At 34.6% G+C, this 57671-nt stretch carries 48 protein-coding genes and 2 pseudogenes (1 of these 50 running past the window's edge); 37 read left to right on the forward strand and 13 right to left on the reverse strand.

What is annotated here, in order from left to right; all coding sequences use genetic code 11:
• The 23 genes and pseudogenes from ACSV4D_RS14860 to ACSV4D_RS14970 form a co-directional block, all read left to right on the forward strand.
• A pseudogene (locus ACSV4D_RS14860) lies at positions 1–237 on the forward strand (hypothetical protein); the annotation flags it as partial.
• Between the two features lie 127 nt (positions 238–364).
• The gene (locus ACSV4D_RS14865) at positions 365–1006 is read left to right on the forward strand and encodes a hypothetical protein (protein ID WP_439228870.1); all 642 of its coding nucleotides are present in this window, start codon (positions 365–367) and stop codon (positions 1004–1006) included.
• A gap of 177 nt (positions 1007–1183) precedes the next feature.
• Positions 1184–1738, forward strand: a complete 555-nt coding sequence (locus ACSV4D_RS14870) for a transposase (RefSeq protein WP_439228871.1) — start codon at positions 1184–1186, stop codon at positions 1736–1738.
• A 171-nt stretch (positions 1739–1909) separates the two neighbouring features.
• On the forward strand, positions 1910–2206 hold the full coding sequence (locus tag ACSV4D_RS14875) for a DUF2695 domain-containing protein (RefSeq protein WP_439228872.1): 297 nt from the start codon (positions 1910–1912) through the stop codon (positions 2204–2206).
• A 128-nt stretch (positions 2207–2334) separates the two neighbouring features.
• Complete coding sequence (locus tag ACSV4D_RS14880; protein WP_439228873.1) at positions 2335–3024, forward strand: SGNH/GDSL hydrolase family protein; 690 nt, start codon at positions 2335–2337, stop codon at positions 3022–3024.
• A gap of 210 nt (positions 3025–3234) precedes the next feature.
• Entirely contained in the window at positions 3235–4476 is a 1242-nt protein-coding gene (locus tag ACSV4D_RS14885; RefSeq protein ID WP_439228874.1) for a ribulose-bisphosphate carboxylase large subunit family protein, read from the forward strand.
• Between the two features lie 166 nt (positions 4477–4642).
• The gene (locus ACSV4D_RS14890; RefSeq protein ID WP_439228875.1) at positions 4643–6031 is read left to right on the forward strand and encodes a four-carbon acid sugar kinase family protein; all 1389 of its coding nucleotides are present in this window, start codon (positions 4643–4645) and stop codon (positions 6029–6031) included.
• A gap of 19 nt (positions 6032–6050) precedes the next feature.
• A complete protein-coding gene (locus ACSV4D_RS14895) occupies positions 6051–6713 on the forward strand; it encodes an aspartate/glutamate racemase family protein (RefSeq protein ID WP_408081968.1) in 663 nt (220 codons plus the stop codon).
• Between the two features lie 10 nt (positions 6714–6723).
• Positions 6724–7992: a bile acid:sodium symporter family protein gene (locus tag ACSV4D_RS14900; protein WP_408081969.1), complete on the forward strand. Its 1269-nt coding sequence runs from the start codon at positions 6724–6726 to the stop codon at positions 7990–7992.
• Positions 7993–8195: 203 nt separating this feature from the next.
• On the forward strand, positions 8196–9593 hold the full coding sequence (locus ACSV4D_RS14905) for a Gfo/Idh/MocA family oxidoreductase (RefSeq protein WP_439228876.1): 1398 nt from the start codon (positions 8196–8198) through the stop codon (positions 9591–9593).
• Between the two features lie 10 nt (positions 9594–9603).
• On the forward strand, positions 9604–11154 hold the full coding sequence (locus tag ACSV4D_RS14910) for a glycoside hydrolase family 43 protein (protein WP_439228877.1): 1551 nt from the start codon (positions 9604–9606) through the stop codon (positions 11152–11154).
• Positions 11155–11227: 73 nt separating this feature from the next.
• Positions 11228–12583 carry a glycoside hydrolase family 28 protein gene (locus ACSV4D_RS14915; RefSeq protein WP_439228878.1) on the forward strand — a complete coding sequence of 452 codons (1356 nt, stop codon included), beginning with the start codon at positions 11228–11230 and terminating at the stop codon, positions 12581–12583.
• A gap of 291 nt (positions 12584–12874) precedes the next feature.
• Positions 12875–16195 (forward strand): SusC/RagA family TonB-linked outer membrane protein, encoded by a 3321-nt coding sequence (locus tag ACSV4D_RS14920; RefSeq protein ID WP_439228879.1) that lies wholly within the window; start codon positions 12875–12877, stop codon positions 16193–16195.
• A 19-nt stretch (positions 16196–16214) separates the two neighbouring features.
• A pseudogene (locus ACSV4D_RS14925) lies at positions 16215–17813 on the forward strand (RagB/SusD family nutrient uptake outer membrane protein); the annotation flags it as partial.
• A gap of 648 nt (positions 17814–18461) precedes the next feature.
• Positions 18462–18800 carry a cupin domain-containing protein gene (locus ACSV4D_RS14930; protein WP_439228880.1) on the forward strand — a complete coding sequence of 113 codons (339 nt, stop codon included), beginning with the start codon at positions 18462–18464 and terminating at the stop codon, positions 18798–18800.
• A 32-nt stretch (positions 18801–18832) separates the two neighbouring features.
• Entirely contained in the window at positions 18833–19501 is a 669-nt protein-coding gene (locus ACSV4D_RS14935) for a 3-keto-disaccharide hydrolase (RefSeq protein ID WP_439228881.1), read from the forward strand.
• 125 nt (positions 19502–19626) lie between these two features.
• Entirely contained in the window at positions 19627–20406 is a 780-nt protein-coding gene (locus ACSV4D_RS14940; RefSeq protein ID WP_439228882.1) for an O-methyltransferase, read from the forward strand.
• A 110-nt stretch (positions 20407–20516) separates the two neighbouring features.
• Positions 20517–21203, forward strand: a complete 687-nt coding sequence (locus ACSV4D_RS14945) for an ABC transporter ATP-binding protein (RefSeq protein WP_408081978.1) — start codon at positions 20517–20519, stop codon at positions 21201–21203.
• Positions 21204–21292: 89 nt separating this feature from the next.
• Positions 21293–21862: a cob(I)yrinic acid a,c-diamide adenosyltransferase gene (locus ACSV4D_RS14950; RefSeq protein ID WP_408081979.1), complete on the forward strand. Its 570-nt coding sequence runs from the start codon at positions 21293–21295 to the stop codon at positions 21860–21862.
• 176 nt (positions 21863–22038) lie between these two features.
• Positions 22039–22260 (forward strand): DUF2795 domain-containing protein, encoded by a 222-nt coding sequence (locus ACSV4D_RS14955; protein ID WP_007138072.1) that lies wholly within the window; start codon positions 22039–22041, stop codon positions 22258–22260.
• Positions 22261–22337: 77 nt separating this feature from the next.
• Positions 22338–25685 carry a preprotein translocase subunit SecA gene (gene secA, locus ACSV4D_RS14960; protein ID WP_439228883.1) on the forward strand — a complete coding sequence of 1116 codons (3348 nt, stop codon included), beginning with the start codon at positions 22338–22340 and terminating at the stop codon, positions 25683–25685.
• Between the two features lie 400 nt (positions 25686–26085).
• Positions 26086–26853 carry an HNH endonuclease gene (locus ACSV4D_RS14965; protein WP_439228884.1) on the forward strand — a complete coding sequence of 256 codons (768 nt, stop codon included), beginning with the start codon at positions 26086–26088 and terminating at the stop codon, positions 26851–26853.
• Between the two features lie 267 nt (positions 26854–27120).
• Positions 27121–27975 carry an SGNH/GDSL hydrolase family protein gene (locus tag ACSV4D_RS14970; RefSeq protein WP_439228885.1) on the forward strand — a complete coding sequence of 285 codons (855 nt, stop codon included), beginning with the start codon at positions 27121–27123 and terminating at the stop codon, positions 27973–27975.
• Positions 27976–28093: 118 nt separating this feature from the next.
• Here ACSV4D_RS14970 and ACSV4D_RS14975 read toward each other — a convergent pair whose 3' ends face one another.
• Positions 28094–28375, reverse strand: coding sequence for a hypothetical protein (locus ACSV4D_RS14975; RefSeq protein ID WP_439228886.1), 282 nt, complete (start codon positions 28373–28375; stop codon positions 28094–28096).
• A 247-nt stretch (positions 28376–28622) separates the two neighbouring features.
• Here ACSV4D_RS14975 and ACSV4D_RS14980 point away from each other — a divergent pair, with 247 nt between their 5' ends.
• On the forward strand, positions 28623–28991 hold the full coding sequence (locus tag ACSV4D_RS14980; protein WP_439228887.1) for a DUF1801 domain-containing protein: 369 nt from the start codon (positions 28623–28625) through the stop codon (positions 28989–28991).
• Positions 28992–29021: 30 nt separating this feature from the next.
• On the opposite strand, the gene ACSV4D_RS14985 is transcribed toward ACSV4D_RS14980, so the two are convergent.
• Positions 29022–30812: an SLC13 family permease gene (locus ACSV4D_RS14985; protein ID WP_408081985.1), complete on the reverse strand. Its 1791-nt coding sequence runs from the start codon at positions 30810–30812 to the stop codon at positions 29022–29024.
• Positions 30813–31044: 232 nt separating this feature from the next.
• On the opposite strand from ACSV4D_RS14985, the gene ACSV4D_RS14990 reads away from it, so the two are divergent.
• Positions 31045–32043, forward strand: a complete 999-nt coding sequence (locus ACSV4D_RS14990; RefSeq protein WP_439228888.1) for a bile acid:sodium symporter family protein — start codon at positions 31045–31047, stop codon at positions 32041–32043.
• An 80-nt stretch (positions 32044–32123) separates the two neighbouring features.
• Here the strand turns inward: ACSV4D_RS14990 and ACSV4D_RS14995 are convergent, their stop codons facing one another.
• A complete protein-coding gene (locus tag ACSV4D_RS14995; protein WP_408081987.1) occupies positions 32124–32681 on the reverse strand; it encodes a DUF4494 domain-containing protein in 558 nt (185 codons plus the stop codon).
• Positions 32682–32861: 180 nt separating this feature from the next.
• Between ACSV4D_RS14995 and ACSV4D_RS15000 the strand changes: the two genes are divergently transcribed.
• The 5 genes from ACSV4D_RS15000 (at position 32862) to ACSV4D_RS15020 (ending at position 38558) form a co-directional block, all read left to right on the forward strand.
• Positions 32862–33542 (forward strand): 2'-5' RNA ligase family protein, encoded by a 681-nt coding sequence (locus ACSV4D_RS15000; protein WP_439228889.1) that lies wholly within the window; start codon positions 32862–32864, stop codon positions 33540–33542.
• A gap of 203 nt (positions 33543–33745) precedes the next feature.
• Complete coding sequence (locus tag ACSV4D_RS15005; protein ID WP_439228890.1) at positions 33746–34372, forward strand: TetR/AcrR family transcriptional regulator; 627 nt, start codon at positions 33746–33748, stop codon at positions 34370–34372.
• The gene (locus ACSV4D_RS15010; protein ID WP_439228891.1) at positions 34362–35702 is read left to right on the forward strand and encodes a TolC family protein; all 1341 of its coding nucleotides are present in this window, start codon (positions 34362–34364) and stop codon (positions 35700–35702) included. Before ACSV4D_RS15005 ends, ACSV4D_RS15010 begins: the two co-directional genes overlap by 11 nt.
• Positions 35703–35714: 12 nt before the next feature.
• The gene (locus tag ACSV4D_RS15015) at positions 35715–36794 is read left to right on the forward strand and encodes an HlyD family secretion protein (protein ID WP_439228892.1); all 1080 of its coding nucleotides are present in this window, start codon (positions 35715–35717) and stop codon (positions 36792–36794) included.
• Between the two features lie 183 nt (positions 36795–36977).
• Entirely contained in the window at positions 36978–38558 is a 1581-nt protein-coding gene (locus tag ACSV4D_RS15020; RefSeq protein ID WP_439228893.1) for an MDR family MFS transporter, read from the forward strand.
• 147 nt (positions 38559–38705) lie between these two features.
• Here the strand turns inward: ACSV4D_RS15020 and yaaA are convergent, their stop codons facing one another.
• Positions 38706–39464, reverse strand: a complete 759-nt coding sequence (yaaA, locus tag ACSV4D_RS15025) for a peroxide stress protein YaaA (protein ID WP_439228894.1) — start codon at positions 39462–39464, stop codon at positions 38706–38708.
• 384 nt (positions 39465–39848) lie between these two features.
• Between yaaA and nhaA the strand changes: the two genes are divergently transcribed.
• The 6 genes from nhaA to ACSV4D_RS15055 all read left to right on the forward strand — a co-directional run bounded on the left by nhaA (position 39849) and on the right by ACSV4D_RS15055 (position 47199).
• Positions 39849–41021: a Na+/H+ antiporter NhaA gene (nhaA, locus tag ACSV4D_RS15030; protein WP_439228895.1), complete on the forward strand. Its 1173-nt coding sequence runs from the start codon at positions 39849–39851 to the stop codon at positions 41019–41021.
• The gene (locus tag ACSV4D_RS15035) at positions 41005–42333 is read left to right on the forward strand and encodes a TIGR00341 family protein (protein WP_439228896.1); all 1329 of its coding nucleotides are present in this window, start codon (positions 41005–41007) and stop codon (positions 42331–42333) included. The genes nhaA and ACSV4D_RS15035 overlap by 17 nt, the downstream gene beginning before the upstream one ends.
• A gap of 2 nt (positions 42334–42335) precedes the next feature.
• Positions 42336–42947: an alpha-ketoglutarate-dependent dioxygenase AlkB family protein gene (locus ACSV4D_RS15040; protein ID WP_439228897.1), complete on the forward strand. Its 612-nt coding sequence runs from the start codon at positions 42336–42338 to the stop codon at positions 42945–42947.
• Between the two features lie 233 nt (positions 42948–43180).
• Positions 43181–45142, forward strand: coding sequence for a DUF349 domain-containing protein (locus tag ACSV4D_RS15045; protein WP_439228898.1), 1962 nt, complete (start codon positions 43181–43183; stop codon positions 45140–45142).
• Positions 45143–45335: 193 nt separating this feature from the next.
• Entirely contained in the window at positions 45336–46700 is a 1365-nt protein-coding gene (gene hemN, locus ACSV4D_RS15050; protein ID WP_439228899.1) for an oxygen-independent coproporphyrinogen III oxidase, read from the forward strand.
• Positions 46701–46791: 91 nt separating this feature from the next.
• Positions 46792–47199: a VOC family protein gene (locus ACSV4D_RS15055; RefSeq protein ID WP_439228900.1), complete on the forward strand. Its 408-nt coding sequence runs from the start codon at positions 46792–46794 to the stop codon at positions 47197–47199.
• Positions 47200–47282: 83 nt separating this feature from the next.
• Here the strand turns inward: ACSV4D_RS15055 and ACSV4D_RS15060 are convergent, their stop codons facing one another.
• The 3 genes from ACSV4D_RS15060 to ACSV4D_RS15070 all read right to left on the reverse strand — a co-directional run bounded on the left by ACSV4D_RS15060 (position 47283) and on the right by ACSV4D_RS15070 (position 51971).
• Complete coding sequence (locus ACSV4D_RS15060) at positions 47283–48134, reverse strand: alpha/beta fold hydrolase (RefSeq protein ID WP_439228901.1); 852 nt, start codon at positions 48132–48134, stop codon at positions 47283–47285.
• A gap of 170 nt (positions 48135–48304) precedes the next feature.
• Positions 48305–49570, reverse strand: coding sequence for a hypothetical protein (locus ACSV4D_RS15065; RefSeq protein WP_439228902.1), 1266 nt, complete (start codon positions 49568–49570; stop codon positions 48305–48307).
• Positions 49571–49592: 22 nt separating this feature from the next.
• Positions 49593–51971 carry a TonB-dependent receptor plug domain-containing protein gene (locus ACSV4D_RS15070; protein WP_439228903.1) on the reverse strand — a complete coding sequence of 793 codons (2379 nt, stop codon included), beginning with the start codon at positions 51969–51971 and terminating at the stop codon, positions 49593–49595.
• 115 nt (positions 51972–52086) lie between these two features.
• Here ACSV4D_RS15070 and ACSV4D_RS15075 point away from each other — a divergent pair, with 115 nt between their 5' ends.
• Positions 52087–53082 carry a helix-turn-helix domain-containing protein gene (locus ACSV4D_RS15075; RefSeq protein WP_439228904.1) on the forward strand — a complete coding sequence of 332 codons (996 nt, stop codon included), beginning with the start codon at positions 52087–52089 and terminating at the stop codon, positions 53080–53082.
• 73 nt (positions 53083–53155) lie between these two features.
• Here the strand turns inward: ACSV4D_RS15075 and ACSV4D_RS15080 are convergent, their stop codons facing one another.
• The 6 genes from ACSV4D_RS15080 to ccoN form a co-directional block, all read right to left on the reverse strand.
• On the reverse strand, positions 53156–53857 hold the full coding sequence (locus ACSV4D_RS15080; protein WP_439228905.1) for a sulfite exporter TauE/SafE family protein: 702 nt from the start codon (positions 53855–53857) through the stop codon (positions 53156–53158).
• A gap of 113 nt (positions 53858–53970) precedes the next feature.
• A complete protein-coding gene (locus ACSV4D_RS15085; RefSeq protein ID WP_439228988.1) occupies positions 53971–54420 on the reverse strand; it encodes a FixH family protein in 450 nt (149 codons plus the stop codon).
• 134 nt (positions 54421–54554) lie between these two features.
• Positions 54555–55973, reverse strand: coding sequence for a cytochrome c oxidase accessory protein CcoG (gene ccoG / locus ACSV4D_RS15090; RefSeq protein ID WP_439228906.1), 1419 nt, complete (start codon positions 55971–55973; stop codon positions 54555–54557).
• A gap of 118 nt (positions 55974–56091) precedes the next feature.
• Positions 56092–56991, reverse strand: coding sequence for a cbb3-type cytochrome c oxidase N-terminal domain-containing protein (locus ACSV4D_RS15095; protein ID WP_439228907.1), 900 nt, complete (start codon positions 56989–56991; stop codon positions 56092–56094).
• Between the two features lie 15 nt (positions 56992–57006).
• Positions 57007–57189, reverse strand: a complete 183-nt coding sequence (locus tag ACSV4D_RS15100; RefSeq protein ID WP_439228908.1) for a CcoQ/FixQ family Cbb3-type cytochrome c oxidase assembly chaperone — start codon at positions 57187–57189, stop codon at positions 57007–57009.
• A 111-nt stretch (positions 57190–57300) separates the two neighbouring features.
• A protein-coding gene (ccoN, locus tag ACSV4D_RS15105; protein WP_439228909.1) for a cytochrome-c oxidase, cbb3-type subunit I crosses the window boundary here: on the reverse strand, positions 57301–57671 show its final stretch. The gene runs 1807 nt beyond the window's last position; 371 of the gene's 2178 nt are visible here — the last part of the coding sequence; the start codon falls outside the window, past its right edge — the gene reads right to left on this strand; it ends in the stop codon at positions 57301–57303.

The raw sequence follows: 57671 nt of genomic DNA on the forward strand, positions 1-57671 counted from the left end.
ATAGGTCCTAAAGGATTAAGGGATTATTTTAAGAAAGATTCGCTGCAATTTGCCGTTTTGTGGAAACTAAGCCTGGTACTCAAGCACAATTTCTTAGCGCAGCTGGGCGAATACCTGCCGTACCGCTTTGAAACCCTACAGGAAAAAGCCCTAAAAACAGAACTGGCTGATAAAAACGACTATATCCAGAAACTGGAAATCCAGCTCGAAACCTTAAAGGAAATGATACGGAAATAAAACATTTGTAGGATAATTTCATGTATTAGCAAAAAAGTAATAGGCTATTAAAATAGCGCCAATCTACCCTCTTTTAGGTGTATAGGCGCTACTTTGTAGCGAATATATACAAGTTATAAGCCATATTATGAGAACGATACTTAAAGATACATTTGAAACAAATCTTGGTGAAATTGAGTTGTCGATAAAATCTGAATATGAAATACAATATTCGGTCAAAGACAACTTAAAAATTGAAACCGAAAATCATAAAATAGGAGTTCTAGTTACTGATTTAAACGAATTAGAATTTCCGGAAGATATGAAAATCGAAAACTCAAAAGGTTGGAGAATTTATATTGAAAAGAAATCTGAAAAATCTGAAAAACTATATGTCATTTGTAAACTGATAAATAAAAATCCCGATAATACTTGGGACTATAATAGTGGCGAAAATTTAGAAGCTGTTGAAATAGAAAATAAAAAAGAACTGCTACATATTGGAACCGAAGATGCAGAAGCTATGAAATGGCGAGCAGAAAATAATGATTGGTTTCCATTTAGACTAAAAAATGAAATAAGTTTAGAAAAACCTATAACAAATTACATAGATTTTGGTTTTGAAAGTATAATACCAAATTTAGAAATTAATGAAAAATTGTACTTACATTTCTTAATAGCAACACGAAAGAAAACTGAAAAGAATGACAATGAAAATATATCAACTTGGGTTGCAGTTGACAATAGTAAAAAAGAATTAGACGAACTAAATAGAAAATACGGCTTATAACAGCTAGTAAGCAATAGTCGGGAATTAGGCTTAATGGAAAAATGGTTTTGTATTTGGCAAATTAGTGATAACCCACTCTGGCGCTAGTTTGCAACGAGTGCCTACTTACATGAAAAGATAAATTGTAGCGTTTGCAACGCGGTTCACTAAAAAAATAATTCTAAAACAAACAAATCAATGTCTGAGAAATACAAAGTTATTGATAGTACCGTTCCCACTTTTATTACTATAACGGTTGTAGATTGGGTAGATTTATTGGTGAGACCTGTTTATTGCAATATCATAGATGATTCTTTAAATTATTGTATCAAAGAAAAAGGATTGAGCATACATGCTTATGTTTATATGAGCAGTCATATACATTTAATTGCCACAGCATTTGATGGTGAGTTGCAAAATGTTATTCGGGATTTCAAAAAATTCACTTCAAAAAAACTAATAGAAGCTATCAAAGAATATCCTGAAAGCAGACGAGAATGGTTATTACGTAAATTCAGCTATGAAGCGCAAAAATCAGGAAGGGCAAAAGATTATAAATTATGGCAGGATGGTTTTCATCCGGTTATATTAGACACTTTAGAAAAAACAGAACAAAGAATAAATTACATTCATTACAATCCTGTAGAAGCCGAAATCGTGTTTCATCAAAGAGATTATGTTAATAGCAGTTATAGAAATTATGAAGAAGATAATACTGTTTTTTGTAATGTAAATGTAGAACCTTTATGGTAAGTTACTAAATTAGCCGCGTTACAAACGCTTTATTTTGGAATTAAAAAGTAAGTAGGTACTCGATGCAATCGAGCACCAGAGAAGAGTTAACAGCAACAATACACCATTTTTGGGTGTATAGTATAGACAAATTAAAGATAAGTATACAAGCACATACATAAACCAAAGCTTATGGATAAAGAAGAAAAACAGCGAAGAAAACAAATTTTAAATGAGTTGAAACAAAAACAACAAGAAGAATTTGAGCAATGTTTACCAATGGAAAGAAAACTTTTCAAAAATTTATTTGACTATCTCGATAATCATTTAGAAGAAAATGGCTGTGACGATACAAACAAATTGACAGTACAATTTTTAGAAAAAAAGAAATTGAAAAATATTGAAATCATTCTAATGTGGTTAGCTGAAAATGGAGGATATTGTGATTGCGAAATTTTAGCAAATGTTGAAGAAAAATTTGAAAATTAATAATTCAAAAAACAAATCTAAAGGCTCGTGCGCGAATACTTTCGCGTTCGAAATAACCCCACTTACCCCCGATTGCATGGAGTAAACAAAAAGCGAATAAACTAAACAACAATAAAAACCGAATAAAAATGATAACAAACAAACTGAGATTAATACTGATTTTATCACTCTTTTTTACTTTTTTGGGTTATGCCCAGAGTCTTAAATCTGTTTCCATTTTAGGGGATTCCTACTCTACTTTTGAGGGGTATATGGTTCCTGACACTAATTTTGTATGGTACAATACCCGCATCACTCAAAAAACAGATGTTACTTCGGTAAAACAAACCTGGTGGTACCAATTCATAAAAGACAACAATTACAAACTAGAGCTTAATAATTCTTTTTCGGGTTCAACTATTTGTAACACGGGTTATCAAAAACAAGATTACAGCTCTCGTTCGTTCATCCGCCGTATGGATAACCTTGGGAGTCCTGATGTGATATTCATTTTCGGAGCAACTAACGACGCCTGGGCTAACACACCTATCGGGCAATTCAAATATAATGACTGGACTAAAGAAGAATTATATGATTTTCGTCCCGCCATGGCCTATATGCTTGATTATATGCTGGGTCGTTATCCGAATGTTAAAATATACTTTCTGTTAAATTCTGATTTGAAAGAGACCATCAATGAATCTGTAAAAACCATTTGCAAACACTACAATGTAGATTGTATTGAGCTGAAAGGTATTGATAAAAAGGAAGGGCATCCATCGATAAAAGGTATGGAGCAAATCAGTAATCAAATCAGTGATTTTCTATCGAAGAAATAAAAACGATGCGTAAATAGTGCAACACATTCATGCAAAAAATACCCCAAAAGCAACTCCCCCCGAGTTGTTTTTTTATTTGTATTACTTTCTATTATTTTCGAATATTATTTATTTTTTTCGAAAAAAACACTAATCATTTGTATTTGTGATTTTAAGTCTTAATTTTACAAGAAGACTAAAACAATAACAACAGTATAGTGTATTAAAGAAATGGAAAGAATATTTGCAGAATATTACATCGAAACCCCTTATGAAGTAGAACAGGCGGCAGCGGTTTTGGCAGGCGAACAATCCTCAGGGACTTTTGTATCGGTTCCGGGAGAAACCGCCGAACTCAAACAACGTTTTGCTGCCCGTGTGGAACACATTGAAAAACTGGATTTGGTGGATGAACCTTCGATTCCGGGGAATGCTATTCCGGGTAAAAAATACCAAAGAGCCAAAGTTCAGGTGAGTTGGTCTATTGAGAATTTCGGTTACAACCTTCCGGTTCTTATTAGTACTTTACAAGGAAATCTATACGAAATCAGTCAGTTTACCGGTTTAAAACTGATGGATTTTGATGTTCCGGATTCTTTTAAAAACCATTTCAAAGGACCTCGATTTGGTATTCAGGGTTCCAAAGCTTCCTGCGGCGTAGGTGACAGACCGATGATTGGAACTATTATCAAACCTAGCGTTGGAATGAGTCCGAAGGAAACAGCAGCTTTGGTGAAAACCTTAATCGAAGCTGGAATCGATTTTATCAAGGATGATGAATTAATGGGATCGACTGCCAACTCTCTTTTTAATGACCGTGTAAACGTTATCATGAAAGTAATTAATGAGCACGCACACAAAACCGGCAAGAAAGTCATGTATGCTTTCAACATCAGCGATGAGATTGATGCGATGCAACGCAAATACGAACACATCCAAAAAAACGAAGGAACTTGCGCCATGATTAGTATCAACAGCGTAGGATTGAGTGGAACAAAAAAAATATGTGATCAGGGCGATTTAGTAATCCACGGACATAGAAATGGCTGGGGAATGTTGAACCGTCATCCGTTATTAGGAATTGAATTTCCGGCTTATCAAAAAATCTGGCGTTTGGCCGGTGTAGATCAGATGCACGTTAACGGAATTCAGAATAAATTCTGGGAATCGGATGATTCGGTTGTAAAATCGATACAATCCTGTCTGAAACCTTTTGTATGCGGAAACAATCCGTTACCCGTAGTTTCTTCGGGACAATGGGGCGGTCAGGCACCGGAAACCTACCGCAGAACTCAAACCACCGACTTATTATACATGGCTGGTGGCGGAATTTTAGCACATCCTATGGGAGCTACAGCAGGGGTTAACGCCTTACAACAAGCCTGGAAAGCAGCCGTTGATGGCTTATCTATTGAAGAAGCTGCTTTACAATATCCGGAATTTGCAGCATCAGTTAAAAAATTCTCAAAATAATAAATCGTAAAAAAAAGCCACGAATTACACTAATTAGCATAAATACTAATTATTCTAAAAGTTATTACACAAATTTTTATCTGCCTTTTGCAGATTCGTGGAATAGTATGATATCCAAATTTGTGTCAATTCGTGTAATTCGTGGCAAAAAAACAATTTCACAGCTATGAACAAAGAACATCCTTTATTATTGGCCTACTATGGAGATGATTTTACAGGCTCCACGGATGCCTTAGAATTCCTGACCTTAGCCGGTATAAAAACCGTTCTTTTTCTGCGTCCGCCGTTGCATAAAGATTTGGATTTTTTTCCCGGAGTACAGGCTATTGGTCTGGCCGGAAAAAGCCGTTCGATGTCTCCCAAAGAAATGGAAGAGGAATTATTCTCTGCTTTCGAAACCTTAAGAGATTTCAATGCAGAGCAAGTCCATTATAAGGTGTGTTCCACCTTTGACTCAGCGCCGCATGTGGGTAACATTGGCAAAGCCATCGAAATTGGCAGCGAAGTTTTTAACCAAAAAACTACTTTTGTTTCTGCTTCCGCCCCGCATTTGGGAAGATATTGTGTTTTTGGGAATTTATTTGCCAAAATGGGAACCAGCGGCAATGGTGAAATTTACCGTATTGACCGTCATCCGTCAATGAGTACGCATCCGGTAACTCCAGCACATGAAGCCGACCTGAGATTGCATTTGGCACAACAAACTACAAAAAGCATCAATTTAGTCAATGTCACCACTATCGAACAAGGAGCTGAAGCGGTAGCAGCAGAAATAAAAAACAAAGAAAATGCTGAAATAGTTTTCTTAGACGGAATCAATCAGGAGCATTTAAAAACAATAGGAACTGTTTTCCATCAGAAAGGAAAAGAAAAAACACTTTTTACGGTGGGTTCTTCAGGTATCGAAATGGCTTTAGGGCTGGCATGGAATAAAGAAAAAATGATTCGAAACACTTTTGAATTTAAACATCCTGGTGAAGCCGCTCCCCTATTGGTCGTTTCCGGAAGCTGTTCACCGGTAACAGCAGGTCAAATTGAATATGCCTTAGCAAATGGTTTTGAAGGTATTGCTCTGGAAAGCAAAGTCATGCATCACGACCATCAGGAACAAAGCATTGCCGAAGTGGCTCAGGCTATTATCCAAAATATAAGAGCAGGGAAAAATACGATTTTGCATACCAGCATCGGCAACAATGATCCACGGATTGCCGAAACCGAGGATTATTTGAAACACAGCGGGCTTACTCAAAAAGAAATCCAAAAACAAAGCAGCAAAATTTACGGTCGCGTTTTAGGACAAATTATCAAAACGGCGTTACAATCAGCACCGATTCAAAGAATACTTTTTGCCGGCGGAGACACTTCCAGTTACGCGGCATCTGAACTGGGCATTTTTGCTTTGGAAATATTGGCGCCTTTAGCCCCCGGAGCACCGCTTTGCAAAGCTATATCAGAAGAGGAATTAGTAAATGGATTGGAGTTAAATTTCAAAGGAGGGCAAGTAGGAACTCCGGATTATTTTATCAAAGTATTACAAGGAGAAAAATTAAGTTAGACACATAAAAAAATTATATATGAAAGCAAAAACATTAGGATTCGTTCACACTTCAGCTACGCTGGTTCCTTTATTTCAACAATTAAGTTCGGAGCATTTAAGTGGTGTGGAAACCTTTAACATAGTAGATGACAGTCTGATTAAAGATGTTATAAAAAAAGGTAAACTAATGCCTAATACAGCAGCCAGAGTGGTCAACCATGTAAAAGCTGCCGAAGAAGCCGGAGCCGATGTGATTTTAGTAACCTGTTCATCCATTGGCGTAGCCATTGAAACAGCAGCAACTTTATCCAGCGTTCCTGTAATCAGAGTAGATCAGGCGATGGCTGACGAAGCCGTACAAATTAGCAACAAAATTGGCGTAATTGCGACCTTGCCTACGACTTTAGAACCTACTTCTGATTTGGTGAGAAGAAGAGCCTTAGCAGCGGGTAAAGAAGTTACCATAGTATCCAAACTTTGTGAAGGTGCTTTTGAAGCCTTAATGAGTGGCGATGCTGCAAAACATGACGAAATGGTTGCTAAAGCATTAAAAGAATTAATGAAGGAAGTGGGTGTAATTGTTTTGGCTCAGGCTTCCATGGCTCGCGTGGTTGACGGATTAAGCGACGCAGAAAAAGTAGTTCCTATCTTGGCCAGTCCCGGAATTGCCATGAAAAAATTAGCCGAAGTATACTTCTAACAAAATTCTTATGCGTAAAATCTTCTTATGGGCAAGTCCCATTCTCTTCATTCTTGCCGCTATTGGTTGGTTTTCACAAATGGAGCAAATTTGGAAAATCAGTCTGATAGCTGCTTTTTCAAGTTTATCTATTGGTATCGGGCATAGCAAACTTTTGAGTGGTTACCAATACACTTTTTGGATTGTCACCGCCGTTTGTGCCGGACTAATTTATCCGCAAACTTTTTTACATATTGGTTCGATAGATTTGCGTAACAAATGGCTTATTTTAATCATTATCCAACTGGTGATGTTTGGGATGGGAACTCAGATGAGCATTGAAGATTTTACAGGCATACGCAAATCGGGAAAAGGAGTTCTCATTGGTTTATTGGGGCATTTTACCATCATGCCCATAACAGGTTTTATTCTGGCAAAAACTTTTAATTTCGAACCGGAAATTGCAGCCGGAATCATCTTAATTGGTTCCTGCAGCAGCGGGTTAGCTTCGAATGTAATGACTTATATTGCCAAAGGGAATTTAGTTTTATCGGTTACGGTTACTGCAATTTCTACTTTGGCTGCACCTATCATGACCCCGTTTCTGATGAAAATTTTTGCGGGAACTATGGTCGAAGTTCATTTTTTTAATATGATGATGGAAATTATTAAGATTGTGCTGGTTCCCTTAGCGGCAGCTATGATTCATGATATATTAAAAAATTACGGTGCAACCGCCCGAAAACGAATTGATATTTTAAGTATTTTATCTGCAGTATGGCTGGGAATATTACTTTTCTTTAGCAGTAGTTTCTCTTACGAAAATGATAGTACAATAGCACATTTAGTAGAAATAAGTGCTTTTATTGCAGGAGCTTTTATTGTTGGAAAACTATACCACTTAGCTTATAAAGCTTACCCAAAAATTGACAGTCTGATGCCGTATTTTTCAATGTTCGGTATTATTTACTTCACACTCGTAACTACAGCAGCCGGAAGAGATAATTTAATCCAGATAGGATTTTTACTTTTCTTAGTCGCTATTCTGCACAATGGAGCCGGTTATTTTTTTGGTTATTACCTCAGTCGCATTTGTGGTTTAGACAAAAATTGCAGCCGCACCATCGCTTTCGAAGTAGGTTTACAAAATGGTGGAATGGCTTCCGGTCTTGCCGGGTCTATGGGAAAACTAGCCACTCTCGGTTTAGCATCAGCGGTTTTTAGTCCGTGGATGAATGTTTCCGGTTCATTATTAGCCAACTATTGGCGAAAAAAGGCAGAAAACGAAGAAAAATTATAAACTATTTATAACATAAGATTAAAATCATCTGGTAGTGCGTTAGTATATCAGATGATTTTTTTTTACCATGAGGCCAATCAGAGACATTTTCGAAACAAAAACAAAAATCGCCGCTAACAACCTATCAATAAATTAATTACATTTAAAAAACCAAAAAACCATTTATTAAATTTATTAATTAACCCAAATTAAAACCAATTTTTATGGAAGTTACAAGAAGAAAATTTTTGACATCTATAAGTATGCTTGCAGCTTATACTGCATTCCCTCTTAGTTCATTTGATTTTGACAGCACTAAAAAACTCCGAATTGTCCTTGTAGGTACCGGAATCAGAGGTATCAGTTTCTGGGGAAAAAGATTAGTTCAGGAATATTCGGATATTCTGGAATTTGTGGGGCTATCCGATATAAATCCTGGCAGATTAGAATATGCCAAAAAATTTATCGGAGTCAACTGCCCTACTTTTGTGAATTTTGACGAAATGATAAATAAGACTAAACCGGATTTAATCATCGTTACCACAAAAGACGCCACCCATCATGAATTTATCATTAAAGGTCTGAATTCCGGCTATGATGTACTTACCGAAAAACCGTTAACTACGGACGAAAATAAATGTCAGCAAATCCTAAATGCCGAAAGAAAATCAGGCAAAAATTTGATTGTTGGTTTTAATTACAGATGGAGTCCTTACAGTACTAAAATTAAAGAACTTTTAGCCAATAATACGATTGGAAAAATCACATCGGTAGATTTTCATTGGTACCTAAACACCTATCACGGGGCTTCCTATTTCAGACGGTGGCACGGACAAAAAGAAAGCGGAGGTTCACTCTGGGTTCACAAAGCCACTCATCATTTTGATTTACTCAATTGGTGGCTGGATTCAGATCCGACTGACGTTTTTGCTTTGGGAGATTTAGAACATTATGGAAAAAACAATCCTTTCAGAGGTAAAAATTGCAGAAGCTGCGACCATAAAACAACTTGTGATTATTATTATGACATCACTAAAGACCAGCAATCTATGAATCTGTATGTGGCCAATGAAAAATACGATGGTTACATCAGAGACAACTGTCTTTTTAGAGAAGAGATTGATATTTATGATAAAATGTCGGCTCAAATAAAATATGCCAACAATACCATTGTCAACTATTCGCTCACCACCTATTCTCCTTTTGAAGGCTGGAGATTAGCTTTTAATGGTACCGAAGGCCGTATTGAAGCCTCTTTAGATATTCCATATGATAAAAAAACGACTGTGGATCAGGCTGAAATGCATGCCAAAGAGATGGAACAATCTGCATTAGAAGAAGCGAAACACGAAACAATAATTGTCCATAAACTTTGGAAAGATTTTGAAAAAGTAACGGTTCCTACCGAAAAAGGCGGCCACGGCGGAGGCGATCAACGATTACACGATAAAATATTCAAAACTCCAAATACTGCTGATCCATTTGAAAGATCAGCCGGAAGCCGGGATGGTGCTATGTCAGTATTAATTGGTATTGCTGCCCGAAACAGTATTGAAACAGGAAATCCAATTAAAATCAAAGATTTAACTGATATAACTCCAATGCCTAAAAGAGGAAAATAAGTTTCTTAACATGAAAGAAAAACTACTGGTTCTCTGTCTCCTCGTACTGATTTCATCTTTAGCCTATAGTCAAAAAAAAGGTTCCTGGGGAGATCAGGGAAATGGCACGTATATCAATCCCCTATTAAATGCAGATTACTCCGATCCGGATGTTATCAGAGTTGGAAAAAAATACTATATGATTTGTTCTGAATTTCATTACATGGGAATGACCATTCAGGAATCAGATGATATGGTAAACTGGAAAATCGTTAGCCGGATTTACGATCGATTGGATTTTCCTGCCTATGATACTTTTAAAAGATATGCCGGAGGCAGCTGGGCTCCGGCAATACGTTTTCATGACAATAAATTTTGGGTTTACTTTTGTACGATTAATGAAGGTTTGTTTATGACCAGTTCCAGTACACCAGAAGGTCCGTGGTCTCCACTCCTACTGGTAAAAGAGGTAGAAAAATGGGAAGATCCCTGTCCGTTTTGGGATGATGACGGACAGGCTTATCTGGGACACAGCGTTCACGGTGCAGGTCCTATTATTATCCATAAAATGAGTGCTGACGGAACAAAACTGCTCGATGAGGGCAAGACAGTATATACAGGTCCTGTAGCCGAAGGAACAAAAATTTACAAGCGAAATAATTATTATTACATCAGCATTCCGGAAGGCGGTGTTTCTGAAGGCTGGCAAACTGTTTTACGCTCCAAAAACATTTATGGTCCTTATGAAAAAAAAGTAGTTTTAGAAAAAGGAAGTACCGAAATTAATGGTCCGCACCAGGGAGCAATTGTTGACACGCCAAATGGAGAATGGTGGTTTTATCATTTCCAATCAGCGGATGCTTTGGGTCGCGTATTGCACTTACAACCTATGTTTTGGCATGACGACTGGCCAGTTATTGGAATTGATATTGACAGAAACGGAATTGGAGAACCTGTAGCGGTATGGAAAAAACCTGATATAGCTGGTAATTTCCCTATTGTTGCCCCGCAATCAGATGACAAATTTAATTCCGCCGAATTAGGGCTTCAATGGCAATGGAATCATAACCCCATAAATGCTAATTGGTCTTTAAGTAAAAAGAAAGGATGGTTTGTTTTAAAAGCAAAAAAAGCAGCAAATATCATGGAAGCTTACAATACTCTAACCCAAAAAGTAATGGGAAATACCGGAGAAGTTATGGTTCAAATGGATGCTACTCATATGGTTTCTGGGCAAAAAGCAGGATTAAGTAGTATGTCTAAAATGTACAATTCGATTGGCGTTAAAAATGATAACGGAAAATTATATGTTTATTTTGAAGGAAAAGACAAAACCTATGAAGAAATTTTAATTTCTAAAAAAATCATTTATTTTAAGTTAACACTGGATCTCATCCATCAAAAAAATCATTTCTACTATAGTTTTGACAATAAAAATTTCAAAGGTATTGGTCCAGATTTCAGCACTGCATTCGGATATTGGAAAGGAACTCGACTAGCATTATTTAGTTATAATGAAGTAACCGATGGTGGAGAAGCTGCATTTAATTATTTCCACTATAATTATGATGGTCCTAAATAGCAGCATCTAAATTTTATCTTTAAATCTTATTTTTATTTCCAAAAATTACAACCTATCCATTTCACTTAAAACCATGAAAAAAGCCAGCCTTATACTTTTAGTATTATTTTCCTTTTTATGCATCCATGCACAAAGCAACAAAACAGTTTATAATGTTTATGATTTTGGTGCCAAGGGAGATGGGATTACAAATGATCAGACAGCCATTCAAAAGGCGATTGATGCCTGCAAAGAAAAAGGAGGGACAGTTGTTCTCGAAAAAGGAACTTTTTTAACTGGACAAATAGTTTTGGTAAACAATCTAACTTTACAAATTGAGCCTTCTGCTACTCTTTTAGGAATTAAATCTGATGATGAAAAAGACTATCCACATCATCTTATTGACACAAAATATCCTAATCGAATGCTGGAAGATTGTCAAAGAAGATTAATTTACGGAAATAAAGTTAGAAATGTAACCATAACCGGCGGCGGAATCATCAATGGACAAGGCGATTACGAACCCTGGATGCATGTAAAAGAAATAGGTACCGAGAAAGACCGCCCTTCTATACTGGCATTTGTGGGCAGTAACAACATTACGGTATCTAATCTGACACTTATTAAACCTGCTTGTTGGACGCAAGTTTATATTGAATCGGAAAATATTAATATCCAAAAAATAAAAGTAAACACAGGACAACTTACGCCTAATCGCGACGGAATTGATATTGTGGATTGTCATAATGTACTTATTGAAGATAGTTACATTGAATCGGAAGACGATGGAATTTGCTTTAAAAGTGGCAGCGAATATGGCTGTAAAGATATTATTGTAAGAAGATGTATTTTGGACAAACTAAATGTAAAAGCCGGTAATTGCTTCAAATTAGGCACTGATGGTTTGGGCAGTTTTATGAATTTTGATGTTTCTGAATTAATTTTAAAAAATGCGTATCAAAATTCCGCTTTCTGTATTGAATCCATGGATGGAGCTGTAATTGATAATTTGAATTTCCGCGATTGCCAAATTACAAATTGCGGTCAGGCTATTTTTATTCTTTTAGCGGACAGAAGAAGAACTGTTCCTGAGAGAAAAACACGCATCGGTGCTATTTCAAATATTAGTTTCAAAAATATAAATGGAACAGATTTCACTCAGCAATATCCTTCTCTTATTACAGGGATCAAAGGACACAACATTCAAAATGTAACTTTTGAAAATCTGAATTTCGAATTAAAAGGAGGCATTCAAACTACAAATCAAACCGTAATGGAATACGATGGAAAATATCCTGAAGGAAGTTATTTTGGCAATACCAATGCTTTTGGTTTCTTTATCCGGCATGCCGATACTATTACTTTTACAAATTGCAACATTACTACGAAATCGGAAGATAAAAGACCCTGGTTAGTTCAGGAAGATACTCATAAAGTGGAGATCAATTAATTAATTTTATTTAGAGAAATTAACGTAAAAAAAAGTAAATACATCTTAAATTTTACATTATAAAAAAAACGGATAAAAAAAACCATATGTGTTTTTTTATCTGTTTTTTTATATACTATATATATTTTTTTTGGTTTTTTTTAACTAATTATAACTTTTTTTATTACATTCGCTAAATGTAATCGATTACAATTTAAATGAATTACGAATCAAAACTTACAAAAAAAATGAATTAAAAGAATTAAAAACACAACTAAAACGATTATCGAAATTAAAACCAAAAAAAAAATTATGAATGCATTAAACAAGAAGTATTACTTCATCTTACTTGGAATACTATTTTATTTACCAATGCTTGGACAACAAACTACCATAACAGGTGTTGTTAAAGATGCAAAAACAGGAATGCCTCTCCCGGGAGTTACTGTACTTATTAAAAGTACCACCCAAGGTACATCAACAGATTTAGACGGTAATTATAGTATTAAAGTTGATTCTAAAGGAATATTACAATTTAGTTATATTGGCTACAAAACGAGTGAATCTCCAGTAATCGGAAAAACTACAATAAATATTAGCTTAACCGAAGAAAGCAATCAACTCGATGAAATTGTAGTAATTGGATACGGAACATCTAAAAGGAAAGATCTTACAGGTTCTGTTGCTTCTGTAACATCAGAGGAAATCAATCGGGCACCAGTTGCCAATGTTGCACAAGCGCTTCAGGGAAAATTAGCCGGAGTAAATGTAGTAGCTCAGGACGGTAGACCTGGAGCAAATATTTCAATCCGCGTAAGAGGAGGTGGATCAATTTCACAAAGCAATGAACCTCTTTACATTGTAGATGGATTTCCCGTAAGTACTATCAGCAATATCCCCGGAAGTCAAATACTTAGTATTGACGTACTAAAAGATGCTTCGTCAACTGCTATTTATGGAGCAAGAGGTGCAAATGGTGTTATCATGGTAACTACAAAAAGTGGAAAAAGCGGAAAAACAAAAATCACTTATGATGGCTATACCCAATTTAACACCCCTACAGGGTATTTACCTGTAATGAAAGGATACGATTATATAAAATATAACTGGGCATATGCTCAGGCAATTGGAGATGGTTATGCAAATGCATGGGAAAAATTATGGTTAATAGGTAATGAATTTAATGGAAGCAATAGTGACGGTATTGATTATTATAAAACTGTAAAAAGTGAAGATTTTAGTAAAAAGGTCTACAACAGTTCTTTTTCTCACAACCATGACTTCAACATTTCAAGCGGTAATGATAAAACAAAATATCTTTTTTCTATAAATCATATTGATCAGGAAGGGATGAAATTAAATACATCTTATAAACGTTCCAATGTTTTATTCAAATTGGATCAAAAACTTGGTGATAAGATAAACTTTAATCTTAACACACGATACAGCCAAGAAGAGACAATTGGAAATGAAGGAACAAGTTCAGGAGGAGGCTCACTTTTAACTTCTGCTTATTGGTTTCGTCCTATTGCAAAAAATGATATTTTAGGAGAATCAGATGTAACAATAAACACCCAGTTAGGAGACTATGAAAATCTTTTAAATGATCTTTACAGCCCGGTAAATCGTATCAATGATTACACCGATAAAGATATTTCAAACTCATTAGTTGCAAATGCATCTTTAGATTGGGAAATAATCAAAGGACTTACTGCTAAAACTAATTTAGGATTAAACACAGGTTGGGGAAGAAGAAAAATATGGCAAGGTGCTATTTACCAAAGATATATAGATTCGGAAGGTAATAAAACTTTTAGTGGAGATGCCTCTATTAATGCTACCCAAGGATGGAATTACCGCTGGGTAAACACATTAAATTATCAAGTTCAGGGACTTGGAGATAATCATTCTTTAACAGTTCTTGGAGGGATGGAAGTAGCCGATTCAGGTTCTGAAAGTACTTATGTTTTTGGAAGAAGATATCCGGTTTCTTTTGATGCTGATCGTGCTTATGCAAACATGGACTCGTATGACCGCTCAGATTCTAAATATGGAGGTTTTACTTCAGACACTGGTACACCTAACCGATTAAACTCCTATTTTGGAAGAGCTAATTATTCATTTATGGATAAATATCTTTTTACTGCCACGTTCCGTGCAGATGGATCATCAAGATTTGCTCCGTCAAATCGTTGGGGATATTTCCCTGCTGGAGCATTTGCCTGGCGTGTGTCTGATGAAAATTTCTTAAAGAACGTTAATTGGTTAAGCAGTTTAAAAATGCGTGTTTCTTATGGAACTGTAGGTAGTGATGGAATTAATTCCGGACTATGGAAAATGAGATGGGAATCTAGCGGGTTAACCGGCTATTCTCTAAATGAAACACAACAACTTGGTTATGTCCCTGCTTCAACACTTAATAATCCTAATTTGAAATGGGAAACAACTATCACCAGAAACATTGGTTTAGACTTCAGTCTTTTCAATAATAAAATAACAGGGACAATAGATGTTTATAAAAATACAGTAAAAGATCTTCTCTTACTTAGACCTATCCCCCCAATTAGCGGATTTTCTGCAATGTACGATAATATAGGAGCTACAAGCAACAAAGGAATTGAAATATCATTAAGTGGTGCAATTGTAAAAGCTAAAGATTTTAATTTACATGGTAGTGTTAATATTAATATTAATAAAGGAAATATTGATAAGTTAGGAGAAGGTATTAATCCTGCTTATAGTTCTGCCTGGGGCGGAATTAATAACTCTCCTGCATCAGGGGATTACATTTTTGAAGTTGGAAAACCTGTAGGTTTAGTTCGTGGCTGGATTTACGAAGGCTGGTACACCACAAATGATTTTGATTATAATGCCGGTGGAGCAGGAACATACACTCTAAAATCAGGAATACCAGACATTGCCAGCGGTTATCTTTCTACCGTCTACGGAACAACAGAACACAAACCTAATTCACAAACAGCTTATCCTGGGGTTCCAAAATACAAAGATCTTAACGGAGACGGAATTATTAATGATGATGATTTAACCGTAATAGGAAACATGAACCCTAAACATACAGGCGGATTCAATTTAAGTGGAAATTATAAAAATTTTGATTTCGGTTTAGATTTTAACTGGAGTTATGGCAATGATATCTATAATGCTAACCACTTAAACGCGTACCAAGGGAACAAAGAATCCGGACTTTTTAGAAACAGGCTTCAAGAATTAGCTGGAGCATACAAAATATATGATGTAATTAATGGACAGATAACTCCTGTAGTCGCTCCTGCTGATTTAGATGCTCTAAATGCAAAAACGACAACTTTCATTCCTTTTGCAGAAAAAACAATGACTTCTACATATGCAATTGAAGACGGTTCTTTCTTGAGATTGAATACATTCACTCTTGGATATTCACTTCCCGAAACTTTTTTAAGCAAAATAGGACTCAATAGTTTAAGAGTTTACGGAACTATCTATAATGTCTTCACACTAACCGGTTATAATGGACTTGATCCGGAAGTGAATCCTGATCCTTCAAGAAACGGTGATTATCCTACACCTGGTCTTGATTACGGTTCTTATCCTCGTCCACGTTCTTTTACCTTTGGGGTTAATGTTGAATTTTAATTTCTAATCTAATTAAATTATGAAAAAATTAATATATTTCTTACTGTCCTTTTTTGTTCTGTTAAACACAGCATGCAACAAAGATTTCTTAGAAGTACAATCACCTTCTCAATTAGATGAAGATTTTGTTTTTACTTCTCCTAGTGAAGCTTACAAAGCCCTTGTTGGAAATTATGACATTTGGAGAACAGCAGATTCACCAATGTTCTACGACACTGAAGTTGTGGGTTCTGACTCTGAATGCCACCCTGAAGCCTATAGCGCTCAAACGCGTCATATTGCAGAAGGTCTTTTTGCAACTGAACTAAACATTAATGAAACAAATCCAAAAGATTTTTTTGCAAATGCTTATAAGATTATTGGTCGATCCAATATAATGATTGAAACAATTGGAGCTAAAAAAGAATATCAGGATGCCGTTGCAGCAAATAAAATAACTGAATGGACACAACTTTATGGAGAAGCTATAGCTTTTAGGGCTAATATGTACCATTATCTGATAAAATATTTTGGAGATGTTCCTTATTTTGATGTTCCTGTAAGAGACTTAGAGCAATTAGCAAACACAGGATTAACATCTCGTGATATTATTTACGATAATGAGATAGCGGCTTTGAAAAAAGTAGAGCCGCTGATGTATCGTATAGGAGAAGGTGGATTAACAGCAGAACGTTTTACTCGTTCATTTGTTCAGGGTTTAATAGGAAAAATGGCTTTAGCTGCGGGTGGTTTTCAAACGCGTCGTACCGATTTCGACTATGGAAATGTAAGCTTTGAACAAAAAGGTACTGAATACTGGAATGCTAAATATGTTCGCCGTTCTGATTATAAAACATACATCGCAATTGCTAAAGAATACTTACAACAATTAGTCGATAATTCCGGTTCTGCTCATTTAATTATTTCTGACGACAGGGCAGCTAATTTCAACAATCCTTTTCAACGTCACTTTCAATACATTATGGATTTAACAGTAAGTCCTGAATCTATTTTTGAAACAGGAACTACAAGAGCTGTAGGAACTTCAGAATTTCCATACGCTTTTGGCCGACCTTCAGGTGGTGGAGGATCCAATGCCTATCCATGTAAATCATATGGCCAAAGCCGAATCTATGCTTCTTTTTACTATGGTGAATATGACCCAAAAGATATGCGCAGAGATGTAACAGTAGCTGTAACAGCCAACTCTGGAGCCTGTTCAGAAAAACTAATCGATTTTTCTCCTGGTAGCAGAGAAAAAGGAGGTCTGGCTAATAATAAATTAGATGAAAGCCGCATGAAAGATCCTTACACTGCCGCACAACGTTCATCAGGATGTAACTGGGTACAAATGCGTTTAGCCGACGTCATTTTAGATCTTTCTTACGCTTACGCTCTTTTAGATGACGAAGCCAATGCCAAAATATACTTAACCAAAGTACGCAGCCGTGCTTTTTCAGCGGCCGATCAAGCTGCAAAAGTAACAAGCTATGTAAATGCTTTATCAGGTGCCTCATTAATCGATGCTATTTTAGAAGAACGTAAATTAGAATTAACAGGTGAAGGACATACACGTTGGGACATGATTATATCCGGAAAAATGCCAGAAAGAATCAAAAAACTTCGTGACAGACAAATTGCAATGGTTAACGGTTTAAAAACTAATGGATATTATACTTTCCCTGAAACAGGGTTAACTATCTCTAATTATATTTGGACAAAAGCGGTCAACATGACTTCTTTTGGAATATCTACTATGCTAACAGGAAATGCTAATGTAGACGAATCAAATCCAAATTACCCAGTATTAACACCGGGATGGAGAGGAAACTGTGACAAATGGACGGGATCCGCTTATAATTCCGGTAACGGATTTACAGCTGATTCTGGAAACAGAAATATAGCTATTAAAGGTTTATATCGCTACATAAATCCAAATAGTCAGGAAGCTACTGATCTGGAAAATGCCGGATATGTAAAAACAAAATGGGGAATCAATATTGTAAACAACGAAAGTCAATACACATCAGATATTTTTAAAGGCTATCAGGACAATTATTATGCGGCAGGATATCCTCCACGCTATATCAGAGCTTTCAGTTTTATAACGCTTTCTCAATCTAATGGTAATATTACACAGGGTTATGGACATGCATCCGAATAATATTAATTCTTAGATTAATTAAATTAAATTCCTCCGTCGTAAAAAACGGAGGTTTTTTTTGCCTCAAACATATCTTTTCCCGAAATTATTTTAGTACTTTGAGCCTCCTATCTACAAACACTTATGGAAGTAATAAAAAACAAAGAAGGATTTGAAGCAGTAAATTCAAATCCGTCCTTAATGCGCAAGATTGTTCATTTAGATCATTTAATGGTTACCATTATTGAATTCCTTAACGGACCAATGGAAAACCCGGATCCACCGCACAAACACGTTCACGAACAAATTACCTATGTAGCTTCGGGTTCGCTAAAATTATTTGTCGAAGATCGAGAATACCTACTAGAAGAAGGTGATGTTTTTAAAATTGAATCCAATTTAAATCACAGCATCCAAACCTTATCCGAGTATGTAAAACTAGTAGATAGTTTTACGCCACTTAGAGCAGATTTTATTTCGTAATATTTCTAATTTAGAAAATAAAAAATAGCATTATGAATCACGTGTATCGTTTCTTATTTATTGTTCTATTGCTGCTTTCGCAAAATAGTAATGCCCAACGCATCAAACTTTTCAACCAAAAAGACTTAAAAGGCTGGTATGCTTTTGGGGAAGAAAAAGGAAAAGTAAACCATGCTGCCGAACTATTTTCGGTAGAAGATAACATCATCCGTATGTATGGTCCAAAAGCGGGCTATTTGATGTCAGAACAATCTTTTAAAAATTTCAAATTAACGGTTGAATTCCGCTGGAACACTGACACTAAATTTGCTAAAAAAAGCAATAATAAAAACAGCGGTGTCATGTATCTGGTTCCTGCTGAAACTCCAGATGTTTTATGGCCTAAAGGAATTCAGTTTCAAATAAAAGAAGGTGCCACCGGTGATTTTGTTTTGTTACAAGAAGTAACTTTAAACATCAATGGAACAAAAACAGAACCAGGAAAAAGTGTAGTCACCAAACGTTTTATCGATGCTGAAAAAACTATCGGAGCATGGAACAAACTTGAGGTTACTTCTAAAAATGGGGTTATTACTCAAAAACTAAACGGAAAATTAGTCAATAAAGGAACGGAATCATCGGTTACCGAAGGTAGAATTTTATTGCAATACGAAGGTTTCCCAATTGATTTTAGAAAAGTGAATATTAAAAAGTGTAAATAATCTTAGTCAAAAGAAATTCTTTTATTTTTGCCCGAGATTTAAAAGATTAGCATGGATTAATGGGTGTAAATCTTTTAAATCTGTGGCATTTTTTTTTAAGAAAAAGTAAATCCTTTTATCAATCTATGTTTTTCCAAATCAAAGCGTATCTAAAATTCCTTTGGCATTCAAAAAACGAACATGCGGTACACTCCCCTTTTGTTTTTAGTTTGATTACCAAATGTTTTTACGATAAAAAACCAAAACCGGAATACGAAATATTGGAAGACTATCGCAATGCGCTTTTAAAGAATAAAAACAGTATTGAAGTTACCGATTTCGGCGCCGGTTCTAAAGTATTTAAATCAAATACCAGAGCGATTGCCCAAATTGCCAAAACGGCTGGGATTTCTAAAAAAAGAGCCCAATTATTATTTCGAATTACTGCATATTTCAAACCGGAAAACATTTTGGAATTAGGTACTTCTTTAGGATTAGCTACTTCAGCCTTGGCTTTAGGAAATCCAAAAGCAAGTATTACAACATTAGAAGGTTGTGCAAACACAATGGCAATTGCAAAAAAACAATTGCAATTATATAATATAAATAATGTTGAATTGATTACAACTGAATTTTCAAAATACCTCGCAACGCACAACTCACAACTCACAACTTACAACTTAATTTACTTTGACGGCAATCATTCTAAAAAAGCCACTTTAGACTATTTTGAGTCTTTACTCCCAACAATTACAAATGATAGTGTATGGATTTTTGATGACATTCACTGGTCTGCCGATATGGAAGAAGCTTGGGAAACCATTAAAAAACATTCTAAAGTCTCTGTAACTATTGACACTTTTCAGTGGGGACTTGTTTTTTTTAGAAGAGAACAACCCAAAGAGCATTTTACCATTAGAGTATAAGCTATTTTTTGTCCTAAATCATAAGATTTTCACAATAATATTCACTTATTACTAAATGATTTTTTAGCTTTGGTTTTTCGAAAATAAATTCTAAATCGAAACCTGAAATTATGAGCAAGCCATTAATTAAAATATCGGATATAAAACGAAATTTTGTACTAGGAGACGAAATTGTTTATGTATTAAAAGGAATCAATTTAGAAATTAATAAAGGAGAATACGTGGCACTTATGGGACCTTCGGGTTCGGGAAAGTCCACCTTAATGAATCTTTTAGGCTGTTTAGACACTCCCACATCCGGAACCTATATCTTAAACGGAAAGGATGTAAGTAAGATGAAAGATGATGAACTGGCAGGAATTCGCAATACCGAAATTGGTTTTGTTTTTCAAACTTTTAATTTATTACCCAGAACTACAGCTCTGGATAATGTAGCATTACCCATGATTTATGCGGGATACCCAAAATCGGAACGAAATACCAGAGCTACTGAAGTACTCAAGCAAGTCAATCTGGCCGACCGAATGGATCATCAGCCCAACCAGCTTTCAGGAGGACAACGCCAGCGTGTAGCTGTGGCAAGAGCTTTAGTCAACAAACCTTCTATTATTCTTGCCGATGAACCTACAGGAAACTTAGATAGTAAAACTTCCGTAGAAATCATGAATCTTTTTAATGATATTCATGCGCAAGGCAATACTGTGATTTTAGTAACACACGAAGAAGAAATTGCGGATTATGCGCACCGGATTATTCGTTTGCGTGACGGAATGATTGAAAGTGACACTACAAAATAATTTTAGATTTCTGATTTTAGATTAAATCTTAATTTTTAGATTACAACATTTAATCTAAAATCAGAACTCTAAAATCTAAAATTTTTAAAATGAAAATATACACCAAAACCGGAGATAAAGGAACAACAGCACTTTTTGGCGGAAGCCGGGTTCCTAAAGACCATATCCGGATTGAAAGCTACGGGACTACAGATGAGCTGAATTCCTATATCGGACTGATTCGGGATCAGGAAATGGATTCTCATTATAAAACTATTTTAATCGAGATTCAGGACCGATTGTTTACTGTGGGAGCCATTTTGGCAACACCTGAAGACAAAACTACCTTAAAAAATGGTCAACCAAGATTACAAAATCTGGGAATCATCGAATCGGATATTGAATTATTAGAAAAAGAAATTGACACCATGGAAACTAAATTGCCTCAAATGACACATTTTGTGTTGCCGGGCGGACATCCTACTGTGTCACATTGTCATATTGCGCGTTGCATTTGCCGCCGTGCAGAACGCTTAACCGTACATTTAAGTCATAATGAAACCATTCCGGAAATAGTAATCCGTTATTTAAACCGACTTTCTGACTATCTTTTTGTGTTGGCACGAAAGTTGACCCATGATTTGAACGCTGAGGAAGTCAAATGGATTCCGAGGAAATGAGATTTTAGATTTTTATTAAATTATGAGATAACTTCAAAAAATTTTTAAAAATAATGCGTTTTAAATCAAAAATTATAAATAAAACAACGTTCTTAACTTTAACATAAAATAAATGATTTTTTACTTGTCTTTTTCAGTAAAAAAATTATTTTTGCACAAAACTAAATCGACAAAAGATGTATTGGACATTAGAATTAGCATCCTATCTTAGCGATGCCCCATGGCCTGCTAACAAAGACGAACTTATTGATTACGCTATACGTGCAGGAGCTCCACTAGAAGTAGTTGAAAACCTACAATCTATTGAAGATGAAGGCGAGATATACGAATCGATGGAAGAAATCTGGCCAGATTACCCTACTGACGAAGACTATCTTTGGAATGAGGATGAATATTAAAAACTAAGAAAAAGTCTCAAAAGAGGCTTTTTTTTTGGTTCACCATAGAGATAAATTAATTTGAAATACAAACTATTATGAGTTTCATAAACAGCATTATTAAAGCTTTCGTCGGAGATAAATCCGAAAAAGATGTAAAAGCTTTACAACCTTATATCAATAAAATAAAATCTTTTGAAAGTCAGTTAATCAGTTTATCTCATGATGAATTGAGAAACAGAACCACTTTTTTTAAAGATACAATCCAGCAGGCACGTGCTGCTCTCGACACCAAAATTGCTGCTTTAAAAGCAGAAGTTGAAAATATTGAGGATATTGATAAAAGAGAAGATATCTATACAGAAATTGATGCGCTTGAAAAAGAAGCCTATACTATTTCTGAAAAAACTTTAATGGAAATTCTCCCGGAAGCTTTTGCAGTGGTAAAAGAAACGGCACGACGTTTTAAAGAAAACAGCGAAATTACCGTTACTGCTACCGCTAAAGACCGTGAATTTTCTGCTACTAAAACCTATGTAAGCATCGAAGGAGATAACGCCATCTGGTTAAACAAATGGAATGCTGCCGGTAAAGAAATCACCTGGGACATGATTCACTATGATGTTCAGCTGATTGGTGGTATGGTATTGCACCAGGGGAAAGTGGCCGAAATGCAAACAGGGGAAGGAAAAACACTGGTAGCAACCCTGCCTTTATACTTAAATGCATTAACCGGAAACGGAGTGCATTTAGTAACCGTGAATGACTATCTGGCAAAACGTGACAGCACCTGGAAAGCACCTTTATTTGAATTCCACGGAATGACTGTAGATTGTATCGACAATCACCAGCCAAATTCTGAAGGAAGAAAAAAAGCGTATGACGCAGATATTACGTATGGTACTAATAACGAATTTGGTTTTGACTACCTGAGAGACAACATGGCACATTCGCCATCTGATCTGGTTCAAAGAAAACACAATTTTGCCATTGTCGATGAGGTGGATTCGGTATTAATTGATGATGCCAGAACACCATTGATTATTTCTGGACCGGTTCCGCAGGGAGACCGACACGAATTCAACGAATTGAAGCCAAAAATTGAAACACTGGTTGGATTACAACGTCAGTTAGCAACAGGTTTCCTGACTGAGGCTAAAAAATTAATCAAAGAGGGAAACACTAAAGATGGTGGTTTCATGCTGTTGAGAGCTTACAGAAGTTTACCTAAAAACAAAGCTTTGATTAAGTTTTTAAGTGAAGAAGGAATCAAACAATTGCTTCAAAAAACAGAAAACCAATACATGCAGGACAACAACCGCGAAATGCCTAAAGTTGATGAAGCCCTGTATTTTGTAATTGAAGAAAAAAACAATCAGGTAGAACTGACTGATAACGGAATCAAATTTCTTTCAGGAGATACAGATGCTGACTTTTTCGTGTTACCGGACATTGGAACTGAAATTGCCAATATCGAAAAACAAAAATTAGACAAAGACGCTGAAGCGGAAGAAAAAGAAAAATTATTCCAGGATTTCAGTATTAAAAGTGAACGTATTCACACTTTAACACAACTTTTAAAAGCGTATTCTTTATTCGAAAAAGATGTAGAATACGTAATCATGGACAACAAAATCATGATTGTCGATGAGCAGACAGGTCGTATCATGGACGGTCGTCGTTATTCTGACGGATTGCATCAGGCAATTGAAGCTAAAGAAAACGTAAAAATCGAAGCTGCCACTCAGACTTTTGCAACGGTAACTTTGCAAAACTATTTCAGAATGTACAACAAACTTGCCGGTATGACCGGTACAGCTGTTACTGAGGCTGGCGAGCTTTGGGAAATCTATAAATTAGACGTAGTTGAAATACCTACTAACCGTCCGATTGCAAGACAAGACAAAGAAGATTTTATCTATAAAACTACCCGTGAAAAATTCAATGCCGTTATCGAAGATGTAACTGAATTGTCTAAAGCAGGTCGTCCTGTACTGATTGGTACCACTTCTGTTGAAATCTCTGAATTATTAAGCCGTATGCTTAAAATGAGAGGAGTTACGCATAATGTATTGAATGCAAAAATGCACAAACAAGAGGCACAAATTGTTGAGGAAGCAGGAAAAGCCGGAGTAGTTACTATTGCAACTAACATGGCTGGTCGTGGTACCGATATTAAATTATCTGCCGAAGTAAAAGCTGCCGGAGGTTTAGCCATTGTAGGTACTGAGCGTCACGATTCCCGTCGTGTTGACCGTCAGTTGCGTGGTCGTGCCGGTCGTCAGGGAGATCCGGGAAGTTCTCAGTTTTATGTGTCTCTGGAAGACAACCTGATGCGTTTATTTGGTTCTGAAAGAGTAGCTAAAGTTATGGACCGTATGGGACTGGAAGAAGGTGAAGTTATCCAGCATTCGATGATGACTAAATCTATCGAGCGTGCTCAGAAAAAAGTAGAAGAAAATAACTTTGGTGTTCGTAAACGTTTATTAGAATATGATGACGTGATGAACGCACAACGTGAAGTAGTTTACAAACGTCGTCGTCACGCCTTGTTTGGAGAGCGTTTGAAACTGGACATCGCAAACATGTTGTATGACACCTGCGAATTATTCGTTCAGAATACTAAAGCGACTAACGATTATAAAACATTTGAGTTTGATTTAATTCGTTATTTCTCCATCACTTCTCCGGTAACAGAAGCGGAGTTCACAAGATTAAACGAAATCGAATTAACCGGAAAAGTGTATAAAGAAGCACTAAAATACTATAACGAAAAATGTGATCGCAGCGCCAGAGAAGCCTTCCCTATTGTAAAAAATATTTTCGAAGATCCAAACAATCAGTTTGAGCGCATTGTGGTTCCGTTTACGGATGGTGTAAAAGCATTAAGCGTAGTAACTGATCTGAAAAAAGCATACGAAACAGAAGGAAAACAATTAATCGCTGATTTCGAGAAAAACATCACCCTTTCTATTGTTGATGAAGCCTGGAAAAAACACCTGCGTAAAATGGACGAACTGAAACAATCTGTTCAATTGGCCGTTCACGAACAAAAAGATCCGTTGCTTATCTATAAGTTTGAAGCTTTCAACCTGTTTAACAGCATGCTAAACGGAATCAACAAGGAAGTTATTTCATTCCTGTTCAAAGGTGATTTACCGCAACAATCGGCTCCTGAAATTGAAGAAGCCAGAGAAGTAGTGCGTCCTAAAGAAAAATTGCAATTAAGCAAAGATGAAATCCCAAATAGCGAGAGCATGAACCGCGAAGCTGGCGAAACTCAGCAACGTCAGGTAACGGAAACTATTGTACGCGATATGCCAAAAATCAATCGTAACGATACCGTAACCGTTCAGCAAATAGCTACCGGAAAAACGGAATCTATGAAATACAAAAAAGCAGAAGCTTTATTAGCAACCGGCGAATGGGTTATTGTGAATGAATAGTTTTCAGAAAGCAGTATTCAATTCGCAATCCCAAGTTTCGGAACAGACAAATAAATAGGAGAATCCCCAATTACGAAAGTATTTGGGGATTTTTTTTATTCTGAATTCATTTCAGAATCTTTTCTTTTTAGGAGCAGCACTTTTTGTGTTTTCAATGAACCTTCCTCCCGCTATCCGTTACAATCTTTTTATTTTGTCCTATTGAGCCTGTCGAAATACAAAATAAAAAGGATTTCCACTTCTATCGGGGCTAGTTTAGAATTTATTTTATTCATAAGTTAATTTCTATATATTTGGGATTAAATAAATCCGATTATAATAAGACTTATACAATGAAATTAAGGTATATAAGTCTGATTTTGTCAGACCTATATACAAATTAGTAGTAACCATACCAAAAATGACAATAAAAGTTAAGACACGAAAGATATTATGGTCTAAATCAGGGAATAGATGTGCTATTTGTAAAAAGCATTTAATCCAAAAATTTGAAATTAATAATTCTAATTTTATTCTTGGAGAAGAATGTCATATCATTTCTTCAAAGGAAAAAGGTCCGAGAGGGAACGTAAAAAAAATGGCTGATTATGACGACAATAGTAATCTTATTTTACTTTGTGCAAATGACCATAAATTAATCGATGATTTTCCAGAAACTTTTACTTATGAAATAATAGTTAATCTAAAAAACAATCACGAAAAGTGGGTTGAAAATGCGTTAGAAAAAGATTTACAAGATTATATTCGAAGTGTAAACAATTGTGAAGTTTTAGATGAAATTAAAAATCACGTTCAATTGGACATCATAATAAAAAATGCTCATTTTTACTTCTTTGATTCAAGCTCAATAATTGATACAACTTTATCAATTGAAGCGAGCGAGTTTTTTGACAATCTTCGAGATTTATCTGATATATATTCAGATTTAGAAATTGCTGACAAAACACGCTATTTAATTGAACACGAAAAACAAATTATAAAATTTAATGAATCAGGTATAAGGTTTTTTGGAAAAAGTTTAATTAGAGAATACAAATTTGCAAACGTTCCAAAAGATAAATATAAATTAGCAATGATTATTGCATTTAATCCAGAAGCGAATCCTGAATCTATACAAAGTGGAAAATTAACTGTAAAGATTCCAGATGATTTCACTCCATCAATATAATGACTACTGCTTACACTTGCTACAATAGAACGTTAGCGGTCAGCATAGAAAACCCGATAGCGCGGAAATGTTTTCCGTCCCCGCAACAGTGAGCAAATAATCAATAAAAAGGCAACAAAATAATATACTTTGTCGAGTTACTAGATGAGATTCCTCATTCTTCGGAATGACAAAACTGGGGGTACTGAGACTTAAAAAATCGGTGACAATCCGTTCCATCTGTATCATCTGTGGTCGATTTCTCAACAATAATAAAATAATAAATTCATGAAAAAAACACTAACAACCATTTGTATTCTTATCTCAGTAAGTTTTAGCTTATTTGCACAACAGCCTGCTGTAACTGCGGTTCCAAAAACAGTACTAACAGAGCATGAAAAAACATTAGATTCCCAATGGGCCGGCAAGCGTGTCGCTTTTCTGGGCGATTCGATGACTGATAAACGCCGTGTGGGTACCACTTATGTATATTGGGAGTACCTGAATGAATTGCTGGGAATTGAATCATTTGTATATGGCATTAGTGGAAATCAATGGAATCACATTTACAGGCAGGCAGAAAAATTACAGACTGAAAAAGGAACAAATATTGATGCCATAATATTATTTGCCGGAACCAATGACTACATGCATGGCACTCCGCTGGGTGAGTTTTTTACTGAAACGACAAAGCAAACCAATTATAACGGACAAGAGGTCACACGCAAATACCGAACTCCAAATCTGAATGACTCGACCTTTTGCGGACGTATCAACAAAGCCATGTCATTCCTGAAAAACAATTATCCGCAACAACAGATTATTATTATGACTCCTATTCACAGGGGGTATGCCAAATTCAATGAAAAAAATGTACAACCTGATGAGAACTTTGCTAACGAGCGTGGTCTTTATATTGATGATTATGTTAATGTACTGAAACAGGCGGCTTCAAACTGGGCGGTGCCACTGATTGATTTATACAGTACAAGCGGTTTGTTTCCAATGGCTGATAAACAACTGCAATATTTTCATAATAAAGAAACAGACCGCTTACATCCAAACGCATCGGGTGATTACCGTTTAGCCAAAACAATTCAATATCAATTACTGGCTTTGCCTTCGGGTTTTGTCAGGGAATAAAGGATTGCATTCAAATAAAAAACGGCGCAGACTCCGTTGAGACCTGCGCCGTTTTTTATGCTTATAGCCAAAAGTTAATTTATTATTAGATAATTGGATAATAATGATAATTTGTAAGCTAGAATAATTTATATATTCTGTTAATCGGGATAACTACCCCCTGTTTTAACACAACATTTTTATCCGTCACCGCCCAGACAGTAGTATTTACCATTTTTTTTGATTCACTGTCTTCAAAGAAAATCTTAATTTTTGAATGCTCTAAATTTCCTAATGCCAAAGCCCGGTTTATTTCACTTATTCGTGTTTTAATTTCGTTGTCATCCTCCAGGACATCTGTTTTTGGGAACATAAGAGAAGCAATGTTTTCTTTTTCAATTGTTGCAAATTCTGCTGTCATAATTCTAAAATTTAATTAATAATTACTCTTCACCGGAACAAAATAACAAAAGCTTTAAATGCTTATAATTGCTGCGATGAGCGCATATATAAATTTAAAAAATATCTTTTTTTTAAATGCCAATATTTTATTAATTTTCCAGAAATATTCTTAAATTACATTGAATATAACAACACTTAGCGTATCCAATTGGGGAAAATTTTAACTATTCTCTTTTTCACTGATTGTTAGCTAATAATAAAAAAAAATGAACGATCAGATACAGCATTATTTTCTAAGCAAACAAGGAGTAAACAGAGATTGTTTACTGGCTCTGAGAAGTATTATTCTTCATCAGGATCCTTTTGTTACGGAAACACTAAAATGGGGAATGCCTTGCTATTGTTATAAAAAAAAGATATTCTGTTATTTATGGACCGATAAAAAAACAGCAGAACCTTATTTATTATTCGCAGAAGGAAAACATCTGGATTATCCGGAATTAGAACAGGGACAACGCTCCCGAATGAAAATTTTCAGAATCAATCCCCACCAGGATTTACCTTTACAGCAAATTGAAGCTATCTTGCAAAAAGCATTAGATTTATACAAAAACGGAATCATCAAAATAAAATAAAAAATACCTCCTTTAGCAGTAAAATCTATTTTACAAATACAAAAATGGCAATAAAAAAGAAGCTAAAACTAACAATACAACTGACAGAATACTTCCAATTATTAAAAAATGTCTGAACTTATAAATTCCTAAACCATAAATAATTGCATTAGTCTGATATCCCATTGGGGTATAAAAACTAAAATTAGCTCCAAACATCACCGCATATAATAGAGGTTTGGGATCCATATTCAATTTTGCTGCGATTGCTATAACAATGGGTGCAATTATAATTGCTGTGGCATTGTTAGATACAAATCCGCTCATCAGCATCGTAAAAGCAAAAATGATAGATATAATTACAGAAGCAGGAACGGACTTTAACACCAGATACAAATAATTAGCAATAAACATATCCGTTCCGGTATTGTGCATCGCAATTCCTAAGGGTATCATACCTGCTAATAAAAAAATGACCTGCCAGTTGATCCCTGTATAAGCATCTTTTAACTGAATACAGCCCGAAAACAGACACAAAGCAACTCCAAGAATACAACTCTTCAGAATAGAAAAAGTATTTGTTGCCGACAGTACAATTACCAGTAAAATAGCAATAAAAGAAATTATTTTTTTATAAGTTGGAATACGCGGATTAGTGATTACTGTATTAGCAAAAAGCAAATTATTATTGTTTGCAATTTTCTGAATCTCCGGTAAACTTCCTGTAAGTAAAACACGGTTGCCGGGAATGATAAATTTTTTAGAAAATATTTTTTTAAAATAATTATCATGATGCGAGCGCTTCTTATCACTGCTGATTCCTTTTACATATACATTATCGGGCAGCGTATCATTAAACTCTTCAATAGACATATTAATAAAGCGGGAGTTGGGTAAAATAATAACCTCATGGTATTCATTTGTAAAATGCTCTTCGATTAAATCCTGATCAACTCCTAAAATATTTAATCCCAGACTTTCAGTCTGTGCTGTTAAATCTTCTAAAGTTAAATCCAGCCAGAGAATATCATTTTCCTGTAGGACTTCTGATTTTAAATCGCTTTTTAAATGGCGTTTTCCACGTTGCACTTTAATTAAACGAATATCATTTTCATCCCAGATTTCAGTTTCAGAAGCTTTTTTACCTATTAATCGTGAACCCGATTTAATTTTTACTGCAGTGATATAACCAAATTTATTATGAATATCAATCTTTTCTTCGTTTGGCGTCTTAGGTAAAAATTTATTGGCCAGAATATAAATAATAGGAATTGAAACCAGTAAAAAGATAACTCCTGCAATTGAAAATTCAAAAAATTCAAAACGCCCTATTCCGCTTTTTCTTGAAATATCTGAAACAATCAGATTCGTACTTGTTCCCATCAAAGTACAACTACCACCTAAGATTCCTGCAAAAGAAATGGGTAAAAGCACCTTAGAACGATCTATTTTCCCCAGTTTATCCAGTTCATTTACCAATTTTATAAAAATAATTACAACGGCTGTAGTGGCGATGAATCCTGAGAAAAAGCCAACAGTCATCATTAATAAAGGTAAAAAAATCCAAATGGGTAATTTTTTAACAATCGGAATAATCTTTTGAGCCATTAAAGAAACCACACCATTTTTTTCTAAACTGATAGCGATAATCATCAGACACAAAATGGTTAGAACAGCATTATCCGAAAAACCTGAAATCGCTTCTTCAGGTGTAACCACACCGGTAATTAACAGACTTGATAATATAAAAAAAGCCGTTTTATCCACCGTAAATTTTTCGCTTATAAACAAAGCAAATGCTATAAGCAAAATTCCTGTTACAATGGCTATAGAGAGAGTCATGACTTTTTATATTAGAAAAATAAAAGTATTCCTTATTACATCTTTTAAAGTTATAGAATTTTTTACAAATCTTATATTTAAAAACTTAATTACTGCATATTTTTTAATTTGACTGCTTTGATATGGAATATTATTTGTAAAACAGTTAAAAACCTCACAAAATCAGCTATCAAGTCACATCCTTTTTTTAGCAGTTTTTTATCTTTGCGTCTTCTACAATGAAATAATTAGTATGAAATTTAAAATTGACAAGTTTGTTCTTTCGATAATAATAGTCGTAATTGCCGCTTATCTGTTCCCAAAATTGGGAGGAAAATCCGGTCCGTTGCCACTGGAGCGTATCGGGAGTATTGGAATTTCTTTAATCTTTTTTTTCTATGGACTCAAACTCAGCCCTGAAAAAACCAAATCAGGATTAAAAAACTGGAAATTACATCTGGTGATACAAACCTGTACTTTTTTACTGTTTCCATTAATTGTATTGTGTTTTTATCCCTTATTACAAACTGAAAACGACAGGAATATCTGGATTGCTTTTTTATTTCTGGCCTCATTGCCTTCCACCGTTTCTTCTTCGGTCGTAATGGTTTCTATAGCCAGAGGAAATATCCCTGCTGCTATATTTAATGCCAGTATTTCAGGGTTAATAGGGATTGTTGTTACGCCACTCTGGCTGGGTCTTTTTCTAAACAACAGCGGTGCTAATTATGATTTAGGCGAAATTTACAGTAAACTCATCACCGAAGTTGTAATTCCGGTAGTTTTGGGATTATTACTGCATCGGTACTGGGGGACTTTAGCCCAAAAACACAATGATTACCTGACTTTTTTTGACAAATCAATTATTCTGTTAATTATTTATAAGAGTTTTTGCAGCTCTTTTGAGGAAAATGTTTTTAGCGGAATAGATGCATTCGAATTAGTACTGATTGCTCTTGCTGTTTTCGGATTATTTTATGTTGTTTATTTTCTGACCGGTTTTGTGAGTAACAGACTTGGATTTAGTACCGAAGATAAAATTACAGCCCAGTTTTGCGGTACTAAAAAATCCTTAGTTCACGGAACCGTATTTGCCAAAATATTATTTCCTAATCCAAGTGCAATGGGAATAATTTTATTACCCATCATGCTTTTTCATGCTTCCCAGATTTTTATCATCAGCTTTCTTGCCAGCTCTATCAGCACCCGAAAAGAAGAAAACAAGCTGTCTTATGTTGTAGAAAATAAGTAACAACAATAAAAAAATCGCAAATCACAATTCCGTTTTGGGATTTATGATTTGCGATTTGTATTTTTTTTTCAAATTGTTTTTTATAAAACAGACTCTTCTTCTTCCTCAACTGCAAATTCCATAGGATCTTCCGTTTCTGAAATAATTTCTGGTTTAGAAGCTTTCAGTGTGTTGAATTTTTCCAATTGCTCCAGCTCATCTTCATCGCCACTGAAATAAGGAAAAACATCCATTACAGGCGATTCTGAAATTGCAGGAATAGTATAATCACCCATGGTTCCTTTCATGGCAGAAACCGTATTATCATATGCTTCTTTTACATCATTGGCCTGGACTAAAAAATACATATTGGTCTTGCGTTCTTTACCACTTTCTTCATCATAAGCCAGTAATGAAATCTTCGATTTAAACCAGCGGTCGGCATTTTCAAAGGGATGAATTTCGGCATAATTAGCAACTTTAATATTCGCTATTTTAAATTCTTCGCTTACAAAAGCCTTCATCTCTTCATTCATTCTGCTTTCGGCTTCGGTAAAAGAAATAGCGTCAACTAAATATATTTCACCTACCATTTTCTGATTACCGGTTTCATCCGTTTTTCTATATTTTACTTTGCATTCGTACCAGATAGCGCTCATAATTTTCTTTTTTTAAGGATGTCAAAGATATATTTTAGGGTAAAAAAAAAACGTAAATAATTCAAATAGATATTCACAATTTTGAATCAAAACGCTATACTTCTTATTTCAAAGCATTTAACTTTATATTAATTCAAAACTGGGAAAAATGTTTAGTTTTGTGTATCACAATCATTCATTATGGATTTAAAGGCTCATTATAAAAAATTATTTGATCGATCTGTTCAAAATATTTTAAATAATAAATATGTGCTGGATCCAGAAATTGATTCCAACAATGACAATCGTTACGGAATTACATTACTTATTCGCCCTTCGGAAAAAGTAAAAAAGCAAATCCAGCGCTTTTTAAGTGCCTTAAAAGAAGTAGACAACAGCCAGTATTATTACCCCAATACGGATATTCATATTACTGTTCTTTCAATTATTTCCTGCCAAACCGGTTTCTCTTTAAATCAGATTAATGCTGAAGAATACCTTACTGTAATTGAAGAAAATTTAGATTCCATCGCAAATCTGGAAATTCATTGCAAGGGTATTACGGCATCTGATTCGGCTGTTATGATTCAGGGATTCCCATCTGACGAAAGCTTAAATTCCTTTAGGGATTCGCTCAGAAAAGCTTTCAGTAAAACTAATCTTAAACAAAGTATTGACAGCCGCTATACTCTTTTAACTGCTCATAGTACCGTATGCCGTTTTAAAGCGCCTATTGAGAATACTGCTGAACTCATTGCGGTATTAGAAAAATACAAGCATTACGATTTTGGAACTTTTCAGGTAAATACTCTTGATTTGGTATATAATGACTGGTATCAGAGAGCCGAAAAAACTCAAATTATTCATCAGTTTAAAATTTAAAACAACTATTTATCAAGTGACTATCTGTTGGCTTTTTGATAAACAAAAGCACCGCTATCTCTAATAATAACAGCAGTTTACAAAGTTTTCTAAAAAAATAATAACAAATCATAAAGTGTTAAGATTACGTTAAATAAAAATTAAACAGCTGTTTAAATTAAACACTTGTTTAATTTTGTGCTGTAATTATAAATTTATCTAAAGTGAAAACTGATTTTAATGAAAAGCAGATTCAAATTCTTCTGATAGCCGAAACGCTGTTTGCCGAAAATGGATTTGAGGGAACTTCGATAAGAACAATTGCCAAGAAAGCCGAAATCAATGTTGCCATGGTATCTTACTATTTTGGTTCAAAAGAAAAACTTTTAGAGGCTTTAATACTGTACCGCACTTCTGATTTAAAAATTCAGATAGAAAACTTATCGGTGGAAAATTTAGATCCTGTTGAAAAAATTGACAAATTAATCGAATTGTATGTCAATCGAATCCGATGCAATAAAGGAATTTACAGAATCCTGCATTTTGAATTTTCTTCAGAAGAGAAAGAAGACAAAATGAAGCTCTTAAATGAAGTCCGTGACCGGAATTTAAAATCACTCGAAACCATTATTCATGAAGGTCAGGCGAAAGCAATTTTTAGAAAAGAGGTGATTATTCCGCTAATTCCTCCCACGATTATGGGTACTTTTTTCCATTTCTACATGAATAAGGATTATTTTAAAAAACTGTTAACCCTTGAAACAGACGAAGAATTCGATAATTATATTCAGACAAAACTTAAAACACACATTCAACAAACAATAAAAGCACTGCTACTATATGAAAGCTAATCATTTAATACTCTTTGGGTTTTTATTCCTGGGAATAACAGCCACAGAAGCACAGGAAAAAAAGAGTTTAACGCTCGACCAAGCCATTCACCTGGCCTGGGAGAAAAGCAATGAAGTAAATTTAGCCAATGCCAAAGTAACGACTAAAAAATACGAGTTGCAATCTGTAAAAAATCATCGCTATCCCGATTTAAAAGCTTCGGCACAATACCAGCGCTTAACTAAAGCTTCTATTGATTTAAAAAATAATGGCAGCGAGAGTGAGGAAAGTGGTTCAGATACTAAAGCCCCAAATGTCGACCAACTGGTTTTAGGACAAATTAATGCTACTCTGCCTCTTTTCTCCGGTTTTAAATTACAAAACAGTATTAAAGTTTCGGATAATCTGTATAAGGCCGAAGCTGCAAATGCGTTACAAACCAAAGAAGAAACAGCCATGGAAGTAATTAATTATTATGTGGCATTGTACAAAGCACAAAAAACGGTAGAATTACTAAAGGAAAATTACAAAAGCGCTGAACAGCGTGTAAAAGACTTTACCGAGCTGGAAAAAAACGAAATCGTTCCTAAAAACGATTTACTTAAAACCCAATTACAGCTGTCTAAAGTGCAACTGTCTTTAGATCAGGCTAAAAGTGATTTAAACGTGGTAAATTACAAATTAGCAAGTCTTTTAAAACTGGATACTAATACCCAGATAAGCGTTCAGGAAAGTGATTTGGCAGCTTATGAACTAAACAACATTCCCACAGATGAAAATCCGGCATTAGAAAACCGTAAAGATTTAGAGGCACTTCGCTTTCAGGAACAAGCAAGTCTTGAAAGTATAAAAGTAGCGCGAAGTGGCTACTACCCTTCTCTTTCACTTATTGCCGGTTACACCACATTAGATTTAAAAAATGTAGTAACGGTGCAGAATGCGATGAATTTTGGAATTGGATTATCTTATAATATCAGTGATATTTTTAAAAACGGAACGGAAGTTAAAGTAGCAAAAAGCAAAGCAGCAGAAGTTCAGAATTCAGAAATGATGCTTACTGATTACATTAAAAATCAGGTTAAAAAAGCACTGGAAGATTATGATTTATCAGTGAAACAAAACAGCGTTTATACTCAGGCAGTAGAACAGGCAACTGAAAATTACCGAATTATAAAAGATAAATACGACAATGGCTTATCTGACACTAATGATTTACTGGAGGCCGATGTTGAACAACTGAGTGCTAAAATTAATAAAGCTGTGGCGAAAGCCAATGTGATTCAAAAATATTACAGTTTACTGGCTGTAACAGGACAATTAAACCAAACTTTCAACCTTTCTAAAATATAATTGACACCTAAAATGGAAAAGAAAAAAACAAACAAAAAATTTATCGTTATAATAGGTTCTTTAATCCTATTAGGCGTTATATATGGTTCTTATAAATACATTCATTCTCTTTCTCACGAAGAAACAGATGATGCACAAGTGGAGAAATATATGAATCCTATTATCCCAAGAGTTTCAGGATATATAAGCAAGGTGTATATCAAAGACAATGATTATGTAAAAAAAGGAGATACTCTATTTACTATTGATAAAAAAGATTATCAGTTAAAAATTGATGAAGCTAAAGCCGCATTGGCAGCAGCCGAAGGGAATTTTGAAGTATCAAAAGCAGATGTGGGGAGTATTCTGGCAAGTGTATCTGTATCGGATGCGAATGTAAAATCAGCAACCGGAAATATTGAGACCGCAAAAATTAAACTGGGTTTAGCAACAAATGATTTTAACCGTTACAGCAATTTGTACAAAAATCATACGATTACTAAACAGCAATATGAGCAGGCCTTAGCAGCGAAACAGGAAGCTGAAAATGAGGTTCGCATTTTACAACAACAACAAAGAGCCAGCGCTTTTCAAAAATCAGTTACTCAGGCCAAATCTGTTGTTTCTGACAAGCAAATTAATGTTGCCGAGGCAAATATTAAAAGAGCGGAGGCTTTGTTAGAATCGGCTAAATTAAATCTAAGTTATACCGTTGTAACAGCTGCAATTGATGGTCAGGTTTCTAAAATTGACATTCAGCCGGGACAATTAGTACAACCGGGACAATCCTTGTTTTACATCATCAATAACAATGAAGCCTGGGTTATTGCCAACTTTAAAGAAACTCAATTAAACAAAATGGTTGCAGGTCAAAAAGTAGCTTTAAAAGTAGATGCTTATCCTGATTATGAATTTAAAGGAACAGTAACATCGTTTTCACCGGCTACAGGTTCCCGTTTTTCGATTTTGCCTCCGGATAATGCTACCGGAAACTTTGTGAAAACCATTCAGCGTTTACCAGTAAAAATTAGTATCGACTCAAGCAACGACATCGAAAAAGTAAAACTACTGCGTCCGGGAATGAATGTGGATGTAGATGTGCATTTGAAATAAATATAAAAGCTAATTTAAGTTGTTTAAGTCCCATCACTTCGGGAAGAGTTCTTGTCTTTTAGCAGAACATAAAAATTAGAATAAAAACTGATTTTAGGTCCATTTTGCTTCATTTTATCAGGTAAAATATCCGAACTAACGGTTTAATAAAAAACGAAATCAGAATAAAATAATACAGAATAAATGGTACTAGCAGATGACGATTTAGTAGAATATGGCTTTAGAAGAGTAATCATAACAATCACAGCTGTGCTATGTGCCCTGCTGGAAATTGTAGATACTACTATTGTCAATGTGGCTCTGACTAATATGAGGGGAAGCCTGGGAGCCACTTTAACAGATGTTGCCTGGGTAATTACGGCCTATGCAATTGCAAATGTTATTGTAATCCCGATGACAAGCTGGCTTTCGCAACAATTTGGAAGACGTAATTATTTTGCTGTTTCGATCATTATATTTACTATTTCTTCTTTCTTGTGCGGAAATGCCACAAATATATGGGAATTAGTAGCTTTCCGGTTTGTACAGGGTTTGGGAGGTGGCGCTCTACTGGTAACCGCACAAACGATCATTACCGAAAGTTATCCCATTGCTAAGCGCGGAATGGCTCAGGCTATTTACGGAATGGGTGTAATTGTAGGACCTACACTGGGTCCGCCATTAGGTGGTTATCTGGTAGATAATTTTTCATGGCCTTACATTTTTTACATCAATATTCCATTGGGAATTATTGCGACACTTTTAACACTTACATTTGTCAGAAGCCCTAAATATGGTGAGAAATTAAAATCCAATCAGGTTGATTGGTACGGAATTATTCTGCTGGCTACTTTTATTGGTTCGTTACAGTTTGTATTAGAACACGGGCAACAGGATGACTGGTTTAATGATGATTTGATTGTAACGTTGAGTGTTGTTTCTTTATTTGGATTAATCCTCTTTATCTGGAGACAATTAGTATACAAATATCCAATTGTGAATTTAAGTGTACTAAAAGACGGAAATTTACGCATAGGAACCGTCATGAGTTTCATTATGGGATTCGGTTTATATGGTTCTACATTAATTATCCCTATTTACACCCAATCCATATTAGGCTGGACTGCAACAGATGCCGGTTTGTTATTAATTCCCGGATCGATTACAACAGCCATCATGATGCCTTTCGTGGGTAAAATGATTCAAAGAGGTGTTCCGCAGGGATATATGGTTGCGGGAGGTTTTCTGGTGTTCTTTATTTTTACACTGCTCATGTATTATAACATGACTCCTGACACCGGAGTCGAACACATGTACTGGCCTTTAATTCTGAGGGGAGTTGGTTTAGGATTACTTTTTGTACCCATTACCACATTATCACTTTCCACACTTAAAGGAAAAAACATTGGCGAAGGAGCAGCATTTACAGGAATGATGCGACAATTAGGAGGTTCTTTTGGTATTGCTATCATAACCACTTTTATCACCAGATTGAGTCAAATGCATCGAGTAAATCTTGTTTCTAACTTAGACGGCAGCAATTTTGCCGTACAGGAAAGACTAAATCAGCTGCAAAAAGGTTTTATGGCTAAGGGATACTCTGTAAATGAATCTTTGAAAAAGGCTTATGAAGTACTTGATTTTTCGGTTATGAAACAAAGTACAGTACTGGCTTACATGGATATTTTCCTGTATCTGGGTTTGCTTTTTTTATGCTGTATTCCTATTATCTTATTTATTAAAAAAGGAAATAACAAAATCAATCCTGCTGATGCAATGCATTAATGTGGATTTTTGAATTTAGAACTTAGAATTTGATTTATTGAAAAAATTCCGAATTTCACTATTTATTAAAGTGCAATTCGGAATTTTTTATAACTACTATCTTTACTCTTTCTTCTTTCTTCTTTCTTCTTTCTTCTTGCCTTTATTCTACCTTGTAAAAACCAAATGATTTCCTTTGGACAAATTAGCATCAAACTGATAGCCTTCATAATTAAATCCTTTTAAATCATCAATAGTTTCGGCATTCGTATCAATAATATAACGCACCATCATTCCTCTGGCTTTTTTAGCAAAAAAACTAATCATTTTCAGCTTTCCATCTTTATAATCTTTAAAATCAGGAGTGATTACAGGCACTTTCAATGCTTTTACATCAATTGCAGAAAAATACTCATTACTGGCTAAATTGATAAACAACTCTCCTTTTTTCAATTCTTTATTGAGCGAATGTGTCAATGTTGTTTTCCAAAAATCATACAGATTTTTTTGTTCACCAATAGCAAGTTTTGTTCCCATTTCCAATCTGTATGCCTGCATGAGATCCAAAGGCTTTAAAATACCGTATAAACCGGATAGAATTCTTAATTTGTCCTGAAGCACATCTAATTTTTCTACCGGAATCGTGTAAGCATCTAAACCGGTGTACACATCACCGTCAAAAGTATATACTGCCGGACGCGCATTTTCGGGCGTGAAAGGCGTTTTCCATTCTTTATTACGCTGCCAGTTTAAGTCGGCTAATTTATCTGAAATAGCCATTAAATCAGATAAATCTTTGGGTGATTGCTGTTTTAATACTTTATGAATTTGTCTGGATTCTTTCAGGAATGCAGGTTGCGTAAATTGTGCTGTAGGCAGTTCCGTTTCAAAATTTAATGATTTGGCGGGTGATAGTACTATTTTCATAAGTAGTGGTAGCATTTTTTTATCGATTCCAAAAATACTACATTGATTATAAATTAGCAGTCAGATTGGAATAGTTTTAATCTAATATCCTATAAAAACCTTCTATAAAAGGATTAAGGTACTTATTTCAAAGACTTTAAAATTTCATTACTATTTCTTTTTGAAAGTTTTTTTAAATATTCCTTACTAAATTGATAAAAAAACTAAAGGCAATTTTTCATTTTAATATTTTATCTGTGTATAAAGTGACTAATATTATGTTTTTAACAGCATATTTTTAATAGATATTTCGTTATTTTTGCATATCTCTACATTTTTAATAAATATTAAAGCCATTTAAATCATTTCTTTAACTAAATGATAAAATAACAAAAGTAACAACACATGAAAAAAACAATTAAGCGCCTGTACAAATCAGAACTTTTTACGGAATTTTTTGATAATGAAAAATCAAGTGGACTTGTTTTAATTGGCTGTACTATAATTTCATTAATACTTGCTAATTCAATTTTTTCAGACCAATATCTTCATACCTGGCACATGAAAGTAGGAACGCAGAGTCTGGAATACTGGATTAACGATGGTTTAATGACTATTTTCTTTTTACTTATCGGATTAGAATTAGAGCGCGAAATTTATTTGGGCGAATTGTCTAATATTAAGGAAGCTTTATTACCTATTTTTGCTGCACTGGGAGGAATGCTGGTTCCTGCAGGGCTCTATTTACTACTTAATTACGGGACATTGGCACAATCAGGAGCAGGAATCCCGATGGCTACTGATATTGCTTTTGCTCTGGGAGTGCTTTCCTTACTGGGCAACCGCGTACCATTGTCTTTAAAAGTTTTCTTAACAGCTCTGGCCGTTATTGATGATTTGGGAGCTATACTTGTTATTGCTGTTTTTTATACTAAAACTATTCTATGGATCAATTTAGCCATTGCTTTGGGAATTTTATTGTTCTTATTCATTCTTAACAGGATGAAAATAAAAAACTTAATCCCATATCTTATCGGTGGGGTAATCATGTGGTATTTTATGCTGAATTCCGGAATTCATGCTACAATTACGGGTGTATTAATCGCCTTTGTTATTCCTTTTGGAGACGGAACAAAAAAATCTGTTTCTTATAAATTGCAACATTTTTTACACAAACCGGTAGCCTTTATTATTTTACCGCTGTTTGCGCTAGCCAATACAGCCATTGTCTTAGGATCAGATATTGTAGAGACTTTAAGTTTACATTACAGTATCGGAATTATGCTGGGACTGATTGTTGGTAAGCCCTTAGGTATTGCATTATTTAGTTTTCTCGCTGTTTCAATAGGTCTGTGCAAACTGCCTGGTGATTTAAACTGGAAAACTATTATCAGTGTTGGGTTTTTAGGAGGTATTGGTTTTACAATGTCAATTTTTGTTACTTTATTAGCTTTTGATGATCATCATATAATAAATAATGCTAAATTTATAATTCTGCTGTCTTCTTTAACGGCAGGTTGTATTGGTTTTATGTTATTAAAATATAATTTAAAGAAAAGTAATGAAATCCATAATTAGAAAGTTTTTTGATTATATAAACCTTGCTAAGGGTGAAGATGATAAGTCTAAAGTTTTAGATAATGTAAAAGTAAATATATCGTTTCGGGGAGCGAATTTATGGATTTTAGCCTGTGCGATAGCAGTTGCATCGATTGGATTAAATGTCAATTCGGCCGCTGTAATCATTGGAGCGATGCTTATTTCTCCTTTGATGGGACCTATCGTAGGAGCAGGTTTCGGACTTGGAACCTATGATTTTGAACTCCTTAAAAGATCCCTGAAAAATCTTTTAATTGCTACTATTGCCGGACTGGTCGTTTCTACTATTTATTTTTATATCAGTCCGTTTAAAGAAGCACAGCCGGAACTTTTATCCCGTACTTCCCCTAATATCTATGATATTCTGATTGCGTTTTTTGGTGGTCTGGTTGGAGTAATTGCAATAACGCGGGTTGAAAAAGGTAATCCAATTCCCGGTGTAGCAATTGCAACTGCTTTAATGCCTCCTCTTTGTACTGCCGGATACGGATTAGCAACCGGTGGTTACAAATTCTTTTTCGGAGCGATGTACCTCTACTCCATCAACTGTGTATTCATTTGTATATCCACATTTTTAATTGTTAAATACCTGAAATATCCAATAAAAAAACAATTGGATGAAAAGCTTCAGAAAAAAGTAAAATACTATATCAGTACAGTGATCACTATTGTGCTGTTGCCAAGTATTTATTTTGCGTATCAGTTATTTGAGGAGAAAAAATACCAGCAACAAATTGATATTTTTACAGAAAAAGAATTTAATGAAAAAGGTATTACTGTGGTCTATAAAAAAACACAGTTCAATAAAAGTCCTAAAATTCTGGAATTGGGTTTTTTATCCAAACGTTTTAGCGATGCCGAAATAAAAGCACTCAACCAAAGCCTCCCTGATTATGAATTAAACAACACCAAATTAGTTATAAAACAAGACACCACTGATTTGAAAAGTGATATTTTAAACGAAATTAATTTTAACAAATCTGCTTTAAGCCAGAAAGATGTTACTATTCTGAACTTAAAAAAACAAATTGCATTCAATCATTTTGACAATAATGAACTCCTTGCCGAAATGAAAATATTATTTCCTGACATACAAAACATTTCGATTTCAAACCATACTTTTAATGAAAAAACGGATAGTACTAAAACAGTTCCGGTTCTTATCTATAAAAGTAAAAACAAATTTGAGAAACAAGAGCTCGATAAAATAGTGCAATGGCTAAAACAGCGCTTAACTAAAAAAGAAATTGAAGTATACCGCCAACCCAATATTTCTAAAGATTCAAAATAAAAATGGATTTATTCAGTGCATCCGAATATGACCCAAACACCAATCTTTTGCCCGTTGATGGTACGGTATTGTATTATGGTAAAATAATGGATTACGCTGAAGCCGGATTCTACTACCGCCGTTTACTGGAAAGTATCGAATGGAAAAATGATGAAGCTGTTATTTTTGGAAAACTGATTATTACCAAAAGAAAAGTAGCCTGGTATGGCGATAGTAATTTTAAATACAGCTATTCAAATACCACCAAAGAAGCGCTTGCATGGACAAGTGAACTCAGGGAATTAAAATTATTAACCGAACAGATAACAGGCGAAACCTATAATTCCTGTCTGCTCAATTTATATCACAATGGTGATGAAGGTATGGCGTGGCATAGCGATGGCGAAAAAGATTTAAAGAAAAACGGTGCTATTGCTTCACTAAGTTTTGGGGCACAAAGAAAATTTGCATTCAAACACAAAACCACTAAAGAAACCGTTTCACTAATGCTTGAACAAGGAAGTCTTTTAGTAATGAAAGGTACTACGCAAACCCATTGGCTCCATCGGTTGCCCCCGTCTAAAAAAATAAATAAACCCCGAATTAACCTGACTTTCAGAACTATTGTCATTTAAGATTACTGTCATTATATCAGTTTGTGAATAATAGCTGACAAAAGGAAAACACATTAAAAACATCGTACTGCTTATACTGAATTATTAAAAAAAAGTGGCTTATTTTCTTAAAAAACACCACTTTTTTTTACAACATCAACGATAAACAATGGTTTTATTTTGATTTTCAGCAGACCTTTACTATCTTTCCAAGCGATTTAACCAATTATAATGAACCCTTAAACATTTTAAAAATGTTAGAAGAAACGAATGATAACCTGTCCGGGTCAGAAGTACGGACAGACGGAAATTTAGCCACTGATATTCAGGAAAACTCGAATAGTGAAACGGCTAAAAATGAAACAGCAACAGACACAGAAGAAGCAAATTCATTATCAAAAAGACAACAGGCTTTAAATGAAATTGAAGCTTCAAACGCTGAAGAACATGAAGACGAAACCTTAAAAGCCCGTCATGAAATTCCTATGCCTGATTATGAGACTTTCTCTATGGAAGTATTAGTTGATGAACTGCAAAAGCTGGTTACCAATGAAAAAGTAATGTCAATACGGGATCATGTTGAGGAAATTAAAAAAGCTTTTTTATCAAAATATAATCATTTTATTGAAGAGAAAAAAGAGGAGTTTCAAGCTGAAAACCCTGAAAGTACTGAAGAATTTGAATACCATTTTCCCTTAAAAACAAAATTTGATCAGTTTTATACTTTATACAAAGACAACAAACACACACACTTTAAAAGTCTTGAGAATAATTTAAAAAATAATTTAGCTACGCGATTAGCTATTGTTGAAGAGCTAAAAGAACTCATTAATCCTAATGAAAATATTAAGGACACCTTAAAAAGTTTCAATGAATTAAGAGAGCGCTGGAAAAATGCAGGTCCAATTCCTAAGGATAAATACAATCACGTGTGGAATAATTATCATTTTCATATCGAAAATTTTTATGATTATCTGCACTTAGACAGAGAAGCCAGAGACCTGGATTTCAAGCACAATTTAGAGCTTAAACAAAAAATCATTTCCCGCGTGGAAGAATTGCTTCAGGAGCAGGATATCAACAAAGCATTCAGAGAATTACAGGATTTACACCGTATCTGGAAAGAAGATATAGGTCCTGTTTCCAGAGAACATCGTGATGAAATATGGAATCAGTTTAGTGATTTAACTAAGAAAATGCACGACAAACGCGAAGTTCTTTTTGAAAAAATAAGAGGAACGGAACAGGAAAATCTTGAAAAAAAGAATTCTATTATTGCCCAGATTGAAGAATTAGGGACTATAAAAGTAAATGCACACTCTCAATGGCTCGTTCAGATTGAGAAAGTAGAAGCCTTAAGAAATGCTTTCTTTTCTACCGGAAAAGTACCTTCGGAAGTAAATGAAGCAACCTGGGCTGCCTTTAAAACGGCAGTTAGAAATTTTAATTCTTTTAAAAACTCTTTTTACAAAGATATTAAGAAGGAACAAAATGAAAATCTGAATAAAAAAAATGCACTGGTAGCCAAGGCAAATGAATTAAAAGAAAGCGAAGATTTTTCAGCAACAACACCAATCATGAAACAAATTCAGGAAGATTGGAAAAAAATAGGACATGTTCCCAGAAAATATTCTGATAAAGTCTGGACTGAGTTTAAAGAAGCCTGTAATCATTACTTTAATCGTTTAAAAGAACAAAGAAATGAGCACAATGCGGAAGAGATGGAAGCTTTTGACAAAAAGAAAGAATATCTGGAAACCATCAAAGAATTTCAGCTCGCTGGTGATCATAAAACCGATTTAGATGCTATCAAACAGCATATTGAAAACTGGAAAAATCTAGGTAGAGTTCCTTACACCAGAAGACATATTGAAGGAAAGTTCAACAAAATATTAGATGCACTTTTTGACAAACTCAGTTTGAGTAAAAAAGATTCCGATATGATGCGTTTTACCAATAAAATAGAAAACCTTTCGGAAAATAATGACAACAGAAAATTAGAAAACGAAAAGATTTTTATCATCCGTAAAATTGAAGAAGTCCAAAATGAAATTTTCCAGTTGGAAAACAACATTCAGTTTTTTACAAATACTAAAAATGCTAAAAAGGAAAATTCAATTGTTTTAGAAGTCCGGAAAAATATTGCTATCCACAAAGAAAGTTTAGAAACCTGGAAAGAAAAACTAAAACAACTTAGAAATCTGAATCAGGAGTAGTCCAAGAAGTCAGAAATGTAAAAATATGCAGAAGCATGATAAAACCAGGCAATTTTCAAATTTGAAAAATTGCCTGGTTTTTCTATACCATTTTTACTACTTCCCTCATAACTTCTAACTTCTTGCTTTCATGATAATTGTCATTTTTATTTGCTGTAATGCATATTATTTTTGAATTATAAAAATACTTATCATGAACAATTCACTGATTCAAAAATACAATGTACCCGGTCCGCGCTACACCAGTTATCCCACTGTTCCCTACTGGAACGAAGCTGATTTTACATATCAGGACTGGATTACAACTTTTAGAAAATCATTTGCTGAGAGCAATGCTACAGAAGGAATCAGCTTGTACATTCATCTTCCGTTTTGCGAAAGTCTGTGTACATTTTGTGGCTGCAATAAACGTATTACTAAAAATCATAATGTAGAATCCGTTTACATTCAGGCTGTTTTGAAAGAATGGCGTCTTTACAGCAAACTTCTGAATGAAAAACCCATTATCAAAGAAATTCATCTGGGCGGCGGAACACCTACTTTTTTTTCAACAAAAAGCCTGGAAGATTTAATCAACGGTATTTTTGCTTACGCCGGTAAAGCTGAAAATTATGAATTTAGTTTTGAAGGACATCCCAACAATACAACGTATGCACATTTGCAAAAACTCTATGATTTAGGTTTTAGAAGAGTCAGTTTTGGGGTTCAGGATTATTCTGAAAAAGTACAGAAAGCTATCCATCGCGAACAGCCTTTTCACAATGTTGCTAAAGTTACTTTCTGGGCAAGAGAAATAGGTTATACCTCTGTTGGGCATGATATTATTTTTGGATTACCTTTTCAGAAAACAGAAGATATTGTGGATACAATAGAAAAAACGAAATCATTACAGCCCGACCGTCTGGCTTTTTACAGCTATGCTCATGTGCCGTGGATTAAAGGAAATGGTCAGCGTGGTTTTAAGGATGAGGATATTCCTAAAGATCAGGAAAAAAGAATTTTGTACCAAGTGGGAAAAGAATTATTACTCAAAAATGGGTATTACGAAATAGGTATGGATCATTTTGCATTAGAAACAGATAGTCTGTATCAATCTTTGCAAAAAGGTCAGCTGCATCGTAATTTTATGGGATACAGTTCGTCAAAAACCCAATTAATGATTGGTTTAGGTGTTTCGTCTATTAGCGACAGCTGGTATAGTTTTGCACAAAATGAGAAAAACCTTGATGATTATTACCAACTTTTAGAATGGGATCAAATTCCTGTTTTCAGAGGTCATTTGTTAACGAATGAAGATCTGATTATTAGAAAACATATTCTGAACCTCATGTGTCATTTTGAAACCAGCTGGGATACTAATGAAACTTATTTTAAAGAAATAAGAGAAATTTTGGGACAACTGAAAGAAATGCAGCAGGACGGAATCCTTATAATCAGAGAAAACGGAATCCAGGTAACAGATAAAGGCAAAGCTTTTGTTAGAAATATTTGTATGGCATTTGATTTACATTTAAAACGAAAAGCACCTGAAACTGCTTTGTTTTCTATGACAGTTTAAATTAAAATCAATTTTTATGAACTAGAAATTACTTAGTTGATATTTTACTTATCTTAGAACAATTAAAATCAGACAACTAAAATTTAAAAATATGGCAAAACAAGTTTTTATCAATCTGGCTGTAACTGACCTTCAAAAGTCAATGGATTTCTACACTGCATTAGGTTTTTCAAACAATCCTCAATTTTCTGATGACACCGCAAAATGCATGTTATGGAGTGATACTATTTATGTAATGCTTTTGACACACGAAAAGTTTTTAAACTTTACAAATAAACCCATTGCGGATACCAAAGCCCATATTGCGGGATTGTTTTCGTTATCGACTGACAGTATTGACGAAGTAAATACTATTGTAAACAACGGTTTGAATGCTGGCGGAACCGAACCTACTGAGATGAGAGATTATGGTTTTATGCAACAACGTACTATTGAAGATTTTGACGGTCACACCTGGGAAGTATTCTATATGGATATGTCGAAAATGCCGACAGAATAAACTTTTATCTCAAAAATATACTTACAAAAAACCTCCTTTTTGCCAAAGCGAGGTTTTTTATAAATACAATTATTAGTTCTTCCTTAATCTACTTTAAAAGCTCCGTCACCAACAACATCTATAGCTTTTAAAAAATCTAAAATATGTTGATTGAATTCATCCTTCTGTTCCAGATTAGACACATGACCTGCATTTTCAATAACTTTTAATGTTGCTCCGGATATAGATTCTTTCATTGCTTCTGATTGTGCTAACGGGGTGACAGAATCTTCTTTTCCGCAGATAATTAATGTTGGAATATTAATTTCAGTCAGAACAGAACAGCTTTCTGATCGCTCAGCAATTGCTTTAAGTCCTCGTTGTACAACATGCTCAGGATTAGAGAATACCACTTTTTTTAATTCTTCTACCTGTTCCTTTTTATTTCTAAATGAATCTTCATAAAAAACTTTTTTTATGAAACCCTCATTAAAATTTGCAGTGCCATTAACCTCTATTTCATTGATGGCCTCATAACGTTTTTCTTTGACTTCAGGAGTATCGGCTATACATTGTGTGTCGGCTAAAATTAAAGCTTCAAACCGTTCAGAAAATCGCTGATAGGCATTTAAAACTATATATCCACCCATAGACAAACCACACACCACTGCTTTTTCGATGTTTAATTCATCCATAAATGCTATTAAATCTTCAGCAAATAAATCAATACTCAAAGAAGAATCTGTATCAATAGAATTCCCAAATCCTCGAATATCAAAACTAATTACACGATAAGCTGATTTTAAAAAATCCATTTGCCCATGCCACATCGATTTATCAAAAGGAAAACCGTGTATAAATATAACCGGAACACTTCCTTCTCCAACATCATTATAAGACAAATTAAAGTTATTTACAGTAATAGTTAAATCAAAACCTTTATTTTCTGTTTTCATGTCTTGTATTTTTTCTGTTTAGGTAACTGCTGTAAATTTACATTTTGAATTCTGGAAATAATTTACAGAATTTACAATAAGAACTACACAATTCACACTTAACAAAAACCATAAAAAAAAACCTGCTTATCGATTAGACAAGCAGGTTAGGTTTTAAAAAAAGACTAAAATTAATCTGTAATAATATTGAATCCCTGGATTCTTCCGCTTTCTTTTAAACGGAAAGTTTCTTTAGTAACTTTTGTAGTTGGATTGTATTGCATCACTCCTGAAAAACCATCTGAAGTACTATTTGACAGGAAATAAATTTCACCATTATGGAAAAATGGATTTTGTGTTGTATAGAAATTATCCGGTGGCATGTTTAAGCGAGTTGCTTTTTTAGTATTGGTATCAATTTCGTTCCAGAACCAAACATCATCTCTATATTTAACTCCGTGTTGTCCTCCACCATAATAAGAAACCGGTCTTGATGGAATTGTAGTATAAATTTTGTTGTTGTAAGCAAAAAGTCTGTTAAACTCAGCAGGAAACTGATATGATTTAATATCCAATACAAAAGTGGTATCAAAATTAACTTCTCCTTTTTTAATTCTAAGAATTTTAGAAGAATAGTCCGTTGGCTGTGTTTTCATATCACCTACTGTAGCAAAATATAAATCACCGGTAACCGCGTCTAAACTCCATAGAACGTGGTCAATAAAAACACCTAAATTAGTTGTATTACCAATTTTGGTTACATTTTCAATTTTATTTGTCGTTAAATCATAAACTGCAATTGCTACTTCTTTTACCGCAGGAGTTACCTGCCAGTTGTTCCCTACTTTACTTCCTAATAATAAATCAAGGTATAATTTGTTTTCTCTTTTTGCGATAATTAACTGCCCGATTGATTCTAAAGGCTGTCCTTCTGAAAGCGAAGAAAAATCAATTTCTCCTGTTCTTTCCATAGTCGTTGGGTTGAATTTTTGTAATTTCAATCCGCCTCTTACTTTATCCCAGTAGTAACCTTCTGTAGCACTTGCCACTAAGTAGTTTGTTTCGTACGCGTTAGAAAGTGATGGTAAAAATCCCTGATCTACCACTTTACCTGAAGCATCAAGCCCCATTTTAGTAATTCCCTGTTTTGTATTTGAAACATCATTTACTTTAAAAAGGCTTTTGTCTAAAACACTTCCACCTAAAGAAGAGGCTACCTGAAGAAATGGAAGTCCGGCAAGATTGATTTCTCTTGATTTATTGTCTTTTAAGGCATAAACACCTCCGCTCCAATTAGCTGCACCATTGTAAATAATCCAGGTTTCATTTTTTGGCAAAGTTTCATCTACATTACCATTGTCATCATTATTGTTATCATCATTGCTGCTGCAAGAAAATAAAAGCATACAAGCAGCTACTCCTGCAAGTATGGAACCAAGTGATTTGCTTCTTTTCATAGTTATTGTAATTATTGTTAATTTAAAAAAAGTTATAAATTAGTTTGAGATGGAATGATCTTCCCGGTCTCTGAACATTAAAATTGTCATACAATCTTATGTCTCCAATGTTTCGGCATTCAGCTGAAACAGTTGTTTTTTTATTCGAAAAATGGTAATACATGCCCACATCATTCGAAAACTGCCCTATTCTTCCATCTTTTGGAATGATTAATGAAGTTTGAAAATCTTTTACAGGTTCAAACAAAGACGGTTCCTGACTTTTTGGAATTTCAACCAGAAAAAACCGATGAGTGTAATTAGCATTCCACGTAAAGTTTAGATTATCACCCTTCGCAAACAGATTTCCGAAATAAGTATTTAACCAAAAGTTTCCAAACAGAAACGGAATATTAGGCACTCTTGAATCCTGAAGGTAGTTAAACTGACTCTCAACCGCTATTCTTCTAATATCCTGATAAGTCATATTCAATCCGGTACTTAACCATTTTGCAGGAACATAATTCGTTTCAAATTCAAAACCTTTTATTTCAGTTTGCTGGTAATTTATGTATCGGCTGAATGGAATATCATACTGAAGAAAAATTCCGTCTTTGGCATTTCTATAAAACAAATTGGCCGAAAAAACCAGACTGCTTTTTCCTTTTAGGATTGAATATTCGCCATATAAATTTAAATTGTCGCTCTTTTCAGGTTTAAGATCTAAATTTTCTCTGGTCATGACAGCGTCGCCAAAAACTTCTGATTCATCAGGAAGGCGCGTGGCTTTTTCGTAAGAAAATTTTAATAAATAATTTTTATCTGCCCATTTTAGTCCTGCCAAATAACCAAAACGACTGTCTGCTTTTGATGATTTCCAGGCTGCACCATAATTATCAGTTGTATATCCGTCTGTCTTGTAATGGTAATATTTAGCGGCAACAACGCTTTCCAGTCTGCTGTCCAGCCATAATGAACGCCAAGCCAGAGCCAAATTATCTTTTCTGTAAGTTGCCGGAATAGTCATTACATCAATACCATCAATTGGAGAAATTGCTCCCAGAGGATCGCTTCCTTTTCTTCGCTGATATTGAAACAGTTCACTGAATTCTAAAAAGTTTCGGTCAGACAATCGATATTCCATATTTAATCTCGACGCAGCCAGATTGTATTTTAATTGTTGGTTATTTCCTGCCCTGATTTCGCCTGCCTGTAAACCGCTAGCCATGATATCTCCTTCCCAATTGTAACGAACCGTTGTTGTATCAATAAATTTGGTATCAAAGTGACTGTAATTAGTCAGGAAATTTACTTTTAGTTTATCATCAAAAAATTTCTTTTTATAATGGATCATTCCTGTGTAATTCTGTTCTTTCGAAAATGCCTGCCCGTAAACATTTACCATTTGAGCATCATTTTGAATCTCTTTAAAGAAATCAGAATAAATCAAAGTCAGTCGAAGATCATCAGCCCATGATTTTTCTTTTAATCCAATAAAAGCTTCCCCATAATTTGATCTTGTCATGTCGTGAAAACGCTTCACATCTTTAAACTCCTCATTTTTATCATTCTGAATGGGTACATTTACTTTATAATTATTATCCGAATAATTCAATGAACCATTAAGACCGCCGTAGAAATTCTTTTTATTTTGAAGGTAAAAATTAGCTGTTGCGCGGTGTGTATTAAATGAAGCTATTTCATATGATACCTCTGCAAAATTTTTATTTGAAGTTCTGGTTACCATATTTACTCCGCCGCCTAAAGCATCCGAAGCCAAATACACCGGCATCACTCCTTTGTAAATTTCTACTCTGTCCAGCATATTTACCGGGATGGTTCCTATGCTGAAACCGTGGCCAAACAATTCAATAGGAATTCCGTCTTTAAAAAAACGAACTGCTTTTCCCTGCAATCCGCCTAGATTAATTTGTACAGCCGAACCTAAATTTCCATTGGTTCTTAATTTTACTCCCGAAGCACGGTTTATAAAATCCCCCACATCGCCTGCTTTGGCATATTGTTTTTTAAAATCGATAACCTCAACAGAAAACGCAGACGTTTCAATTTGCTTTTTTACTGTTCGGTTTTGCACCACGACTTCTTTTAACTTTGCCGAATCACTGCCGGAAATATTTAAAGTAAATTTGAAATAATTTTTAGTATTACAATCAGCCGTAATGGTTTGTTTTAGTTTAAAACCGTTCTTGGTTACAACTTCTATAGTGTAACTTCCATCTGTTAGCGAAAGCTCTGCAATTCCTTTATTGTTACTCACTCCCATAGCTTTGTTATCTACAAATACACTAACGTTTGCCTGTGGGTTACCTAAATTGTCTTCGACTTGAATATGTACAGGACAAGCATTTCCGTAGAAAAATCCCATTAGATAAATAAATAAAATATTTAATTTAATTGCCAAGCTATTTTAATTTAAACTGATTATGAATTACATTTGCAGCTGCAAAAGTATTTCATAACTGAGTAATGCATTTATGAAAGTGGAAGTTTTAATTATGAATATAGAAGTATAAGCGATGGCATTTAAAATTGACTCTAATGATTTTGCTGATTTTCTGGAAACTGGTCAAGAACTCGAAATTGTACAGTCAGAAATAAAAATTGAAGGCGAAAAGGACATGAAATTTGTTACTCCTAAGGGAGATATTCTGTTTCATGAACATGCTATTAATGACGATTTATCAGTACTTGAAGGAAATTATCAATTGCACGATGATGTTAGTATTTCAGGGCGTGGCGAAACGGCATTGTTAGAAATGCATTTTAATCTTTCTGAGCAGCAAATTGGCTGTGTAAGCCCGACTTCAGTAACAGGATTTGCCGGATCGATGTCGGGCAATATCACTTACCTTACCGTTGAAGAGAATCATGCTAAAATGGATTTTAAAAAAGATATAATTTACAATACTTTTGATATTCATCTTCCTGTAAATGTACTTGCTAAATATGAAGGAGAATCAAAAGTAATGGATAATTTCCTGAATAATATTCAAAAAAACATCAGTACTACTTTGGCTAAAAATGAAATAAAAGTTGGAGCTAAAATCTATAGTGTAATACAGGACATCAAAAACTGTTTTTACAAAGGACTTACCAGAAAAATTTATATCGAATCTAAAATATATGAGCTTATTGCTTTAAGCCATTATAGTTTAGATAACGAAAAAGAATATACTAATTTTTCTGCTGATGATGTCGAAAAAATAAAATTTGCAGCGCAATTAATCAGAGATAATATTAATAATCCGGACACCATTGTTGGACTTGCCCGAAAAGTAGGTGTAAACCAAACCAAACTAAAAGAAGGATTTAAAGCGGTTTTTGGTGATACGGTTTTTGGTTACTTACAGGAAATCAGAATGAATAAGGCTAAGCATTACTTAGTCGACACTTCGCTTTCTATCCAGGAAATAAGCCATCTTTCAGGATATCAAAATGTTTCGAATTTCAGTATTGCTTTCAAACGAATATTTGGTTATCCACCTACTAAATTAAGAACGAAACTTATGTAATTGAAAAAGCGATTTCATACTACAAGAAATCGCTTTTTCATTAAAAAAACTATTTAAAACTAAAATCTATTTTCTAATGACAATTCGGATTTGCCTGAACAAACAAACTCACGGTAGATGGCGAAACATAAGGTATCCCTAATCCTAATCCTCTTAGAATAAACAATACTCCTATCAGCACTACTACATAAGGAATCGCTTTTTGAATGCGGTTACGAACACCGAGTGACAAAAATGATTTAAGGTATAATACACTACTCATTAATGGCACTGTTCCTAATCCAAATAAAACCATATACAAAACGCCTAAACTACTGTTTTGCATGGCAATTGCGCCAAATAAAGCCACATAAACCATTCCGCAAGGCAAAAAGCCGTTTAACAATCCAATCGTAAAAAGGGATTGATAGCTTTTCTTCTTAAACTGACTGCCCAGAATTTGTTTCAATTTTGAAATCAATCGAAATACCGGTTTAGAAAAATTGTATTTAGCAAATGTCTTTTCAGGGATTACAATGACTATAATCATTAAAACGCCAATTATAATCGATAATCTTTGCTGCATACCTGCTATAAAAAAACCTTTACCTAACAAGCCAAAAACTAAACCAATACTGGCATAAGCTGTAATTCGCCCTAAATGATAGGTAATAATCTGTGTTACTTTTTTAGCCGGATTCCTTTGATCTACAGGCAACATCATAGCGATAGGACCGCACATTCCAATGCAGTGAAAGCTACTTAGTAATCCGAATATCAAAGCGGTGTAAAGCATTTTTTCTTTTGAAGTTTCTGAGTTACTGAGTTACTGAGTTACTGAGTTACTGAGTTACTGAGTTACTAAGTTGCTAAGAATCTCCGTATCTCAGCAACTTAGTAGCTTAGTAACTACTCAATATAAATTGGTTCTTTCGTTAAATAAATTTTTCCGGCATACTGCCATTCCATATTAATGTCCCATTGACCGCCTGCCAATTTTGATTTAGGTATGAGCAAAGTTGGATTAGACAACAAAATCGGAGTATCGAAATCTAATTTTTTGTTAGACGGTCTGTAGAGGGACACTGTTCCTTTAATTTGGGATGCATTAAATTCCTGAGGAAATACAATAGTTATTCCCTCATTTGTATTGGTTATGATTGGTTTGTGATTTAAATCCTGTGCATTTTGAACACGATCCATTTCTTCCTGAAAGCGGGCATCATGCTTGTAATATTCTTCGACAACTAATTCGTTATCGTATTTAGAATTGGATTGTACTTTAATGACGAAGTACAAAATAAAACTGATAAATAATGCTATGGCTATGGATAATCCTGTTCCCCAATTAATTTTAATCCCCCTAGCCCCCAAAGGGGGAACTCCCACTGAAGTATTCAAATCTTTTAAATTGTTTGTTTTCATATTTTCTATTTATTAAAATATAATGCTTCTATTCACTATACATATTCCCCCTTTGGAGCTTAGGGGAATTAGTCAAAACTTCTAGGGCTCAAAAAACTAGTGGTGGTAGTTTCAATTTTTTTATCGCCGTTGTAAACTTCTATTTTTAATTTGGTTTTGTCGCTTTCCAGCAAATATTTATTGATTTCAACAAATAAAGTTCCGCTACTCATTCCCTGTTTAGGAACTTTGATAATTTGCTTTCCAACCAATTTCAAATCTCCTTTGATGTTTTTTAATTTAAAATGAAGGGCATTGAAATCATCATTGGTTTTATTAATAATTTTATACGTAAACACATTACTGATGTTTTCGCCTTTGTGTTGATACAACTGTCCCGGTAATCTTAAAATAAGTGCCTCAACATCCGTTCTTAAAAACAACAGCCCAATAAGCATCCCTACTAAAATGGTCAAAACAGCAGTGTAACCTTTCATTCTGGTGGTGAATTTAAAAGGCGCTTTTTTCTCTATTTCATCTTCGGAAGCATAGCGAATCAAACCTTTTGGCAAGCCTACACTTTCCATAATGCTGTCGCATTCGTCAATACAGGCGGTACAATTCACACACTCTAATTGTGTTCCGTTTCGGATATCAATGCCGGTTGGACACACATTGACACATTGATGGCAATCAATACAATCCCCTTTTCCACTTAAAGCACGATTTTCTTTCTTATTAAATTTAGCTCTTCCTGCTTCTTTTTCACCCCGAACAAAATCATAGGCTACATTAATCGATTTATTGTCTAAAAGTACCCCTTGTAATCTTCCGTAAGGACAGGCAATAATACATACCTGCTCTCTGAACCAGACAAAAATAAAATAGAAGATTCCGGTAAAAATGCCCAGTGAGATCAGCGTTTTCAAATGATTCAAAGGATTATCTTCAATCATAACAATCAATTCATCACTACCTATCAGATAAGCCAGAAAAACATTTGCAATTCCAAAAGAGATTATCAGAAACACAGTCCATTTCAAGCCTTTTTTTCTGATTTTCTCAGCATTCCATTGCTGTTTGGCTAATCGCATCTGAGCACCTCTGTCGCCTTCTATCCAAAATTCGATTCTTCTGAAAACCATTTCCAGAAAAATAGTTTGCGGACAAATCCAGCCACAAAAGATGCGTCCGAAAATAACCGTAAACAAAATCACGAACACCACTCCTATAATCATAAAGAGTACAAAGAGATAGAAATCCTGTGGCCAGAATGGAAATCCGAAAATATTAAAGCGCCGCTCCAGAATATTGAACAACATGAACTGGTTACCGTTGATCTTTATAAACGGATTTGCAATCAGAATTAGTAATAAAAAATAACTAACCCATTTTCTATACTTATAAAACCGTCCCGAAGGTTTTTTAGGGTAAATAAATTTCCTTTTTCCTTCATTATCAATCGTTCCAATGCTATCTCTAAAAGCTTCGTCGGCTAATTGTGCCATTTTGTTTAGTGTTTACTATTATTTAACCACAGATTACACAGATTATTTTTTTACAAAGAGTAAATGACTCAACTAATAAATTAAATCTATAAAATCCTCTAATCTGCGGTAAAAACATTTATTTCGCTTCGGCTGCAGCAATTTCTTCTACCCAAAGATCGCCATCTGGTGCTTTTGGATCTTTTGGATTACTTCCTTTTAAAGACATGATATAGCTGGCAATTTTTTGAATTTCTTTAGGTTTCAACGTTCCTTTCCAGGAAATCATCCCTTTTCCGTCACGTCCTCCGTTAGTAATCGTATGGAAAATATTTTTAATTCCGCCTCCCAGAATCCAATGGTCGTCAGTTAAATTTGGTCCAATTTGTCCTCCGGCATCCGCTCTGTGACAGGCAGCACAATTATTTTCAAAGAGTGTTTTACCTATTGCTAAATCGGCCGGATCCGTTAGTTGTGTAACCGATTTTTCGTCCATTAAATCAGGCGCATTTTTCATGTACTCCGCCACTTCAATTTTAGCCTGAGCCAATTCTTTTTTCAGTTCCATTTCCTGATTATCTGCACCAAGAATTTCAAAACGAACTAAATAAATGGCTGCAAAAACAATACAGGCATAGAATGAATACACCCACCAAGGCGGTAAATTATTATCTAACTCTTTGATTCCATCGTAATCATGATTCAGTAACAAACTACCTTCTTCTTCAATAGGAACCGTTTTAGTTAATTTTTTCATCAGGTTTTTAAACCAGACAGACTCCCTTAGCGGTTTTAACTCCTCAGCTGCTAATCGGGCTTTTTCTTCCTCCGGTAGCAATTGGTACACAATATTATCAGCAGCACTAATAACTGCCTCTATAGCAATTAGCAATATCAGAACAACTAAGAGAATTACATTGACCATGGGAAATTTTAGAAAAGCAGGCCGGTCACCTGAATCTATAAAATATTCTATCAAACCAAAAATGATAAAGAAAAGTACAATGACTCTAAGATAGGCTGGAATTATTTTTTTCATAATACTATGGCTTTATTATTCAACTGGTATGGTATCATTCAACGGAATCTGACTCAACTCTTTAATTTTTTCTTTTTTATAGGAGAAAACCCAAAGTGCTAATCCCACGAAGAAGCAAAAGAAAATTAATAAAGATAAAATGGGATATATCGCTACTCCTGCGATGGTCTCCATATTGTGTTTTATTTGTTCAAACATATTTTTTCTTTTTTAAGTTGTGAAGGTTCTAAGTTGCTGAGATTCTAAGTTTTTTTTGTATTTCTAAATCTTAGCGACTTAGAAACTTAGCTTCTCAGCATCTTCAAAAAACTATTTTTTCACTTTAATATCAGTTCCTAATCTCTGGATGTAAGCAATAAGAGCTACAATTTCTCTGTCCTGCATTGGAACAAATACTTCTCCTCTGGCCACAGCTTTCTTTTTACTTTCTTCGTAGCTTTTTACAAAATCAGGATCTGCATGCAGATTATTTTCAATTTTTCCGGCTTGTGCTTTTATCGCTTTTTCAGCGTTGGCAATTTCGGCATCTGTATAAGGAACACCGAGAGTCCGCATTACTTTCATCTTGTTTTCGATATCTGAAATATCCAAAGCCTTATTGTCAAACAACCATTTGTAACCCGGCATAATAGAACCTGCAGAAGTACTTTGAGGTGACCACATGTGGTTAAAATGCCAGT

The organism is Flavobacterium sp. ARAG 55.4 (genome assembly GCF_051846875.1).
Taxonomy (GTDB): Bacteria; Bacteroidota; Bacteroidia; order Flavobacteriales; family Flavobacteriaceae; genus Flavobacterium; species Flavobacterium plantiphilum.

Bases quoted from the DNA above. Each gene is read 5' to 3' on its own strand.
- ACSV4D_RS14865 (WP_439228870.1), top strand. From the start codon at position 365: ATGAGAACGATACTTAAAGATACATTTGAAACAAATCTTGGTGAAATT.
- ACSV4D_RS14870 (WP_439228871.1), top strand. From the start codon at position 1,184: ATGTCTGAGAAATACAAAGTTATTGATAGTACCGTTCCCACTTTTATT.
- ACSV4D_RS14875 (WP_439228872.1), top strand. From the start codon at position 1,910: ATGGATAAAGAAGAAAAACAGCGAAGAAAACAAATTTTAAATGAGTTG.
- ACSV4D_RS14880 (WP_439228873.1), top strand. From the start codon at position 2,335: ATGATAACAAACAAACTGAGATTAATACTGATTTTATCACTCTTTTTT.
- ACSV4D_RS14885 (WP_439228874.1), top strand. From the start codon at position 3,235: ATGGAAAGAATATTTGCAGAATATTACATCGAAACCCCTTATGAAGTA.
- ACSV4D_RS14890 (WP_439228875.1), top strand. From the start codon at position 4,643: ATGAACAAAGAACATCCTTTATTATTGGCCTACTATGGAGATGATTTT.
- ACSV4D_RS14895 (WP_408081968.1), top strand. From the start codon at position 6,051: ATGAAAGCAAAAACATTAGGATTCGTTCACACTTCAGCTACGCTGGTT.
- ACSV4D_RS14900 (WP_408081969.1), top strand. From the start codon at position 6,724: ATGCGTAAAATCTTCTTATGGGCAAGTCCCATTCTCTTCATTCTTGCC.
- ACSV4D_RS14905 (WP_439228876.1), top strand. From the start codon at position 8,196: ATGGAAGTTACAAGAAGAAAATTTTTGACATCTATAAGTATGCTTGCA.
- ACSV4D_RS14910 (WP_439228877.1), top strand. From the start codon at position 9,604: ATGAAAGAAAAACTACTGGTTCTCTGTCTCCTCGTACTGATTTCATCT.
- ACSV4D_RS14915 (WP_439228878.1), top strand. From the start codon at position 11,228: ATGAAAAAAGCCAGCCTTATACTTTTAGTATTATTTTCCTTTTTATGC.
- ACSV4D_RS14920 (WP_439228879.1), top strand. From the start codon at position 12,875: ATGAATGCATTAAACAAGAAGTATTACTTCATCTTACTTGGAATACTA.
- ACSV4D_RS14930 (WP_439228880.1), top strand. From the start codon at position 18,462: ATGGAAGTAATAAAAAACAAAGAAGGATTTGAAGCAGTAAATTCAAAT.
- ACSV4D_RS14935 (WP_439228881.1), top strand. From the start codon at position 18,833: ATGAATCACGTGTATCGTTTCTTATTTATTGTTCTATTGCTGCTTTCG.
- ACSV4D_RS14940 (WP_439228882.1), top strand. From the start codon at position 19,627: ATGTTTTTCCAAATCAAAGCGTATCTAAAATTCCTTTGGCATTCAAAA.
- ACSV4D_RS14945 (WP_408081978.1), top strand. From the start codon at position 20,517: ATGAGCAAGCCATTAATTAAAATATCGGATATAAAACGAAATTTTGTA.
- ACSV4D_RS14950 (WP_408081979.1), top strand. From the start codon at position 21,293: ATGAAAATATACACCAAAACCGGAGATAAAGGAACAACAGCACTTTTT.
- ACSV4D_RS14955 (WP_007138072.1), top strand. From the start codon at position 22,039: ATGTATTGGACATTAGAATTAGCATCCTATCTTAGCGATGCCCCATGG.
- secA (WP_439228883.1), top strand. From the start codon at position 22,338: ATGAGTTTCATAAACAGCATTATTAAAGCTTTCGTCGGAGATAAATCC.
- ACSV4D_RS14965 (WP_439228884.1), top strand. From the start codon at position 26,086: ATGACAATAAAAGTTAAGACACGAAAGATATTATGGTCTAAATCAGGG.
- ACSV4D_RS14970 (WP_439228885.1), top strand. From the start codon at position 27,121: ATGAAAAAAACACTAACAACCATTTGTATTCTTATCTCAGTAAGTTTT.
- ACSV4D_RS14975 (WP_439228886.1), bottom strand. From the start codon at position 28,375: ATGACAGCAGAATTTGCAACAATTGAAAAAGAAAACATTGCTTCTCTT.
- ACSV4D_RS14980 (WP_439228887.1), top strand. From the start codon at position 28,623: ATGAACGATCAGATACAGCATTATTTTCTAAGCAAACAAGGAGTAAAC.
- ACSV4D_RS14985 (WP_408081985.1), bottom strand. From the start codon at position 30,812: ATGACTCTCTCTATAGCCATTGTAACAGGAATTTTGCTTATAGCATTT.
- ACSV4D_RS14990 (WP_439228888.1), top strand. From the start codon at position 31,045: ATGAAATTTAAAATTGACAAGTTTGTTCTTTCGATAATAATAGTCGTA.
- ACSV4D_RS14995 (WP_408081987.1), bottom strand. From the start codon at position 32,681: ATGAGCGCTATCTGGTACGAATGCAAAGTAAAATATAGAAAAACGGAT.
- ACSV4D_RS15000 (WP_439228889.1), top strand. From the start codon at position 32,862: ATGGATTTAAAGGCTCATTATAAAAAATTATTTGATCGATCTGTTCAA.
- ACSV4D_RS15010 (WP_439228891.1), top strand. From the start codon at position 34,362: ATGAAAGCTAATCATTTAATACTCTTTGGGTTTTTATTCCTGGGAATA.
- ACSV4D_RS15015 (WP_439228892.1), top strand. From the start codon at position 35,715: ATGGAAAAGAAAAAAACAAACAAAAAATTTATCGTTATAATAGGTTCT.
- ACSV4D_RS15020 (WP_439228893.1), top strand. From the start codon at position 36,978: ATGGTACTAGCAGATGACGATTTAGTAGAATATGGCTTTAGAAGAGTA.
- yaaA (WP_439228894.1), bottom strand. From the start codon at position 39,464: ATGAAAATAGTACTATCACCCGCCAAATCATTAAATTTTGAAACGGAA.
- nhaA (WP_439228895.1), top strand. From the start codon at position 39,849: ATGAAAAAAACAATTAAGCGCCTGTACAAATCAGAACTTTTTACGGAA.
- ACSV4D_RS15035 (WP_439228896.1), top strand. From the start codon at position 41,005: ATGAAATCCATAATTAGAAAGTTTTTTGATTATATAAACCTTGCTAAG.
- ACSV4D_RS15040 (WP_439228897.1), top strand. From the start codon at position 42,336: ATGGATTTATTCAGTGCATCCGAATATGACCCAAACACCAATCTTTTG.
- ACSV4D_RS15045 (WP_439228898.1), top strand. From the start codon at position 43,181: ATGTTAGAAGAAACGAATGATAACCTGTCCGGGTCAGAAGTACGGACA.
- hemN (WP_439228899.1), top strand. From the start codon at position 45,336: ATGAACAATTCACTGATTCAAAAATACAATGTACCCGGTCCGCGCTAC.
- ACSV4D_RS15055 (WP_439228900.1), top strand. From the start codon at position 46,792: ATGGCAAAACAAGTTTTTATCAATCTGGCTGTAACTGACCTTCAAAAG.
- ACSV4D_RS15060 (WP_439228901.1), bottom strand. From the start codon at position 48,134: ATGAAAACAGAAAATAAAGGTTTTGATTTAACTATTACTGTAAATAAC.
- ACSV4D_RS15065 (WP_439228902.1), bottom strand. From the start codon at position 49,570: ATGAAAAGAAGCAAATCACTTGGTTCCATACTTGCAGGAGTAGCTGCT.
- ACSV4D_RS15075 (WP_439228904.1), top strand. From the start codon at position 52,087: ATGGCATTTAAAATTGACTCTAATGATTTTGCTGATTTTCTGGAAACT.
- ACSV4D_RS15080 (WP_439228905.1), bottom strand. From the start codon at position 53,857: ATGCTTTACACCGCTTTGATATTCGGATTACTAAGTAGCTTTCACTGC.
- ccoG (WP_439228906.1), bottom strand. From the start codon at position 55,973: ATGGCACAATTAGCCGACGAAGCTTTTAGAGATAGCATTGGAACGATT.
- ACSV4D_RS15095 (WP_439228907.1), bottom strand. From the start codon at position 56,991: ATGAAAAAAATAATTCCAGCCTATCTTAGAGTCATTGTACTTTTCTTT.
- ACSV4D_RS15100 (WP_439228908.1), bottom strand. From the start codon at position 57,189: ATGTTTGAACAAATAAAACACAATATGGAGACCATCGCAGGAGTAGCG.